The sequence below is a fragment of the Ornithinimicrobium murale genome (assembly GCF_003352835.1).
In the GTDB taxonomy this organism is placed as follows: Bacteria; Actinomycetota; Actinomycetes; order Actinomycetales; family Dermatophilaceae; genus Ornithinicoccus; species Ornithinicoccus muralis.
On record NZ_QLVD01000024.1, the window covers coordinates 1 to 56,123 of the forward strand.

A 56,123-nucleotide genomic window follows, 5' to 3' on the forward strand; every position below is an offset into this window, starting at 1 on the left:
TCCCCAGCCCGGGACAGGCACCAACACGACCGGCACCAGCACGACCGGCACGGCCAGGACGGCAGGGACCGAGGCCTCGTGCACGTGTGCCTGCACCTGCAGCGGCGCCACCGACTCGGCCAGAGCGCCCGGTGCTGCTCCCGGCGCTCGGGCAGGACAAGACCGCTCCAACCTCGGCCCGACAGGTGAAGACTGCCCCGACCCAGGCCGGGCAGGTGAAGACCGCTCCGACCCAGGCCGGGCAGGACAAGACCGCTCCGACCCAGGCCGGGCTGGTGAAGACTGCCTGCCACCGGGAGAAGACCGTCCGCCGCGAGGACTGGACTGTCCTGTTCCGGGTGGTGAGGTGGGGGTCGGTGAGGTCATCGGCAAACATTCGCTGTTCCTGGCTGCTGATGAGGTCCGGACGTTGGCGTTGACACCGGGGTCGACGATGTACCGGCTGCTGACCGACCCGGCCACCGGGGCCCTGATCGAACGCTCCACCACCGCTTACCGGTTCGACACGACCATGCGCGCCCACATCATCGCCGCCGACGTCTTCTGCCGCGCCCCCGGCTGCCTACGCCCGGCCACCCTGGCCCAACTCGACCACGTCCAGGAACACGGCACCCCCGGCGGACACACCTGCATCCGCAACGGTCAACCCCTGGACGCCCCGCACCATGACCTGAAAACCAAGAAATACTGGGACGCGATCCTGCACGCCAACCGCGACGTCACCTGGACATCCCTGCTCGGGCGGATCTACACCACCAAGACCCACGACTACAACCAGTACACCCGGCTCCTGACCGCGGCCACCGACCAGATCAACCACGCGGTCGCTGCCGGGGTCGACCCGGCCGCGGCGATCGACGCCGCGATCTACCAGGCCCTGTCCTACCGGCCACCCGCCGCGACCCTGGAAACCGACGACGACCACGACTGGGACGACACCTTCACCGGCTGGGACCAAGTCACCCTCACCCACACCCCAGAAACCGGCCGACGCACCTACCACCCCCACCCCGACACCACCCGCGCCGAAGCCGACCGGATCCGTCACAGCACCGACACCGCCGCCGAAGAGACCGACGAGCCAGCGACCAACACCACCAGCGACGCCAACACGAGCAACCACAACACCGCCCCCGACGACGACCGACCCACCACCCCCTGGACCCACGACCCCGACGCCCCACCACCCTTCTGATCAGGCAGGACGGCGATGCTGGGCGCACGAGACCGACAGCCTCGCGTGGCTAGCGTGGCTGCGACTCGTCCTCCATCGAGTGCCCGTCCAGCCCTGATCGAAGAGCGTCGCTCAGTCTCGATCGGGCGCAGATAGGAAGGTGCGGAGCACAGACACGAATGCCTCCGGTTGCTCGGAGTGCACCCAGTGTCCTGCACCCTTGACCGTCACCAGCACCGCCCGAGGGAAGAGCTCCTCCATGATCGGTCGGTGATCAGGCTGGACGTAGGGCGACCGCTCCCCTGAGATCCACAAGACAGGATGGTCAAACGGCCCGCCCTCCGGCTCAAAGCCACCGATCTTTGGCAGGTCACGCAGCAACACGTCCAGATTGGCTTGCCACCGCCAGCCGTCATCCTCTGAGCGCAGGTTCTGCAGCAGAAAACCGCGCGTGGTGCGGTTCGGGATCAACTCGGCCAGCCGAGCGTCGGCCTCGCCACGGCTCGGCAAGTCGTCGAGATCCAGCGTGGCCAGGGCTCCCAGCAAGTGGCGGAACTCGCTCATATCGCTGCTCGCGACAGGTGAGATATCTACCACCACGAGTCGATCGATCAGGTCCGGGTGGCGCAGGGCGAGGGACATCGCGACCTTGCCGCCCATCGAGTGCCCCACCAGATGGACCGGCCCCGCGGCTGCGAACCCACCACGCAGCTCCTGCGCCAAGGCATCGGCCATCTCCGCGTAGTCAACGTGCTCCATCCACCCGGAACGGCCGTGGTTGGGCAGGTCCACCAACAGTGACGCGTACTCGGGTAGCAGCGCCTTCGCGATGCTGGTGAAGTTCTTGCCCTGGCCGAAGAGCCCGTGGAAGAACACGACCCGGCCCTTGGTCGCGTCTTCGCCCACCGGTGTGGTGTGAATCATCAGACTCTCTTCAGCAGTCACGGGACAAACCCTACGGGGCGACTACCCTGGCTAGGTGCCAGGCACCTACATCATGCAGTGCGCCTACTTCGATGCTGGTCAGTGCCGCTCATGCTCACTCATCGGGACGCGCTACGACGAGCAGCTCGCCAAGAAGCAAGAGAACTGCCGCACCGTGCTGAGTCTGGACAGTCTCGATCCGCATACTGCCTCCACGTCTACCGCCGAGCCATCTACAAGGCTGCACTGGGACGAACCGTTCGCCAGCCTCCCCGCGGGGTTCCGGAACAAGGCCAAACTGGTGGTCGGAGGCACCCGGGAGGCACCAACAGTGGGCATCCTGGACCGGGGGGCACAGGGCATCGACCTGCGGCACTGCGGGCTCTACGAGCCTGGACTGGCCCAGGTGGTCAAGCAGGTGCCCGACATCATCACTGAGATCGGGCTGGTCCCGTATGCCGTGGCTCGCCGTAGCGGTGAGCTCAAGCATGTGCTCATCACCCACTCCCCCGACGGGGAGTTGATGGTCCGGTTTGTCCTGCGCTCACCAGGACAGGTAGGACGGATCCGGCGGGCTCTGCCGGACCTCCAGGCGCGCCTACCCGGTGCCCGAGTGATCTCCGCCAACATCCAGCCGACCCACGCCGCCGTCCTCGAGGGACCGGAGGAGATCGTCCTCACGGACGACCTGGAACTTCCGATGCAGGTCAACGAGGTCCGTCTGCGACTGCGCACCCGGTCTTTCTTCCAGACCAACACCGTCGTTGCTGCTGGGCTGTACCGCCAAGCGAGCGCATGGATCAACGACATCAACCCGTCGTCCCTCTGGGACCTCTACTGCGGGGTCGGCGGGTTCGCGCTCCACGCGCTGCTGCGACCAGATGGTTCGCCACGGGACGTCCTGGGAGTCGAGGTCTCCGCCGAGGCCGTCGACAGCGCTCGCGCCGCGGCATCCCAGCTGCCGGGCGCCCCGAGTTTCCTGGCCGGGGACGTTTCCAACCACCTGGGGAAGGCTGGCACCCCCGACCTGGTGGTGGTCAACCCTCCGCGACGCGGCCTCGGCCCCGAACTGCCACGATGGCTCGAGGACGCTGGAGTGGAGCACGTGCTCTACTCCAGTTGCAACGTCGACTCCCTCGCTGTTGATCTCGCGCGCATGCCGTCTCTGGTCCCGGTCCGGGGCCGCCTGTTCGACATGTTCCCGCAGACTGCTCACCAGGAAGTGCTCGTGCTGCTGCGGCGGCAGTGAGGGACGCCTCGGGTCAGCCACAACATGCGACCTGGAACCGCTCCACCTACGGTGGGTTGATGGTCACGAAGGGTCTACCCACTGCAACTATGCTCCTCGACCTCGTTGAAAGTGTGGTGGGCGGCGACTGGCCGGTGACTCAGGAAGCGATCGATGCGTTCCTGAACCGTCTGGAGCTCTCGCGCGGCGAGATCGCACCCGGACACACCGGGCAGGCCTTCCGCTTGGTCGGAGAGCGGAAGCTGGCCGCCGACTACCTCATCGTCCACGAGTTGGACAATGCACTCGTCGGGTTCCACGCACTCGGCATCGGCCCGGCGGACGAGGTCCAGGACCTCTATGAACAGGTCGTTGCGGAGATGACATCGCAGCGCGACCAACCGGAGAAGGCATACGACCGCCGGCGGCCGCCGAGCGAGGTCTCGCACTGGGTGCTCGGCCCGGCGCGGGTCAGCCTCTTCTGCCACGCCGACCACAACGCGCCGAACCGCACCATCCAGTTGGCGATCGAGCACATCGAACGCAGCGCTCAGGCAGACGATGAAGGGGACGATGCGACCGGGTCGTGACGGTCCCACCCCATCAGGGCGGCCCGGTAGGACGTCCCGTGGTAGGTGAAGTCGGGGGCCAGGTCGACGAACCCCAGTCGACGATAGAGAGCTCGGGCCCGACCATCGGGGTCGGTGGACAGCACGGCACGCCGGTGGGGCATGTCGGCGAGCTGGCGGTTGAGTAGGGCGGTGCCGATGCCCCGAGCCTGTTCCTCCGGGTGCACCTGGAGCTCCACCAGTTCGAAGGCGTCCTCCAGCCACTTGGCGTGACCACGCCGATGCAGTGCTCCCTCGATCTGCTGCGGCCACCAGTGCTTCAGCTGGAGATCAAAGCCATAGAGGAAACCGACGATCGGGCCCTCCCCTCCCCCAGGGCGGGCGGCCAGCACGGTGGCGCCGTCATACTCCTGCACACAGGTGCGGAACGTGTCTGCGAAGTGCTCCGCCGGCTCGGCCTGCGAGCCCAACGCCAGAGCATAGATCTCGGCTATCCGTCCCGAGCAGGCGACCGCCTCTGTCCGGCTCAGCCGGGACAACACGGTCGAGCGGTCAGGACCGAGGAACACCTGGTCCGTTTCATTGGACGGATGGCTGGACCCGCCGAGCGAGTGGTCCGCTTCGTCGGACGGATGGCTGGACCCGCCGAGCGAGTGGTCCGCTTCATCGCACGAATGACTGGACCCGCCGAGCGGTACTGCCTCGCCTGACGGCCCTGCCTCAGCCACCAGCGAAAGGTGGCAACACGTCCACAGTTGCGTCGGCGGCCAGGACCGTGCTGTGGTCCGAGACATATTGCCCCTCGTGCAACAGAGAGCTGCGGCGGAGCACGTCCGCCAGCGCGGGGCCGTGTCGTTGGCTGAGGCCGGACACCAGGGTCCCCAGGTCTGCGGCGAGGATCTGCTCCTGCTCGGTGCCGGCAGCCTCGGCAGCAGCGGCGAAATAGCGAACTGTGGCCACGGTCGACTCCTCCTTCGAGCTGGTCTCCAGTCTCTCAGATCTTGGGGCCACGCGGGCCCTCGACCCGGTCCACCCAATGTGCATGGTCGTCCCAGGTGTCGATGTCACCTGCATGGGCGGTGGAAACCGAGACTGCCCTGAGGCCGGTCACCACCCGCCGGACCGCGACCGAGTGGCCAGATCCGAACGGTGCCAGGGCACTCGTGAGCCGGGCGGTGCGATAGGCCGCGAGCAGCCACTGTGGGTGGCCTGACTCGTCCTCCGGGCAGACCATGTCAACCTCCGGCCCAGCCGTGGCGGCGACCCTGAGCAGGTCGGCCACTGCGCGCGCCGCCTCGGGCTGGTCGACGGCGATCACCAAGGTCCAGGGGGCTGGACCCGCCGTCTGAGTTGGGGCTGCCGTCTGAGCTGGGGCTGCCGTGTGAGCTGGGGCTGCCGTGTGAGCTGGGGCTGCTCTCTGAGTTGAGATTCCCGCCTGTGTTGAGACTACCGTCTGAGCAGGGGCAACTACCTGCGCCGGGTCAGCCCCTCGGGATGTGCTCCCGACCCGAGCCAGTGCCGCCATACCAGCGACGATGCCGGCCACAGGGCCACCGCCGGGTGGTTCCTCGACTGTCTGCAGCACGTGCGGCGGCACACTCACCCGACCCACCACGACGACCTGCCGTGTCGCACTCGCAGCGTCGAGCACGCGGTCCAGCAGGCTTCGGCCGCCGAGGGTGAGGGTCGCCTTGTCGACGCCGCCGAGCCGGGTGCCACCTCCCCCGGCCAAGACCACCATGTCGTGCTCCGGCTGTGCCATCTCAATACCTCGGAAGGCTCGGGTCTACCTCGTCGATCCAGCCCAGGATCCCGCCGGTCATCACCCGCACGTCTGGATGTCCCAGGCGCACCAGGTGGCGCGCGGCACGCTCGGCCCGCGGCCCCGTCTTGCAATAGAAGACGACAGGACCGTCCTTCACGGCAGTGCCGACCTCCCAGGACAGCACCTCGCCCACGGGCACGGCACGGGAACCGGGCACCATGCCCAGTGCCTGCTCCCCCGGCTCTCGCACGTCGATCACCTGCAGGCTCTCCAGTCCGTCGTGCACCTCCAGCGGAGACATCTGGGGCACTGCCACAGGCTCTGGCCTCTCGACCTCCTCAGACACCCCGGCCAGGGCGGGGGCCACCTCTCGTGAGACGGAGCGTTCGGTCGCACGTCGGAGCGGGATCTCCCGGGTCCGCTGGGTGAGGGCATCCAGCAGGAGCACCCGTCCGACCAGCGGCTCGCCCGTGCCGATAATCAGCTTGACCGCTTCAGCCGCCATGATCGACCCCACCTGACCGACCATCGCCCCGAGCACTCCCGCCTCGGCGCAGCTCGGCACGTCTTCCGGTCGGGGCGGGACGGGGAACAAGTCACGCAGCTGCACCGCAGAGTCGCCTGCCAGGCTCTCCGGCAGGAAGGTCGTCAGCTGTGCGTCGAAGCGCAGCACCGCCGCCCAGACCAGAGGCAGACCCAGCTCGACGGCCGCGTCGTTGACGACATATCTGGTGTCGAAGTTGTCGCTGCCGTCCAGCACCACGTGGTGACCGGCAAGAATCTCGGTCGCGTTGTGTTCGCCCAGATGCTCTCGGACCCCGGCGAGCGACACAGTCGGGTTGAGGTCGCGCACCGCCCGGAGCGCACTGTCCACCTTGCTGGAACCGACATCCGCGGTCCGGTGGATCACCTGTCGCTGCAGGTTCGTCGCGTCCACCTCGTCGTCGTCAATCACGGTCAGGTGGCCCACGCCGGCCGCAGCGAGATAGAGCAGCGCCGGAGACCCCAGCCCGCCCGCCCCGACGACGGCCACCCGGGCGTTGACGAGGCGCTTCTGGCCCTCCAGGCCGATGCCGGGCAGCAACAGATGCCGGGAGTAGCGGGTCAATTGGTCCGGGGTGAGCTCATCGGCAGGCGGCACAGGCAACAGGTCAGCCAACCTTCTCCCATCCTCGCTTCGGGGTCCGCGTTCCGGAGCCGGCGCCAGGACGGCTGTCGCGGCTGCGGTACACGATATAGGGCCTGGTGAAATAGCCGATCGGCGCACTGAAGACGTGCACCAACCGGGTGAACGGCCACATCGCGAACAGCAGGAACGCGAAGAAGGCGTGCAGCTGGAAGCCGAGCGGTGCCTCCTCCATCAGCGAGGCGTCCGGCTGGAACCAGAAGATCTGCCGGAACCACGGGGACACCCCGTCGCGGTAGTTGTACTCCCCACCGATGGTGAAGATGCCGCCTGCGATGGTGTTCCAGATGCCGAGGAAGATGACCAGCCCCAGCACCGCATACATGGCCTTGTCGTTGACCGTCGTGGCCGAGAAGACGGGGCCGACGGTGCGCCGCCGATAGATCAGGATGACCAGGCCGGCCACGGCGGCCAGCCCTGCCGGGATGCCGAAGCCCATGGCGATCCAGTGGTAGGCCTCGTGACTGATCCCGATCCAGTCGGTGAAGCTCTGCGGGACGATGAGGCCCAGGAAGTGCCCGCCGGCCACGCCCAGGATCCCGAAGTGGAACAGCGGGCTGCCGATCCGCAGCAGCTTGCTCTCGTAGAGCTGGGAGCTGCGCGTGGTCCAGCCGAACTTGTCGTACTGGTAGCGCCAGATGTGCCCGACCACGAAGATTGCCAGGCAGATATAGGGGAAGATCACCCAGAGGAAGGTGCTCATCGTGGGGCTCCTACGGGGATAGTCGGACCAAGTGAGACGCCGTGTGGGTCGGGGGTGGGGGCCCCGTCGCCGCATCCTCCACCGGTGGGTGGAGTGCGGAGCTCGTCGAGGGCCGGGTCGATCGCGTAGGGCGCGTTCAGCGCCCGGTCGTCCAGGCCGACCGTCTCCTGCGGCGGCCCCTCGGCGATGAGCCGGGCGAGCGCCACGTTGTCATCTCCCTGCAGTTCGGGCAGCGTCGCCCGGACGGCCTGGACGACATCGGCCCACGGAGACTCGCGGTGCAGCAGCGCTCGCCGGAGCAGCTCGATGCCGACCCGGTGCTCGTTCAGCACCTTCCAGGCCGCCTCCGGGGCAACGGTGGCGCCGAACTCCAGGATGACCGACAGGTGGTCGGGCAGCTCGGCGTCGTGGTCGGAGAGCTCCACGCCGTGCCGGCGGTAGAGCTGCTTGAACTGGACCAGCGCGACACCCCGGTTGCGGGTGTCGCCGTGCAGGAAGTAGGTCAGGTGCAGGGCGCACTTGCGGGTGACGTCGAAGGTCTCCACGTAGGCCTGCTGCAGGGCTGCCAGGTCCGTGGTGCCCGCGTGGTGCAGGAACCGTCCGAGGGGCTCGGCGATCTCCGGTGACAGCCCGGCGACGGTCTCCCGGAGCAACGGCAGTCGCTCTACCAGGAGTTCGTCCGGATAGTCGAGCAGCAGCGAGCACGCCTGCCAGGTGTCGGCCTGCACCCGGGGGTCCAGGCGCGGCGTGGTGCGGCGGTGGCGCCGCCAGAGCTTCATCAGGTGACCTTCCCGTCCGAGCCCGCGGTGTTGTCGGGCCGCGCGCGCGGACCGTCCAGCTGGGCCGGTCCGTCCACCGTCTGGACGGACGGGTCCTTCTCGCTGTCCGGGAAGAGTCCCGCTGGGACACCCTTGCCGTCCCAGTTGAGCAGGTTGACCCGCCCCCGCTTGGAGCCGCCGGACAACAGGGCGTCGGAGGTCTGCCGCTGCTGCAGCATCCGGAAGTTCTCAACGGCAACCGGCGTGGAGCCGCCGCGGCCCGACCCCTCGCCGAAGGGGCCCGAGAGGTCCATCAGCTCGTCGTCGTAGCCGCTGACCGGGCAGTCGGTGGCGGTCTCCTCCAGGGCGTGCGCCTCCTCGCCGTGGGCGGAGGGGATGACGTAGCGCTCGTCGTACTTGGCGATCGCCAGCAGCCGGTACATCTCATACATCTCCTCCTCCCCCATGCCGACGGACTCGGGGATGCTCGCCCTCGGGTCGCGTCCCAGGTTGATGTCCCGCATGTAGGAGCGCATCGCCGCGAGCTTGCGCAGCACCAGGTCCACCGGCTCGGGGTCCCCCGCCGTGAACAGGTTGGCGAGGTACTCGATCGGGATCCGCAACGTGTCGATCGCCGCGAACAGGTTGTCCTTGTCCTCGGCGTCGTAGCCGGTGTCCTTGATGACGTCCACGACCGGGGACAGCGGCGGGATGTACCAGACCATCGGCATCGTCCGGTACTCCGGGTGCAGCGGGAGGGCGACCTTGTAGTCGGTGATCAGCCGCAGCACCGGCGACTTCTTGGCCGCCTCGATCCAGTCGCCGGGGATGCCGGCCGCCTCGGCCGCGCGCTCCACTGCCGGGTCGCGGGGGTCCAGGAAGACCGACCGCTGCGCCTCGTACAGATCGTGGTCGTTCTCCACCGAGGCCGCCTCGAGCACCTTGTCGGCGTCGTAGAGCATGAGCCCGATGTAGCGCAGCCGCCCCACGCAGGTCTCGGCGCACACGGTCGGGATGCCCACCTCGATGCGGGGGTAGCAGAACGTGCACTTCTCGGCCTTGCCGGTCTTGTGGTTGAAGTAGACCTTCTTGTAGGGGCAGCCGGTGACGCACATCCGCCAACCACGGCACTTGTCCTGGTCCACCAGGACGATGCCATCCTCCTCGCGCTTGTAGATCGCGCCGGAGGGGCAGGACGCCGCGCAGCTGGGGTTGAGGCAGTGCTCGCAGATCCGCGGCAGGTAGAACATGAAGGTCTCGTCGAACTCCATCTTCACCTTGTCCTCGATGCCCTTGAGCATCGGGTCCTTGGCCGCGTGCTGCCGACTGCCACCCAGGTCGTCGTCCCAGTTGGCCGACCACTCCACGTTCATCTGCTCACCGGAGATCAGCGAGTGCGGTGTGGCGACCGGGAAGTTCTCCTGGGCTGGGGCGTTGAGCAGCGTCTCGTAGTCGTAGGTCCAGGGCTCGTAGTAGTCCTGGATCGAGGGCATCTTGGGGTTGGAGAAGATGTTGAGCAGCTTGTTCAGGCGCCCCCCGGCCCGCAGCTTGAGCCGCCCCTGCGGCGTGCGCACCCAGCCGCCCTTCCACTCCTCCTGGTCCTGGTAGTTGCGGGGGTAGCCGAGGCCGGGCCGGGTCTCGACGTTGTTGAACCAGACGTACTCCATGCCGCTGCGGTTGGTCCAGGCCTGCTTGCAGGTGACCGAGCAGGTGTGGCACCCGATGCACTTGTCCAGGTTCATGACCATGGCCATCTGTGCCATGACTCTCATGTTCTAGCTCCTGTATGTCGTGGGGTCGGGGGCGTCAGTACGTCACCGGCGCGGTGCGCTTGCGGATGGAGGTGACCTCGTCGCGGTTGTTGCCGGTCGGACCGATGTAGTTGAAGAAGTAGGCCAGCTGGGCGTAGCCGCCGATCAGGTGGCTGGGCTTCATCAGGATCCGGGTCAGGCTGTTGTGGATGCCGCCGCGCCTGTTGTCGGTCTCGGTCAGCGGCACGTCGATCAGCCGGTCCTGGGCGTGGTGCATGAACACCGTGCCCTCGGGCATCCGGTGGCTGACGACCGCCCGGGCGGCCACCACGCCGTTGCGGTTGACCGCCTCGATCCAGTCGTTGTCGAGCACGCCGATCTTCTCGGCGTCGACATCGGACATCCAGATCGTCTGGCCACCACGGGACAGCGAGAGCATGAACAGGTTGTCCTGGTACTCACTGTGGATCGACCACTTGTTGTGCGGGGTCAGATAGCGGACCGACACGCCCAGCTCGTGCTGGCTGCCGATCTCGGGCTCTCCGAACAGCTTGGTCATGTTCAGGGGTGGCCGGTAGGTCGGCAGCCCCTCCCCCATCGCGAGCATCCAGTCGTGGTCGACGTAGAACTGCTGCCGCCCGGTCAGGGTGTGGAAGGGCTTGGACCGTTCGATGTTGATCGTGAACGGGGCATAGCGCCGGCCGCCGCTCTCCGAGCCCGACCACTCCGGGGAGGTGATCACCGGCACCGGGGCCGCCTGGGTGTCGGCGAAGCTGATGATCTTGCCCTCGTGCTCGGCCGACAGGTCGTGCAGCTGGGTGCCGGTGCGCTTCTCCAGATCCTTGAACCCCTGGGTCGCCAGGTGACCGTTGGTGGTGCCGGCCAGGTGCATGATCGCCTCGGCGACATCCACATCGGTCTCCAGCCGCGGCTGGCCGTCGGCGATACCTCCGTGCACGGTGCCGTTGAGGACCCGCAGCTGGTCGACGGCCTCGGTCGGGTCGTACTTCACACCCTTGGTGACCATCCCGACCTTCTCCAGCAACGGGCCGATCGCGGTCATCTTGGCGTAGACCTGGGTGAAGTCGCGCTCCACCGTGGCCAGGACCGGCAGGGTCTTGCCCGGCACCGGCTCGACCTCACCGGTCTTCCAGTCCCGCACGACCCCGTGCACCGTGGCCATGGCCTCCGGGGTGTCGTGCCACAGCGGCTTGGCCACCACATCGGTGCGGGTCCCGAGGTGGTCCTCCGCCAGCTCGGAGAACCGCTTGGCGATCTCCTTCCAGGCGTCCCAGTCGTTCTTGCTCTGCCACGGTGGCGCGATCGCCGGGTTGAACGAGTGGATGAAGGGGTGCATGTCGGTGGTGTTGATGTCGTGCTTCTCGTACCAGGTGGCGGCCGGGAGCACGATGTCGGACAGCAGTGTCGAGCTGGTCATCCGGAAGTCGATGGTCATCAGCAGGTCGAGCTTCCCCTCGGGCGCGGTCTCGGCCCAGGTCACCTCGCGCGGCCGCTTCTCCTCCGGCGCCTCGCTCGCCTTCACCGCGTTGCTCGTGCCGAGCAGGTGCTTGAGGAAGTACTCGTTGCCCTTGGCCGAGGACCCGAACAGGTTGGCCCGCCACAGGGTGAGCACGCGCGGCCAGTTCTGCTCGGCCTCCGGGTCCTCCACGGCAAACCGCAGCGCGCCCTCCTTGAGCTGAGCCACGACATACTCCTTGACGTCCGTCCCCGTCTCGGCGGCCTCGTCGGCCAGAGCGAGGCTGGACCGGTCGAACTGCGGGTAGGACGGCACCCACCCCAGGCGGACCGCCTGGGCCAGCACGTCCATCATGGAGCGGCCCTGGAAGGCGCCGGTGCCGGCGCCGACGTCGTCGGTGCTGAAGGTGTCGTAGCGGTACTGGCTGGTGTTGACGTACCAGTAGGCGGTCTGGTTCATGTGCCGGGGCGGGCGGACCCAGTCCAGCGCGAAGGCCATGTGCTGGAAGCCCATCAGCGGGCGCACCTTCTCCTGGCCGACGTAGTGCGCCCAACCGCCGCCGTTGCGTCCCTGGCAGCCGGTGATCGTCGTGAGCACCAGCATCGCGCGGTAGATCTGGTCGGAGTGGTACCAGTGGTTGGTGCCGGCACCCATCAGGATCATGCCGCGCCCGGTGGTGTCGATGGCGTTCTGCGCGAACTCCCGGCCGAGCCGCTCGATCTGGTGCGCGGGCACCGAGGTGAGCTCCTCCGCCCAGGCCGGCGTGGCCGGCACCGCCGGGTCCTCATAGCCCTGCGGCCAGGTGCCCGGCAGCCCCTCCCTGCCCACCCCGTAGTGGGCGAGCATGAGGTCCAGCACGGTGGTCACCACCCGACCGCCGATCCGCCGGACCGGGACGCCGCGCCGCTCCATCGCCACGGTGTCCCCCAGGTCAAAGCGCGGGAGCTCGACCTCGACGGACTCCTCGGTGGTGCCGTGCAGCGAGAGCACCGGGTCGATCTCGCCCAGGTCGAGATTCCACCGGCCCTCGCCCTCGGGACCGAAGCGGTCGCCGATCGAGCCGTTGGGGATGGCCACCTCGCCGGTCACCCGGTCCAGCACCGCGGTCTTCCACATGGCGTTCTCCGACGAGGCCTTCGGGTGACCGTCCAGGTCGCCGGCCACGACAAATTTCCCCGGCCGGTAGGCACCAACGGCTCCGGGTTCGCTGCGCTCACTCGTTCCCTCTGTTCCGGCCAACGAAGCTCCTTCGTCGCCGTTGCCCGGGCTGGCTCCGCCAGCGGGCTCCAGAGTCACGAGGAAGGGGAGGTCGGTGAAGCGCTTGCAGTAGTCGGCGAAGAACTCGGTCTCGCGGTCGACGAAGAACTCCTTGAGGATGACGTGACCCATGCCCATCGCCAGGGCGGCGTCGGTGCCGGGTGCCGGAGCCACCCACTCGTCGGCGAACTTGACGTTCTCCGCGTAGTCCGGCGCGACCGCCACGACCTTCTGACCGCGATAGCGTGCCTCGGTCATCCAGTGCGCGTCCGGGGTCCGCGTCAGGGGCACGTTGGAGCCCCACATGATCAGGTATGCCGCGTCCCACCAGTCCCCCGACTCCGGCACGTCGGTCTGGTCCCCCCACATCTGCGGCGAGGCGTTGGGCAGGTCGGCATACCAGTCGTAGAAGGAGAGCATCGGGGCCCCGATGAGCTCGTTGAACCGGGCGCCGGAGACATAGCTGACCTGGGACATCGCCGGGATCGGCGAGAATCCCGCGATCCGGTCCGGGCCCCAGCGCTTGATGGTGTAGACGTGGGCGGCTGCGATCATCTCCACGGTCTCTGCCCACGTGGAGCGGACCAGGCCACCCTTCCCCCGCCCGGCCTTGTAGCGCCGCGACTTCTCCTCGTCCTGGACGATGCTCCCCCAGGCGACGACCGGGTCGCCGTACTCAGCCTTCGCCTGCCGGTACAGCTCCAGCAGGGTGCCGCGGACATAGGGGTAGCGGACCCGGGTGGGGCTGTAGGTGTACCAGGAGAAGGCCGCGCCGCGGGGGCACCCGCGCGGCTCGTACTCAGGCCGGTCACCGCCGGTGGAGGGGTAGTCGGTCTGCTGGGCCTCCCAGGTGATGATCCCGTCCTTGACGTAGACCTTCCACGAGCACGAGCCGGTGCAGTTGACGCCGTGCGTGGAGCGCACCACCTTGTCGTGGCTCCACCGGTCCCGGTAGAAGGAGTCACCCTGGCGGCCGCCCTCCAACGACAGGGAGCGCTGGTCCTCGGAGACCTTGCCGCGGGTGAAGAACCTCCGGGTCCCCACGAGCGCGGAGGACAGCGGGCCGTCGAAGCCCAGCTCGGGGTTGGCCTGCGGTCGTGCGGCGGTGTCAGTCATCTCTGCTCTCCACGGTCGGGGAACGGGGTGGTCACAGTCAGGTGTGCTCGGCACGTCTGCTGGTCGACGAGGGGCTCCAGGTCCAGGTCGGCACTCTCTTCGCCCAGCGCGTCGAGGGCACCGCGCAGCAGTCCGCGGTGGACGCCGCACACCAGGTGGGGCTGATCCCTGGCGAGCGCCATGAACGGACAGTCCCGCATCAGGATGTCGACCTCACGCGCGCCGGCAGCGGTCCGCACCTCGGGTGAGTGACCCCACCCCACGAGCAGGTCCATGACGGCACCGATCTTGCCCAGCCAGGCACCGGGTGTCGTGGCCGGCGAACGGTCGTTGACCCGGTGGGCGAGGCGGTCGACGTGATCCCGGGCCCACGCGCGGCCGGACTCCTCCAGGAGCGGCGGCCGCCCCTCAGTGGAGGCCGGGGGCGGCCCCTCATCACCCACGATGTCGGCCAGCACCGTGTAGGCCTGGAGGGCATCGGGATCGGTCGGTGCCTCCGGGGGCACTCCGGGGACGGCATACAGCTTGCGCGGTCGTCCAGCCCCCACCGGTCGAGCCTGGTCAGCGGTCAGCAGACCCGCGGCCACCAGCTGATCCAGGTGGAACCGGACGGTTGTCAGGTGCAGGCCCACGACATCTGCCAGCTCCTGGGCGCTGAGTCCTCGCTGACCCGGGGTGGAGGCAGGCGCCATCCCGGCCTGCGGGGGGAGGTCTGAGAGCAGCGCGTAGAGCTTGCGGCGCACATCCGAACGCAGCAGGTCAAGCCCCTGGCTGACCTGTTGCCGTGCCACCTGACGCCCTTTCCATCGCATTTAGCGGAATGCTGCCTCGGACCCACCTTAGCGCCTGATCCGGGGCACCGATAGAGGGAGGCTCGTGTGTCTTGACCTGCGCTTTCATGATTGCGCGAGGCACTCTTTACGCCACGAAAGCGTGCCCTAAATACCCGTCAAGAGGCAACGTCGAGATGCTCGAAAAGAGGATTAAACGGAATGCTGTCGCCACCGGGTCAGGGCTGCGGGTTGCGGGCGTCGTAGGCGCTGAACCCGGGCTGCAGACGAGCCAGCACCAGCATGGCCACGATGCAGGCGAGCCCGCCGAGGACCAGTGCACCCCACTCGGTCACGGCCGCGGCGACGGTGCCGGACACCAGCTCCCCGAGCCGGGGCCCGCCGGCCACGACGACGACGAAGATCCCCTGCAGCCGGCCGCGCAGGTGGTCCGGCGTGGCGGCCTGCAGGATCGTGTTGCGGAAGACCGAGGACACCGAGTCGGCCGCCCCGGCGGCGGCGAGCCCCACACAGGCCAGCACCAACGACGTGCCGGTACCGAACCACCGCCCCGCCCCCAGGACGGCCACGCCGACCAGCGCGATGCAGCATCCCCAGGCGACGACGGCCCACACCACCGCACGCCCCTGGTGGATCACCCTGCCGACCGCCCCGGAGAAGAGCATGGCGAGCACCGCACCCACCGCCAGCGCCGCGGCCAGGATGCCGACGGTCGCCTCACCGCCGGCGAGTGCGACCACCGCGATCGCCGGGAAGAGAGCGCGGGGCTGGGCAAGGATCATCGCGCAGAAGTCCGCCAGGAAGGTCATCCGCACATTGGGCCGGGTGCCCAGGAAGCGCAGTCCGTCCAGCACGCTCGACAGGCCGGGAGCCCGGGTGGGCCCGGTGCCCTCGGGCCGGACCCGCGGCAGCGTCGACAACCCCCACATCGCCGCGGTGAACAGCAGCACGTCCAGTGCGTAGGCGGTGACGTAGCCACCGAACTGCACGATGACGCCGGCCAGCAGGGGCCCGACCGTCATCGAGATGTTCATGGAGGCGACGTTCAGGGCGTTGGCGGCCGGAAGCTGCTCCAGGGGCAGCAGCCGGGGATAGATCGAGGACCGCGCGGGACTCATGATGGCGAAGCCCGCACTGTGCAGGGCGACGAGCGCGTAGAGCACCCCCACGTGGGTGTTGCCGAGCGCTGCCTGCAGCACGTTGAGGCCACCGGTGACCCACAGCACGACGCCGCCGACCAGGGCGACCGTGCGCCGGTCGTGGGTGTCCAGGACGGCGCCGCCGTACAGGCCCAGCACGACGATGGGCACCAGGGCGTAGAGGCCGACCAGGCCCACGGAGAACGAGGAGCCGGTGATCTCAAAGATCTGCAGGGCGATGGCCGTGGTGGCCAGCTGTGCGCCGATGCCGGAGGTGACGGTGCCGAGATAGAGGAAGCGGTAGGGACGCGAGTGCCGCAGCGGGGTGATGTCGAGCAGGACACGGCGCACCGGCCCATGCTGCCACCCCGCGATGCTCGTTCGCCCAGAGCATCTCGAGGGCAACCTCGACGACCTCACCCGCCGTGACTGGACGGGACCCGTTCAACGCCTACGCCGCGACCCAGGAGGCAGTGCGCGACCAGGATCCACGCCCGCTCAGGAGGCTGGTGCGGCCTGCTTCTGCCGAACGATGGTGACTGTCAGGATCAGGGCCACGACTGCGGTGATCGCCAGCAGCAGCAGACCCCACCCGTAGGAGTCCGTGCGGCCGTAGATGTAGCCCATCAGCAGGGGTGGCAGAAACCCACCCAGTCCCCCCGCGGCGCCGACGATGCCGGTGACACCGCCGACCCTGCCGGGTTCGGTGACCTTGGCGATGAGCGCGAAGGTCGCCCCGCTGCCGGCACCGAGGGCGGCTGCCATGCCGAGGAAGGCGGCAGTGCCGACGTGCTCCAGGATCGGCGTGAACGAGGCGACGGACGCCCCCACGGCCACGAGGGCGAAGCAGCTGGCCAGGACCGCGATGGCGCCGAACTTGTCGGCCAGCCACCCACCGATGGGCCGGCAGATGACGGCCACCACCACAAAGCCGGCCATCCGGTTGGACGCATCTGCCGGGTCCAGTTCGTAGGCCACCTTCAGATAGGACGGTAGGTAGACGGAGAAGGCGACATAGCCACCGAAGGCCACGGCATACAGGAAGGACAGCAGCCAGGTGATCGACAGCCTGGAGTTGGCCACCACCCGTGAGACGAGGGACCCGGTGGGGGCGGTGCGGCCGGGGGCGTCCCGCATGATCAGCCAGGCCAGGACCGCATAGATCGCCAGGAAGACCGAGGTCAGCACGAAGGGCAGGCTCTGGTTGCTCTCGTAGAGCGGCACGGTGGTCAGCGCGCTGATGGCGGTGCCACCCATGCCGGCACCGAAGACACCGATCGCCAGACCGCGCTGGTGCGGCGGGAACCAGGCATTCACGAACGGCACGCCGATGGCGAAGGCGGTCCCGCCGATGCCGAGGAAGAAGCCGGTGACCAGGATCGCGATCAGGGAGCTCTGTGCCCAGAAGCCGATCACCAGGACCGGCACGATCGTCGCCAGTGACACCACCGGGAACATGAGGCGTCCGCCGTGCTTGTCGGTGAGCGCTCCGACCACGATGCGGCCCAGCGAGCCGACGATGACCGGGACGGCCACCAGCAGGGCGACATCCCCCTCGGTGATATTGCCGAGGGTCCCGTCATCTCTCCACAGCGGCCCCAGCGGGCTCAACAGCGCCCAGGCCCAGAAGTTCAGGGCGAAGCCCAGGGTGGCCATGATGAGCATGACCCAGGCCCTGCCGGTGGCCGCGCCGGCGGCCGGGGGTGGGGAAGGCTGCGTGGTGGTGCCCGCGTGCTCGGACATCGCGCTCCTCAGGTGATGTGTTCTGTTGTGGGTCGGTGTCAGCTGCCGGACCCGCTCGGGCCGGTGTCCCGCAGGTGGAGCCGACAGGCTCCTGGCTCCTCGAAGGGCAGGAGCTGGACGCCGGTCGTTCTTGAACCGTACTGGTCCAGAGCCCCCTCGACCAGTCCTTGATGCACCTGGCAGATCACTTCGGGCATCTCCTCGGCCAGCTCCAGCAGGGGACAGGTCCGCAGGGCGATACCTTCCTCCGGCGTCGCCTCGGCGGGTGGCACCGGCGTGAACCCCAGGCGGGTCAGGAGTCGTATCACCAGGCCGGTCGCGTCAGCGCCATCGGTCTCCTCCCCGGAGGCCAGCTGACGTCCCCACGCCCGACCGATGTCGCGCGCCTCGTCGGACGGGTCCTCGGAACGTGCGGCGAGATAGGTGGCAAAGGCCGTGGTCAGGCCGCGGTACTCCGCGAACGCCGGATCGTTCACCCGCGGGACCGCGCGCCCCTGGTCGGTGATCGTGTACTGGTGGGCGGGTCTGCCCCGCCCGGCTGGCGGCACCGTCTCCATCCTCACCAACCCGGCTGCGGTGAGCTCCTGCAGGTGCGCCCGCACCGTGTTGGCGTGCAACCCGACGACGTCGACCAGGTCGGCCGTGGTGACCGGCCGAGTCTGCTCGGAGAGTGCCACGAGGACGCGCTCAGCGGGCGACTGATCAGCCTCGCCCGAGGGCCTCCAGGGGGCCGGTCCGAGCCGGGTCGATTTATTCACAGTCAAAGTGTAATAATACTTCCAACCGATCCGCAAACTGAAGGAGAACCCATCATGACCAGCGAGATTCCCCTGCAGGACGTGTCTGGCTGCGCGTGCGGGGAGCACGCTGGCGACGTGCCGGAGCTGGACGTGCGCACCGTCCCGCACGCCATCCGCCATGCCACCGTCTTCGGTGCCCTGTCCGCCATCGGAGTCGGGGGCGCGATGGACCTGGTGGCCCCGCACGACCCCAAGCTCCTGCTGGCTCAGATCGCCGACCGGGAGGACGGGGCCATCGATGTCGAGTACCTCGTGCCGGGGCCGGAGGCCTGGACGCTGCGCCTGACCCGGACACGCTGACCCGGCGACGCTGACCCGGCGCCCTGTCCCGGCGACGCTGACCCGAACGCCCGGTCCCGGAGACGCTGACCCAACTCCCGAGGAGAATGCCACCATGTGCTCTTACTGCGGCTGCCAGTCCATCACCGTCGTCGGCCGGTTCATGGCCGAGCACGACGAGATCATCAATGCCACGGGCGAGATGGTCCGGGCCGCGGCGAGCGGTGACCCGGAGCGGGTGCGGGAGACGGCGCAGGTCGTCGCCCGCCTGCTGAGCCCGCACACGCACTCCGAGGAGGTCGGGCTGTTCAGTGTGATGCGCGAGCAGGAGGAGTTCACCGAGCACATCGACACACTGTGTGGGGAGCACAGCAGCCTCGACGTGCTGCTCGAGGCGGTGGCCGGCGGCGCGTTCGAGCGGGCGCCGGAGTTTGAGAAGGAGCTGCGCACGCACATCGACAAGGAGGACAACGGCCTGTTCCCGGCCGCCGCCATGTCGTTGGACGGCACCGACTGGGAGCGGGTGGACGCCACCACGCCGGAGGCCCAGGAGGCCATCACTGACGGTCGAGGTCACCTGCTCCACAGCCACTCCCACGGCCCCGATCACCACCACCCCCACCCGTGATCCGCCCGGCCCGGTTGCTCCTGCTCGCGGGCGGGGGCGTCTCGCTGCTGGCCGGGCTGGATGCCAGCCTGCTGCTCCTGGGGCTGCCCGCCCCGATCAGCTTCTCCCGGCTCCCGGACGTGCACGGCATCCTCATGGTCCTCGGCTTCCTCGGCACGGTCATCGCCCTCGAGCGCGCCGTCGCACTGCGCCGTCGCTGGGGCTTCCTCGCACCCGCCCTGCTGGGCGCCGGCGGGGTGGCGCTGCTGACCCCCGCACCTCTGGCAGCCGGCCAGGCCCTGCTCGTCCTCGGCTGCCTCGGCCTGACCGGCGTCTACACCGCGCTCTGGCGACGCTCGCACGAGGTGACGATCCTGATCCAGCTGCTGGGCGGCATACTCGCTGCCTGTGGTGCCGCCCTGTGGAGCCGCGTGGAACTGGCCGCTGTCCTCCCCTGGCTGGTCGCCTTCATCGTCCTCACCATCGCCGCAGAGCGGGCCGAGCTGGCGCGGGTCTCCATGCCCCGGGGTGCCGGTGAGCAGTTGCTCGCGCTGTCGGGCCTGCTGACCCTCGGCGTGGTCGCCAGTCTGCTGTGGCCATCCGTCGGGGGGCCGCTCTTCGGGCTCGCCCTCCTGGCGGTCACCGCGTGGCTGGCCCGCCACGACGTGGCCCGGCGCCTGATCAACTCCACGGGTCTGCCCCGATTCAGCTCGGCCGCGCTCCTGGCGGGCTACGGGTGGCTCGGCCTGGCGGGTGCGTTGTGGGCCCTCGGATCGGTCCCCGGCGCCGGGGGCGGGCCGCTGGCCAACCACCCGGCAGCCTATGACACGGTCGTCCACGCCACCTTCCTCGGCTTCGCCATCTCGATGGTGATGGCGCACGCACCGGTCATCCTGCCCGCGGTGCTGTCGGTCCGGCTCCCCTACCGCCCCGTCCTGTGGGCACCGCTGGCGGTGCTGCACACCGGTCTGCTCCTCCGGGTCGGGGGCAACCTGCTCGGGGGCGGCCAGGCCGTGCCCTACCAGGCCGGCTCCGTCCTGACCATCCTCGCGGTGCTGCTCCTCGCGCTCACCGCCGTCTATCTGGTGGCCACCTCATGAACCCCGCCCCCTCCTCCCCGACGACGAAGCGCCCGGAGCAGGCCCAGGCCCGCGGTCGCTGGGCCCTGCGCGACTATCCGGCCCTGTGGTGGATGGTGCTGGCCGTCGGCGTCGCCCTGATCCACCAGTGGGTCCCGGACGCCACCTGGCTGATGGTGCACCTGGTGCTGCTCGGGGCGCTGACCCACTCGATCTTCGTGTGGAGCACCCACTTCGCCCAGGCCCTGCTGAAGACCCACGAGTCGCTCGACCCCAGACTGCGGCAGAGCCTGCGCCTGGCCCTGCTGTTCGTCGGCACGGCCATCGTCATGGTCGGCGTGCCCACGGCACAGTGGTGGCTCGTCGTGGTCGGTGCCGTGCTCGTCTCGAGCGCGGTCGTCTGGCACGGACTGATGCTGTGGCGCCGGCTGCATCATGCCCTGCCGGGCCGGTTCCGGGTCACCATCCGCTACTACCTGCTCGCCGCCGTCTGCCTCCCTGTCGGCATCGCGTTCGGCTCCCCGCTCGCGCTCGGCCTGAGCCAGACCTGGCACGACCGGCTGCTGACCGCGCACATGATGACCAACCTGCTCGGTTGGGTCGGGCTCACCGTCACCGGCACCCTGGTCACGCTGTGGCCGACCATGCTGCGCACCCCGATGGACCCCCGGGCCGAGTCCCTGGCCCGGCAGGCGCTGCCCGTGCTCGTCGCGGCGCTGGTCATCGTCAACAGCGGTGCCCTCGCCGGGATCCGTCCGGTGACGGTCGCGGGCCTGGTGGTGTATGCCGTGGGGCTGGGCTGGTGGGGACGGGCCCTGTGGGCGCCTGCTCGCCGCCGGCCGCCGAGCGAGTTCGCCACCGCCTCCGTGGCGTGCGCCCTGGCCTGGCTCATCGTCGGTCTCACCACCACCACGGTGCTCGTGGCGCGCGGCGGCGTCAGCGACCGCGTCGGCCTGCTGGCCTCCATCTTCGTGGTGGGCTTCGCCGCGCAGCTGCTGACCGGTGCCCTGTCCTACCTGATGCCCACCGCCCTCGGCGGCGGCCCGTCGGTCGTGCGGGCGGGTCAGGCCGTCTTCAACACGCTGGCCGGGCTGCGGCTGGTGATCATCAACGTCGGCCTGGCGGTCTGCCTGGCACCGGTCCCCAGCCTGGTGCGCGTCGTCGTGTCGGTCCTGGTTCTCGTGGCCCTGGCCTCCTTCCTGCCTCTCATGGTGAAGGGGATCATCACCTCGGTGCGGGCTCGGCGGGCGCTCGGCGGAGGGCTGCCGCCGCTCGACCCGTCGGCACGGGTCGAGCGGCCCCGCTCCGCGCTCACCCTCGCCCAGGCGGTCGCCGGCAGTTGCGCCGTGCTCGTCGCGATCACCGTCGGCGTGGGTCTGGACCCCGTGGCGGCCGGCATCGGGGCACCCACCACCTCCGCGGCCCAGGACTCCACGGTGACGGCCACGGGTGAGACCACCCGCGTCGAGGTCTCGGCGGCCGGGATGACCTTCACCCCGGACACGGTCACCGTGCCGCTCGGCAACCGGCTGGTCATCGACCTGGTCAACGACGACCCGTCCACCACGCACGACCTGGTCATCGCCGGCGAGAAGACCCCGCGCCTGGCCCACGGCGAGCACGCCGAGATCGTCATCGACGTGGTCACCGGGCCGCTCGAGGGCTGGTGCACCATCGTCGGTCACCGGCAGGCCGGGATGACCTTCCACGTGCAGACCACCGGGGAGGCACCGGGCGCCCAGGACGGCGAGGACACCGGCACCGGTGCGGCTGCCCAGGACGAGGTCGCCGGCGGGTCCCACGGCGATCACGGGAGCGGCCCACTGCTCACCGACGACCCACCTCCCGTCATGCAACCCGTCGATCCGGTCCTCGCACCAGCCCCGGACACCACCACGCACCGGATCACCCTCACCGCCGAGGAGGTGCCGCTGGAGGTGGCTCCCGGCATCTGGCAGCAGCGGTGGACCTTCAACGGGCAGGCCCCCGGCCCGACGCTGCGCGGCACGGTCGGCGACGTCTTCGAGATCACCCTGGTCAACGACGGCACGATGGGCCACTCGATCGACTTCCACGCCGGGGCGCTGGCCCCGGACGAGCCCATGCGCACCATCCCGCCCGGGGAGTCGTTGGTCTACCGGTTCACCGCCGAGCGGTCCGGGATCTGGATGTACCACTGCTCCACGATGCCGATGTCCTCGCACATCGCCGCAGGCATGACCGGGGCGGTCATCATCGACCCGCCCGACCTGCCCGAGGTGGACCGGGAGTTCCTGCTCGTGCAGTCCGAGGTCTACCTCTCCGGGGTGGCCGGGAGCGCCGCGGACGCCACCGAGGTGAGTGCCGACAAGATCGCCGCCGAGGACCCCGACCTGGTGGTCTTCAACGGCATCGCCAACCAGTACGACGAGCACGTGCTCGAGGCCAAGGTCGGTGACCGGGTGCGGATCTGGGTGCTGGACGCCGGCCCCAACCGGCCCAGCAGCTTCCACGTGGTCGGTGGTCAGTTCGACACGACCTACCAGGAGGGACGCTGGGTCCTCGGTGGGCCGGGGGGCGACGAGGCCTCGGCGGGCTCCGGGTCCGATGGTTCGGGCACCGGCGGCAGCCAGACCCTCGGCCTGCTCCCGGCCCAGGGCGGGTTCGTGGAGCTGGTGCTGCCCGAGGCCGGTCACTACCCCCTCGTGTCGCACCTGATGATCGACGCCGAGCGCGGCGCGCACGGCATCCTCAGGGTCACCGACTGACCGGCAGCGGGATCGCCACCGTCGGGTCACCGAGCAGCACCGTGCTGGCCCGGTCCAGGGCCGTGGCCTTGCTGTAGGTCGCCAGGTCCAGGGCCCCATCCGTGCCGTCGTTGAAGTCCTCGAGAGCTCGCCCGTGGCCGACCAGGAGGGCACCGATCGCGTCGTAGTAGGGCGCCAGCGCCATCCCGACCGGCCGTCCTCCGCAGATGCCCTCGTAGAGCGCGGCGCGGAGGCTGGCGGTGAGGTCCTGCCGGTTGGGCGGGAAGGACATGGTCCAGTTGAAGGTGGGTTCGACCTGCCCGATGAAGGCCCGGAGCGGACGCGGGGCTCCCAGCAGCGCCCGCGGGGTCGGTGCGGTCTGCGCTCCGAGGCTGGCCACCTCGGTGAGCACCCGGCCCACCGCGCCGTCGGCCGCGAACAGCCCGTCGTAGGCGGACGGCTGGTCTGCGCCGGCCGAGCAGCAGGCCTGGGCGAACCACACCGCGCCGTCCGGTGCCCAGGCGCTGACCAGGGCATCCGGGTCGACCACCTGCCGTGCACCGTCGACGAGCATCCCGAGGTCCCGACGCATCGCCGCCGGGTCGCCCAGGGGCCCGGTCATGCCGTGGCTGGTGGTGACCACCAGCAGTGGTCGCTGCTCGGCCAGGGCGGCGGTCAGCGCCGCTGCTGAGGTGTCCTCCGCCGAGCCGTCGATGAACCGGCCTGACGTCATGTCAGGGTCTGCCGCCAGGGCCGCGTGCAGGCTGCCCCCGATCACCTCGCGCATCAGGGTGGTGATGTCGCCCCCGCCGTGGTCGACCGACCAGACCAGCGGCCCGGCGTACCGGGCGGTCGATCCGGACCAGCCGGTGAGCAGGGCGCTCACGTAGTTGGCCAGGCCCGCCTCGTCCAGGTCGAGCCGCCCCACGTGCCGGACGGGGTTGAGGGTGGCCTGCACCCGCCACGGGACCTCGGCGGGCGAGGCTGCGACGAGCAGGTAGAGCGGGAGCTGCCGGGGGCCCATCCCCTGCGGCGAGGCCGCGGTGAACAGGTCTCCCCCGCCGGCGTAGTCGCGCAGCACCCAGGCTGCCAGGTCGGTGTCGGGGCGGTACCGGAGCACCTTGCCCGAGCGGACCCGCACGAGCTCCCGGATCGGTTCGGGGGCGTCGTCGGCGCGGGCCAGGGCCGTGTGGTCCAGCCCCGGTCGCTCGGGCAGGATGATGCCCCAGCCGACCCGCGGATCCGTCCAGTCGGCGGGGTCGGCGGCTCTGGGCACCAGCTGCCGCACCCCCAGGTCGGCCGCGCCGACGCTCCAGGCACCGATGCTGTCGGCGAAGGCTCCCGTGGCCGGGCCGCTCCCGGTGAACGCATTGGCCCGCACCTCCGCCTCCCGCAGCGGACGCAGCCCGGCCAGGTCCGGCGCGGTCACCGGGTCTCCAGCTCGGCGCGCAGCCGACCGAGGTCGTCGTCGATGTAGGCCAGCAAGGTGCTGTCGCCGGTGCCCGAGATCTGGGCCCGCAGACCGGTCAGTGCCTCGATGCTCAGCACGAGGGCACGGGTGGTCTCGGCGTCGAGCTCACCGCTCCCGGGACTGGTCGCCTCGCCGACCTGCACGGTGAACACCGCCGGACGGGTGTAGACGACCGGGAGGGTCCAGGCCTTGCGGGTGCCGCGTTGCTCCTTCAGCGGCTCGTAGCGCTCGGCCAGCTGCTCCCGGGCGCCGACCAGGAGCCGGGCCCAGTCCACCGGCGCGGCCACTCCGGGCGTGGTGGGCAGGCTGGCGAACTCGCGGAGCAGCTCGCCGTAGAAGGCCTCCGTGAAGCGTGTCGCATCGTCGGCCTGCACCGGCTCGCGCATGCCGACGACCGCCGGGATCCCCTCGGTGTAGACCAGGTTGAGGGCGACCGAGCCGGCCGATTGCTCACCGGTCGCCGACGCGGTCTCACAGCTGTTCAGGACCACGAGCCACGGCAGGCTGTCCGCCGGCCGGTGGAAGTCACCGATGTCGCCCGACTCGAGCAGCAGACTGCTCGACTGCCCGGTCAGCCAGTCAGCCCGGGTGGCCACCTGCAGGTGGGGACTGGTCCGGGTCGAGAGGCCGTGGCAGAACAGATGGAGGACGTGCGCATTGAACTCCTGGAGGCGCGCCCCCAGCTCCGCGACCGTCGAGGGCACGAACTCGACACTGACCCAGTCGGGTGCCGTGGCACTGATGTCGGCATGGAGCGCGTCCTCACTGACCAGGACCAGGACCTCGGCGGGCAGGGTCGAGTCCTGCACCGCGGCACGCAACGCCTCCCACTCGGCGGCTGCGGGGACACCCAGACAGGACAGGATGGCCGCGACCCGCAGGGGTGGGACGAAGTGCCGGTAGCCCTCCAGCGGGATCACGGTCTCCACGATGCGGCCCACGGCCCACCGCTCGTCCAACCCGAGGAACGCTCCGTCGGTGTCACAGAGCGCCTCCCAGGGGAAACTCTCGCCATCAGTGGTTGCCAGCTCGACGCAGACCGGCCGCCGCTGCGGGGGCTGCACCAGGAGCGCGGCCGAGAGCTGCTTGGCCAGGGGTGCGTTGCGCAGCAGCGCGTCGAACAGCAGCCGCCCGGCCCGACGCACCGCATCCTGCGTCGGTGGGCCGTGCAGCGCCTGGAAGACGGCGTCGTGGGCCTCCAGGCCCAGGGGCTCGGGCTGGGGCCGTGGCAGTTCGGGAGGCTCCTTCAGCTGGATGCCGAGCCGCACGCCGTCAGGTCCGGGCATCTCGACGACGCTGAAGACCACCCTGGTCATGGCTCACCCCGGAGCTCCCGGGCCCGCCGCTCCACCAGGTCCGAGACACGCCGCAGCGCGGTCACGGCGTCGGGGTCCGGTCCGGTGTCCGTGCGGATCCACTTGGCCTGCAGCGACTCCAGGTATCTGGTCGCGGCTGCCACGGAGGTGGGTGTGTGCGCCTCGACCAGGAGGTCCTGGGTGGCCTGCTGGACCATCACGGAGTGGCCGCTGCGGGTCATCAGGTGCTCCTCGGGGTACTCGACGAACTTCGGGTGGGCCCAGCACGAGATCCCGGGCTGGGCCGTCCCGACGCTGTCCTGTCCCGCATAGACCAGCTGGAGCACCCGCCTGAGCTGGTCGGTGTCGGGGTCGAGAGCCAGGTCGTGCGCGATCGTGATGCCGGGGCTGTTGATGGCCAGGGCGTCGGCCACCTCCCGGAGGGCGGCACCCGAGTAGTTGTCCGGGGCACCCGAGGCGATGAAGGTCCATGCGCCCTGCCCTGACACGAACTGGGCCAGCTTGGCGGCTCCGACGAACTCCCCCACGGGCGTGGCGTCCCCGGCCCAGTCGTCCTCCCCCACCCACGGCCCCTCCGCGGGCTGTTCCTCCAGGCGGGAGGGGGTGACCGACATGGCCACCGCGCCACGGCCACCGGAGAGGTAGCCGTGGCCGACCAGGTGCACCACGTCGAGTGCGCTCCCCCGCAGGGCAGCGCCCATCCACTCCAGCCAGGCGTTGTCCGCAGTCGCGGCCGGATGGGTGCTGCCGACGGCGTCGCCGGGAGGGACACCGGCCTCCCACCGGGCCGGGTCGTGGGCGATCACCGCCTCCTCATCGGCGAGCAGCGTGGTGAGCCGCTCGAACACCCAGCCGTCGCTGAAGACGTGGACCGTGGTGGGCACTCCGGTGGCCTCGCGCCACAGCCGCGCGAGCCCGGCCAGGGTGCCTGCCGCGTCAAACTGTCCGGACACCACCGACCAGCCGGCGCACAGCGCCACCTCGAGGGTGTTGCTCTGGGCACGGGGTCGCACCGTGTAGTTGGGCAGCCGGACCACCGGTCGCCCCAGGGGCGCGAGCAACTGCTCCCACGGCACCAGGTGCAGGTAGCCCCGGGGACTGGGTAGTTCCAGCCACAGCGCGTTGTCGGGCGGTGAGGCGGACCCACCCAGTGTCGGGACCTGCTTGGTCAGGTAGTAGAGCACGTCGGAGGGCAGGCTGAACTGGTCGTCGGTCGCGGGCTCCCCGCCCCGGAAGTCCAGTGGCCCCAGCTCGCTGGCACCGCACTCGGCGACCAGCTCGACCTCGCCGCTGCCGCGCACCAGCCAGAACCGCACGGCGACCCGACCCCCGTCCCGGTAGGCGATCCGCAGCGTCGGCAGATCGTGCTCGGCCCGGACCAGCGTGGCCATGGGGCTACTCCATCACCTGGCAGAGCAACGCCCAGGCCGTGGCCGCGTTCTGCACGTCGCCGTGCCCGTTGATCACCGCGTCCGCCCGGATCGCCAGCACCTCCGTGCTCGGCAGCACATAACGCTTAGGTGCGGTCACGGCGTCCACGACCGTGACCGACGAGGTGTCCTGGGGGCCGAAGCCGCCCAGCGCCGCATACTCCGAGGGTGCTCCGGCGATGACCGCCTCCCGCGTGTCCGACGCCCGCCGTGCGGCGAGGTGGAACAGCCGGGTCAGCGGGACGTCGTGCCGGCTGAAGGTCGTCATGACCGGCTGCCGGGCCCGGTCCAGCGCGGGGCGGTAACCCCCGGCCGGGTGCTCCCGGTCCGGGTCGGCGAAGCACTTGGCCGAGGTGGCGGGTTGCAGCAGCAGGACCGACTCCACCGGCCGCTTCGGTGCACTGCCGTGGGCCAGCGCGGACAGCACGACCTTGCCGCCGTAACTGTGGCCGATGAGGCGCACGCGAGAGTCGGGCGAGGAGTCCAGCAGGTCGTGCAGCATGGAGCGCACGCCCGCTCCCCCGACCCGGCCCGCACGGTCCTTCATCAGCAGGACGGTGGCGCTGCGGATGAGGTTGCGCGGGTTGAGCTTGTCCAGCAGGCCGGCGGTCTCGGGTGCACGGTCGGCGCCGACCGGCTCGTCCTCCACGAAGCCCCCGCGCTCGACCGGCTCAGCGGGGTCCTCAGAGGGCATCGCGGCCCACCACCGGAGAAGGTCCTCCGGCGTGATCGTGGCGTCCCGACCGTCCCCGAGCTCGTCCTCGAGGCCGGTAAGGGCGGGAGCGACCAGGCGGGCGAGTTCCAGGGCCCGCTCACCGCTCAGCTCGGCGTGGCCGGCCAGCTCATAGAGCCGGGCGGCCGCTCCCTCCTCCAGCGACTCGGCGATCAGCTCGAGGGCCAGGTCCTCGCCCGTGGACGGGTCGCGCTGCCCGCCCGCGATATCCGGGCCCCGCTCATCGCGAGGCACCAGGACGGTGCTGGGCCAGTTGACCCCCACCAGGACCGGTCGATAGTCGCGTGCCGGGGGGTGCCAGCCCTCGGCATACTGCTGGTTGAACTGGTCGATGAACTCCAGGTAGTGCCGGGTAGCGGCCTCCCAGGTGTTGTTCCAGCCGTGGCTGAACAGGAAGACATCGGTCGCCTCGCCGGCTGCCTGCACCAGGTGTCGCAGGCTCGACGGGCTGGTGCACACCCCCCGCTTGTCGAACCTGATCATGTAGAACGGGGCGGTTCCGCCGCCCGGTCCCGGGACCTGTTGCCAGGGTCCGTTGATCGCAGCCATCGTCACAGCTCTCGGGAGACAACCTGTGAGCACCGCCCGGCCCGACGAGGAGTCGCTGCCCTGCGGTGCCGCACGGGCCCGGGTGCCGGTCACCTGGGTCCACACCAGCGTGAATGCGTTTCTGAGCGTACTCAGGCCCGGTGTCGGCGTCTACATGCTGCAGGATGACGTCTGCGGACATCCGCAGCGCGCCAGAAGCGCTCAGACGATGGAGGCAGAGTCTCCGGCACCCTCGCGGACCACCTGCGGGTAGCCCTCCGAGAAGTCGATGACCGTGGTGGGCTCGTTGCCGGTCTCGTCACCGTCGATCACGATGTCGACCTGGTGGTCCAACCGTTCCTTGATCTCCCAGCCCAGCGCGAGGGGCTCCTCCTCACCCGGCAGGAGGAGAGTGCTGGAGAGCATCGGCTCCCCGAGCTCGGCGAGGACGGCCTGGGTGATGCGGTGCTCCGGGATGCGGACCCCGACGGTCTTCTTCTTCGGGTGCAGCAGCTTCTTGGGGACCTCCGGCGTGGCGGGCAGGATAAAGGTGAACGGGCCGGGGGTCGCGGCCTTCACGGCGCGGAAGACGGCGTTGTCGAGCTGCACGAACTGGCCCAGTTGCGCGAAGTCGGCGCAGACCAGCGTGAAGTGGTGCTTGTCGTCGAGCTTGCGGATGGAGATGATCCGCTCCTTGGCCTGCTGATTGCCCAACTGGGCACCGAGCGCGTAGCAGGCGTCCGTCGGGTAGGCGACCAGTCCGCCGTCGCGCAGGGTGTCGACCACCCTGCTCACGAGGCGCGGCTGCGGATCGACCGGGTGGATGTCGAGGAAGGTAGCCATGCGTCACCATAACCAACCGCGGGCCGCTTGTGCCTCCCGACGTTCCGACCGGCGCCCGACAGTCTGCCGGAGGGACGGACCATCAGACGGCCGGCGCCGCACGATGGTAGAGGCAGGTCACCCGGGACAGCGAGAAACCGGCCCGCTCGTAGAGCCGCGTGGCACCGGTCGGGCTCGCCGAGTCCACGTCCAGCGCCACATAGGCGAACCCCTCGGCGAGGCTGACCGTGCGCAGCAGGGCGGCGTGGGCCAGGCCCCGGCCCCTGGCGTCGGGCACCGTGCCCACCAGGTTGAGGTAGGCCTCCTCCGGGACCCACGACGCGGCCAGCACGTAGGCCAGGACTCGGCCGTCCGGGTCGAGCGCAAGGGTCGAGATGTCCATCCGGTTGGCCCGGGCGGCCCACCGGTCGGCCCACCGCTGGGCGGGCGCCTCGCCGGAGCCCCAGTGGTCACGGAAGGCGTCATTGTGCGCCAGACGGGTCGCCTCACGGTGCTTCTCCTCCGGCGAGACAAGCACCGCATCCACCTCGGGCACCTGGACGGGGGCCCCGTCCAGGAACCTCTTCATCTCGTTCCAGTAGCGCACGATCGCGTAGCCGCGCTGCTCCAGCATCGGGCGCACCGAGGCTCCCTCGATGCCGCCTGCGACGGACCAGGTCACCGGCGACCCCGGGTGGCGTGCTGCGGCCAACTCCCGGCCCCGGGCCTCCATCCGGTCCATGAGCGCCGTGCCCAGCCCCCGTCTCCGGGCTGCGGGGTGGATGCCGCCACCCAGGCTCGCCATCACCTGGCCGTCGTGGCGCGCACGGATCCGCACCTGTCCGTAGCCGACCAGCTCGCCCCCGTCCCACAGCGCCCAGGAGTCCCGCGCGGGATCGAAGCCGTGCTCGGTCAGCTCCTCGGCCAGGTCCTCGGCCGCATAGAACTCATCGGTCCGGTCGGTCCGGGCCAGTTCGGCCGTCAGCTCGGCCCACGCGGTCACGTCCTCCGCGCGGAGGTGGTTCCAGGTGGTCATGGCTCCGAGTCTCCTCCGCGTCCCTCCGGGCGACCAGCGGTTTTTCGTGAACCGGGACGACTGGTGGCGACCCGCTCGACCTCCTCACCGGCGCCGACGAGCTCGACCAACGATCACGAACCAGGCGATGCCGAGGGTCAGCACGATGCCCCCACCCAGCACCGACTGCCACGGGAGCATCACGGCCAGGCCCACACAGCCGGCCAACCCGATCGCGGGCACCACCGGCGCCCCGCGCCAGTCACCGCGCAGGGTCCACGCGCTGGCGTTGGCCACGGCGTAGTAGGTCAGCACCCCGAAGCTGGAGAACCCGATGGCACCTCGCAGATCCACCAGCAGCACGAGAACGATCACCAGCGCCCCCACTGCGAGCTCGGCATTCCGCGGCACCTGACGACGGTCCAACCGGGTCAGGGCCGCGGGCAGGTAGCCGTCCCGCGCCATGGCCAGTGAGGTTCGAGAGATCCCGAGCACCAGGTTCAGCAGGGCGCCGCACGCAGCCAACGCGGCCACGGCCCGCACCGCCCAGACCCAGGGGTCGCCCAGGACCGCCGCTGTCGCGGCCGCCACAGGGTCGGCCCCAACCGCAAGATCCGTGGGACCGAGTATGCCGAGGGTCAGGACAGCGATCACGGCGTACAGCCCGAGCACGGCCAGCACCGTGATCGCGATGGCCCGCGGGATGGTCCGCTCGGGGTCACGCACCTCCTCCGCGAGGGTGGCGATGCGGGCATAGCCGGCGAAGGCAAAGAAGATCAGCCCGGCCCCCTGCAGGATGCCGTAGGCACTGGGGCCCTCCGCCCAGAGCTCGGGGCGCGGAGGGTCCGCACCACCGGCGACGCCGGCGAGCAACACGCCGACGAGCACTGCCAGCACCACGCTGACGATCACCGTGGACACCCTGGCCGAGCGCTGCACCCCCGTGACGTTCAGCAGCGTGATCACCACGACCGCCGCCACTGCTGCCATCTGCTCTCGGCCCGGCGCGAGATAGGCCGCGATCGCCATCGCCATCGCCGCGCACGAGGCGATTTTGCCAACCACGAACGACCAGCCCGCAAGGTAACCGGCGAACGGGCCCAGGCGCTCCCGGCCGTAGACGTAGGTGCCTCCGGCCGAGGGATAGCGTGCCGCCAGCGCACCAGAGGACCACGCGTTGCACGCGGCCACGACCGCTGCCAGGACGAGACTGAGCAGCAGCCAGGACCCCGCGGCACGCGCCGCCGGGCCCCACACCACGAAGGCACCGGCCCCGATCATCGACCCGAGGCCGATGGCCACCGCCTCCCGGGGACCGAGGCGGCGGGCGAGGGCGGTCACGTCGAGAGGTAACTGACCGGCGTCGGCAGCTGCACGGTACGCGAGACCGTGCAGAGCCGGTCCCGGGACTTGGCGATGGCGTCGGGGAGTCGCTCGCGGGCCCCGTCCCCCTCCGTGCCCTCCGGGAAGCGCACGGTGAAGGTGATGGTGACCTCACCGAGGTGGTTTCCCTCGGCGTCCCGCAGCTTCTCGGCCTCGGCCGAGACATCGAACGCGGTGGGCTCGGCCAGGCGGGAGGTCAGCAGGTCGACATCGATCGCGGAGCAGCCGGCCATCGCCGTGAGCAGCAGCTCCACGGGCGTGAAGTCGGTGCTGCTCCCATCGCCGAAGGCGAGGCGTCCCCCACGGGCGTTCTCCGCCTCGTAGCTGCCCTTGTCGTGACGGGTGAGTGAAATGCTGCGCAGGTCATCTGAGCTCATGGGGTCTAGCCTGCCAGAGTGACTCAACGACTCATCCTGGTGCGGCACGGTGCGACCGAGTGGTCGGAGTCGGGCCAGCACACGGGCCTGACCGACCTGCCCCTCCTTCCGTCCGGCGAGCAGGGGGCGCGCGCCCTCGCTCCCCTGCTGCGAACCTTCGACATCGCCCACGTGCGCTCCTCGCCCTTGCAACGGGCACGCTGCACGGCCGAGCTCGCCGGGGTGAGCGTCGACACCCTCGACCCGGACCTGGTGGAGTGGGACTACGGCGCCGTCGAGGGGGTCAGCACCGCGCAGCTGCGGGAGCGGACCGGGACCGACTGGAGCGTCTGGCGGGACGGGGTGACGCCCGGGAAGACCCCCGGGGAGACGGTCGAGGAGGTCGCGGCCCGGGCCAGCCGCGTGCTGGGCGCCGTGGCGGACATCGACGGGGACGTGCTGCTGTTCGGACACGGACAGGCGCTGCGCATCCTCACGGCCGTCTTCCTCCGCGCCGAGCCCCGCTTCGGGGCGCACCTGACCTTCGAGACCGGCGCGATCGGCATCCTGGGCCACCACCGGGAGGATCCGGTCATCCAGGGGTGGAACCTCACGGGCTGACGGCGACGGCCTCGCTCGTGCTGGCGCCGGCCCTGGGCAACTCCCAGCTGTGCACCGGCTCGTTGGCCTCGCTGTGCTCGGCATAGAGCGCGAACATCTTGTGCAGTGCCGTGGGGCGGTCGTCGCCCTGGGCCTCGAAGTGCTCGGTGCAGGCGACCTGCCAGGACGACCCGTTCTGGCCGGAGCGGCACCGCTCGGCGATCACGTCGAGGTAGTGTCCGCGCACCTCGCGGCGCAGGCCCAGGCCGGCCAGTCCCTCGTCGGCCAGCGGGAGCAGGTGATCGGCGACCAGCTCGGTGACCGGCACCCGCCCGAAGCCGGGCCAGCTCAGCACCGAGCTGATGCCGTGACGCGCCGCTGACTCGAAGTTGGCTTCCGCGTCCGCGAAGGGCATCTTGGTCCAGATCGGGCGCCCGCTGCTGGTGAACTTCTCCAGCAGGCCGTAGTAGAAGCAGGCGTTGGCCACCATGTCGATCACCGTCGGGCCCGCCGGCAGCACACGGTTCTCGACCCGCAGGTGCGGCACGCCGCGCACGTTGTCATAGATCGGCCGGTTCCACCGGTAGACGGTGCCGTTGTGCAGGCGCAGCTCACCGAGCTCGGGCACCTCACCGGCCTTGTAGACCGAGACCGGGTCCTCGTCGGACTGCTCGGGCAGCAGAGCCGGGAAGCACCGGACGTTCTCCTCGAACAGGTCGAAGATCGAGGTGATCCACCGGTCGCCGAAGTAGGCACGCGGCCGCACGCCCTGGGCCTTGTGCTCCACGGAGCGTGTGTCGACCATCTGGCTGAACAGCGGGATCCGGGTCTCGGCCCATAGGTGCCGACCGAACAGATAGGGCGAGTTCGCCGCAAGCGCCACCTGCACTCCGGTGATGGCCGAGGCTGCGTTCCAGTACATCGGGAAGTCCTGCGGGGTCACCTGCTGGTGCAGCTGGACCGACGTGCAACCGGACAGCGGGCCGATGGTCTCGAAGTAGCCGGAGACCCGCTCCCCCGAGGGCCCCTCGATGTTGAGCTCCAGCCCCTCGCCGCGCTCGGCCAGGATGGCGTTGTTGAGCGCGGTGTAGCGCACACCCAGGCTCAGCCACTCCTCATCGAACAGCTCCTGCATCAAGGTGGGGAGTATGCCGACAGCCACCACCTGCGCGCCGTGCCCCCGAGCCGCGTCCCCGGCTCTGCGAAGGGACTCGTTGAGCCACCGCTCCAGGCGCACCGCCTGGTCGCCGGCCATCGGGCGCGGCGGCACGTTCATCTCGATGTTGTAGCGCCCGACCTCGGCCTGGAAGTCGAACTCACTGCCCTGCAGCTCCTCCAGGACGCGCTCGTTGAGCATCGCGGGGTCGAGGTTGGCATCGACCAGGTTGAGCTCGATCTCCAGGCCCATCTGGGGCCGGGTGAAGTCGAAGCGGCTCTGCTCGAGCATGTGCTCGAAGACATCGAGAGACTGCAGGACCTTGTGGCGGTAGGCCTGCCGGTCCTCACGGCTGAACGCGGCGGAACTGACTTCCTGACCCATGGGCGCCTCCTTGCGTTGCGCACAGCCTAATCAGACCCGCCGGCCGACGGGTGGTCGACACGGCCGTCCGCCGCGCGTCCCTCAGCCGTTCGGGAACCGTCTCAGTCCTCGAAGGCCTCCGGCGGCGGGCACGAGCAGACCAGGTTGCGGTCCCCGAAGGCCCCGTCGATCCGCTTGACCGGCGGCCAGTACTTCGCTGCCGGGCCACCCGGGAACGCCGCCGCCATGCGCTCGTAGGGGTGGTCCCATTCCCCGGCCAGCTCCAGGGCGGTGTGCGGGGCGTTGCGCAACATCTCGCGGGAGGACTCCTGGTCCATCTCGGCACGGATCGCGATCATCGCCTCGATGAAGCGGTCCACCTCCCCCAGGTCCTCGCTCTCCGTCGGCTCGACCATCAGGGTGCCGGCCACCGGAAAGCTCATCGTCGGGGCGTGGAAGCCGTAGTCGACGAGCCGTTTGGCCACGTCGTCCACGGTCACGCCGGTCTCCTTCGTCAGGCCGCGCAGGTCCAGGATGCACTCGTGGGCGACCAGGCCGTTCTCCCCGGCGTAGAGCACCGGGTAGTGCTCCCCCAGTCGCTGGGCGACGTAGTTGGCGTTGAGCACCGCGACCTCGGCCGAGCGGGTCAGGCCGGCGCCGCCCATCAGGCGGACGTAGGCCCAGGAGATCGGCAGGATGCCCGCAGACCCGTAGGGCGCCGCGGAGATGGCCCCCATCCCGGAGGCCGGTCCTGCCGCGTCATCGAGGGGGTGGTTGGGCAGGTGCGGTGCCAGGTGCTCGCGCACCGCCACCGGGCCGACGCCGGGGCCGCCCCCGCCGTGCGGGATACAGAACGTCTTGTGCAGGTTCAGGTGCGACACGTCGCCACCGAACTCTCCCGGTTTGGCCAGCCCCATGATCGCGTTGAGGTTGGCACCGTCGACGTAGACCTGACCACCGGCCTCGTGCACCAGGTCGCACAGGTCGCTGATCGTCTCCTCGAAGACCCCGTGCGTCGAGGGGTAGGTGACCATGATCGCGGCGAGCTCCTCACGGTGCTTGTCGATCTTGGCGCGCAGGTCCTCCATGTCGATGTCACCGCCGGGCGCGGTCTTGACCACGACCACCTTGAGCCCGGCCATGACGGCGCTGGCGGCGTTGGTGCCGTGCGCGCTGGCGGGGATCAGGCAGATGGTGCGCTTGTCGTCGCCGTTGGCCAAGTGGTAGGACCGGATGGCCAGCAGCCCGGCGAACTCCCCCTGCGAACCAGCATTGGGCTGCAGACTCACCGAGTGATAGCCGGTGATCTCCGCGAGCCACCCGGAGAGTTCGGCGACGATGCGCCGGGAGCCCACGGTCTGGTCGTGCGGGGCGAAGGGGTGCAGGCTGGCGAACTCCGGCCAGGTGATCGCCTCCATCTCGGTGGTGGCGTTGAGCTTCATGGTGCACGAGCCCAGCGGGATCATGCCGCGGTCGAGGGCGAAGTCCTTGTCGCCCAGGGACTTGATGTAGCGCAGCATCTGGGTCTCGCTGCGGTGGGTGTTGAAGACCTCGTGGGTGAGGTAGTCCGATGTGCGGTCGTGCACCGCGTCCCACACCGTGCCGTCACCGATCTCGACCGGCTCGACACCGAAGGCACCCAGCACCACCTCCAGGTCAGCGGTCGTCACGACCTCATCCACGCTCAGCAGCACGTGGTCGGCGTCGACCGCCCACAGGTTGACGCCACCCTCCAGTGCCCTGCCGAGAACCGCTGCGGAGTCGGCCCGGACCGTCAGGGTGTCGAAGAAGGAGGTGGTGACCACCTCGACTCCCCCGGCCACCAGCGCATCCCGCACCGTGCGTGCCCGGGTGTGCACGTCCTCGGCGATCCGGCGCAGGCCGTCGGGCCCGTGCCACACGGCATACATGCTGGCCATGACGGCCAGGAGCACCTGGGAGGTGCAGATGTTGGAGGTGGCCTTCTCCCGGCGGATGTGCTGCTCCCGGGTCTGCAGCGCCAGACGATAGGCCGGGTGGCCGGCTGCGTCCTTGCTGACCCCGACGAGTCGACCGGGCAGGGTCCGCTCCAGGCCGTCGCGGACGGACATGTAGCCGGCGTGCGGTCCACCGAAAGCCATCGGCACCCCGAAGCGCTGCGTGCTGCCCACGGCCACGTCGGCGCCCCACGCCGCAGGCTCCCGCAGCAGGGTGAGCGCCAGCAGATCGGCAGCCGCCGTCACCAGACCGCCGCCCGCATGCACGGCCTCGGTCAGGGCGCTCCAGTCGCGGATCTGGCCGTCGGCGCCGGGATACTGCACCACGGCCCCGAAGACAGGGCGTCCGCCGGCCAGGGCCTCCGGGTCGGACAGGTCGCCGGTGACCAGCTCGATGTCCAGGGAGCGGGCACGGGTCGCCAGGACCGCTGCGCTCTGCGGGAGCAGGTGCTCATCGACCAGCATGACCGCGTCGGCGGGCACCTTGCTCGCGCGGCGCATCAGCGTCATCGCCTCGGCGACCGCGGTCCCCTCATCGAGCAGGGAGGCTCCGGCTGTGGGCAGGCCGGTGAGGTCGGAGACGACAGTCTGGAAGTTGAGCAACGCCTCGAGCCGGCCCTGGGAGATCTCCGGCTGGTAGGGCGTGTAAGCGGTGTACCAGGCGGGGTTCTCCAGGATGTTGCGCCGGATCACACCCGGCGTGTGCGTGCCGTAGTAACCGAGCCCGATCATCGAGGTGACCACAGTGTTCTGCGCCGCGACCTCGCGCAGCTCCTCGATCACAGCCCGCTCCGACTCGGCGGCCGCCAGCTCCAGCGGTGCCTCGGCACGGATCCGCTGGGGCACGGCCGCGTCGACCAGGTCGGCCAGGGAGTCGTAGCCGACGGTGGCCAGCATGGTGGCGATGTCGGACTCGCGCGGGCCGATGTGCCGACCGGCGAACTCGGGCAGCGTGGGCATAGGTGCTCCTTGCATCTGCCCCCTCTGTCCGGGTGTCCCGTTCAGAGTTGCCTGTCCCGCACGTTCCTGGCGCCTGAGAGCTTGGCGGGGAGGTTGCCCCTTCGGCGCCCCACGTGGAGGTGAGGACTCTCACGCGCGGTGTCAACAGCAGGCCCGAGTCTAGCGACTCCCCCGAGGAAGTCAGCATGCCCCTGTGCACGCGGGTGCCGGTGGCGTCGAGCTGACCACAGCACGGCAGGGCCGAGGGTTCAGGGAACAGAGATGAGCGCAGAGGCGCAGCAGGCGGCCGTATGCCGAGGGCTCAGCTGGTCTTGCGCGCCCGGCGCCGCTGGGACAGCTCGTCGTCGCCCGTGCCGGGCTCCTCGGCACGCTCGCTGGGCAGAGCGGACAGGGTGCCCTCCACCTCGCGCCAGACGCTGCCCACGGCGATGCCGAAGACGCCTTGGCCACCGCGCACCAGGTCGATGACCTGGTCGTCGGAGGTGCACTCATAGACGCTTGCCCCATCACTCATCAACGTGATGTTGGCCAGGTCCTGGACGCCACGCTCGCGCAGCTGGGTGATCGCCACCCGGATCTGCTGCAGCGAGACACCGGTGTCGAGCAGGCGCTTGATGATCTTGAGGACCAGGATGTCGCGGAAGCTGTAGAGCCGCTGGGTGCCCGAGCCTGACGGGTTGCGCACCGAGGGCTCCACCAGGCCGGTCCGGGCCCAGTAGTCAAGCTGGCGGTAGGTGACACCCGCGGCGCCACACGCGGTGGGCCCGCGGTAGCCGACGCCCTCCTGCAGCGCAGGCACGTCCGAGGTGAACAACAGACCCTGCTCGGGCGTCGCAGCATCCTGCGGCCCACGCACTTCGGCTCCAGTGCCCACTGGCATCTCCTCAAGACTACGTTGGTGTGATTCGACGGTATGCCTTCCGGCCCGCCGGGTCAATGACCGCCACGCCAGCGGACCGAGCGGAAGGTCACATTTTCGCCGGTCGGATCAGGTCCCTGGCGGTGCACCGGTCCCGGACTCGGACTCGGGGTCCTCGTCATCAGTCTCGGGGTTCTCCCCGCCAGACAGGGAGTCCTCCGCCTCGGTCTCGGGGTTCTCCCCGCCAGACGAGGAGTCCTCCGCCTCGGTCTCGGGGTCCTCCCCGCCAGACGAGGAGTCCTCCGCCTCGGTCTCGGGGTCCTCCCCACCGGACTCGAAGTCCTCGGCCGAGACCTGGTCGAGGAACTCGCGGAACCGCTCCACCTCATCCTCGTCCTCGACGGCCATCGCCACGCCGGCGGCATCCAGCACGGCCTCGCTGGCCAGGATCGGGGTCGCGGCACGCAGCGCCAGCGCGATGGCGTCGGAGGGGCGGGCCGAGATCTCCGTGGTGCCGTCCAGCACCAGCACGGCATAGAAGATGTTGTCCTCCATGCGGGTGATCCGGACCTCGTCGAGCCGGTGGCCCAGGTCCTCGATGAGGGTGACCATCAGGTCGTGGGTCAGCGGCCGGGGCGGTTGCACCCCCTGCTGGGCATAAGCGATCGCGGTGGCCTCCGGGGCCGCGATCCAGATCGGCAGATAGCGCTGACCCTCACGCTCCCGCAGCAGCACGATGGGGTTGTTGGTCGGCATCTCGACGCGCACACCCAGGACGTCCAACTCCTTCACCCTTCCAGGCTACTGCGTCTGGCCGAGCCCCGCGCGCACCAGGGCGACGTGCAGCGCCAGCGTGCGGGCGACAATCTCGGTCTCGAGCTGCTCGGGGTCGGCGTTCGCGGCGCCCCGTGCCCGTCGGCGGCGCACCGGTTCCAGGATCTGCTCGGCCAGCCCGATCTCCCGATCGGCCGCCACGCGGAACAGCCGCAGGTGTCGCGGCTCCAGACCGTAGGCGCCCAGGGCCGTGCACTCTCGAGCCACATCAAGGTCGTCGGCCGCGTGCCGACCGCTGGAGTCCGTGCGGATCAACCCGAACGCCTTGAGCTGGGTGTAGGCCGCCACATCCAGGCCCGTGTGCTCACGGAGCTCGGCGGGTGTCAGTCGGATGGTGCGGCGTCGGCGCAGCTGACCGGCTGTCGGCAACCGGGCACCCTGGGGCTCGGACTGGCTGGTCCCCCCGGCCGGGCCGTCGCCCTGTGCCTGGCCGTCGCCCTGTGCCTGGGCCTCGTCCTGCCCCCCGCCCTCACCAGCAGCAAGCGCCGTGTCCGTTGCTGAGCCAGCACCACGGTGAGCCTTCTTTTCGGATCCCCCGGCCACGAGCTGCGGGGAGGCAGCGTCGGTGGGCGAGCTGTCGGCATACCGGCTCGGGTCGGTGGTCCCTCCGGGCCCAGCCGGGTCCAGGCCGAGGTCGATCCGGTCCAACGCGGCCTTGATGACCTTCAGCGGCCAGAACCTGTCGCGCTGGGCCCGCAGGACGAAGCGCAGCCGGTCGATGTCCTCGTCGGTGAAGGCGCGCTGACCGGACTCCCGCCGCTGCGGCAGCACCAGGCCCTCGGTCTCCAGAAAGCGGATCTTGGAGACGGTCAGCTCGGGGAACTCCTGCTGCAGCAGGCGCAGCACCGTCCCGATGGGGTGCAGCCTCACGCCCGCCCGCGGTAGTAGACCAGACGGAACTTGCCGATCTGCACCTCGTCGCCCTGCTCAAGGACCTGCTGGTCGATCCGCTCCCGGTTGACATAGGTGCCATTCAGTGAGCCCACGTCGCGCACCTCATACCCCTCGCCCGACCGGGCGAAGACCGCGTGCCGCCGGGACACCGTGACGTCGTCGAGGAAGATGTCGCTGTTGGGATGCCGCCCCGAGCTCACCTCATCGGCATCCAGCAGGAACCGTGCCCCGGTGTTGGGGCCGCGCAGCACGATCAGGAGCGCCGTGCCGGGGCGCAGCGCGTCGACGGTGCGTTGGTCGGCGTCCGAGAGGCGGGGCACCTCCTCGTCAAAGGTGTAGCCATGCGCTGGCAACTCAACGCCACGGGGCAGATTGGCGGTCGGGTCCACCCCGGACCCGTGGTGCTCGCGCTCCCGCTCAGTCATCGGCTACCTCCTCCTTCGTGATGGGCCCAGCCTAGTTGGTCTGCTCCTGGTAAGCACTGGCGTCGAGCAGACTGTCCAGTGCCGCAGGGTCGGCCACCTTGATCTCCATCATCCAGCCCTCACCGTACGGGTCGGAGTTGATGAGCTCGGGGGTCGCGTCCAGGGCGTCGTTGACGGCGGTGACCTCGCCGTTCACCGGTGCGTAGAGGTCGCTGACCGACTTGGTCGACTCCACCTCACCGCACGCGTCGCCTGCGGCCAGCTCGTCACCGACAGCCGGGAGGCTGACATAGACGACGTCACCCAGAGCGTCCTGGGCAAAGGCCGTGATGCCCACGCGCACCACACCGTCACCACGGTCCTTGATCCACTCGTGGTCGGTGGTGTAGCGAAGGTCCTCCGGGAACTGCAACTCACTCATCGAATCCGGTCTCCTCGTTGAAACGTGCGGGTCGTGCTGACCCTACTCTGACGGCACCGGCCGCGCGTACTGAGGTTCCTCCGCGCGGTGCAGTGCGTCGACCACCAGCAGCTCACCGTCCACCAGTTGCACGTTGCCACCGATGCCCCGGACGCTGTCGCTGAAGCCGCCCGGGATCGCCATGGCCCCTGCCAGGGTGTGCGGATCGCCGATGGCGATGATGCGGAAGGGCACCGCGACCTGCTCGCCATCCACCACGAGGGTGCCGTCCTCAATGCCGATCCAGCTGTCGGCCACCACCCGCACCGGACCGATCTGGATCGCTTCCGCGCCGGCGTTGCGCAGCTCCTGCATCAGGTCAATCATCATGGTCGGGGTGAAGCCACCGCCGGGCGCCGCGACCGTCATCGTGATCCCCGAGCCCTCGACCGCGACGGTCCCGGCAAGGATCTGGTGACTGGTGAGCCGGGCCCGAGCCGCCTCCCCGGCCTCGGCGCCGCTGCCCTCCTCCAGGGCTCGCCTGTCGGCTTCCAGCAGCCGGATCTCGCTCTCCAGGGTGTCGGCCCGCTTGGTCACGTCGTCCAGCAGGGCGACCAGGTCAGTCTCCCGCAGGTCGTCCAGGGCCACGTCGTTGGCAGCCTGCACCTGGGTGACCAGGGCGAAGCCAATGACCACGGTGATCCCCGCCGCCAGCAGGTTGCCGGCGCTGATGCGTGGCCTGATCAGGCGCAGGACGCGGCGCCAGGCGTGCCGCGGCGAGACCGGCGGAGTTCCCTGGACCTGCGTCATGGCTAGGCCCCCATGAGGTGACGCCGGATGGCCGCCACGTTGGAGAAGATCCGCAGGCCGAGCACGACCACCACGCCGGTCGAGAGCTGGCTGCCCACGCCCAGCTGGTTGCCCAGCAGCACGATGAGGGCAGCGACGAGCACGTTGGACAGGACCGACACGACGAAGACCTTGTCGTTGAAGGACGCCTCCAGGGCCGCCCGGATGCCGCCGAACACCGCGTCCATCGCCGCGATCACGGCGATCGGCAGGTAGGGCTCGAGCCACAGGGGCACGGTCGGCGACAGGACCAGGCCCAGGATGACGCCGGCGGCCAGGCCGATGAGCGGGATCATGAGTCGTCCTCCGATGTTGGTGCCCCGTCCGGGACTCGGGCCACGCGAGTGCTGAGACGAGAGGCGGCAGGCAGGGTGACCTCATCCTGCGGAGCGAGGTCCACCAGGATTCCGTAGTCGGAGCGCAGCTCGGTCAGATACGTTCCGGTGCTACCCGAGCGCAGCTCCGCCAGCAACTGCTCCTGCTCACCGATGACCGCCACCTCGTACGGGCGCGCCAGTGCCTTCAGATCCACCACGATCGCCTGGCCGGCGAAGCGGATGGTGGAGGTCGTCGTCAGGCGTTGTTCGTTGATGGCGATCGCCTCGGCGCCGTGGGCCCACAGCCCGTTGACGATGACCTGCAGGTCCCGGGACAGGACACGCTCGTCGTCCTGGCTGTCCGCGCTGAGGGGCGGGTCGTTCAGCGTGAGCACCACGCCCTGGCCCGCGACCTTGGTGGCGCCCGCGGCGAGGGCCGCTGCGTCCAGCTCGGCCGGGTCCACCACCGGAGTGGCCTGCTGGTCCTGGAGCCGCCCGATCTCGCCCCGCAGGATGTCGATCTGCGCGACCCGCTCATCGCCCACCGCGTCGGCCGCCTCGATCCGTTGGGTCAGCTCCTGCCTGGTCGTCGCCCCGGCCGAGTCCGGGGTGCGCAGCGTCTGGGCCGCCACCGAGAGCAGGAAGCCGAGCAGGATCGCAGACACCACCAGAAGAACCGTCCGCCCCCCGGTGCTGCGCGGCAGTCCGGCCCTCTCGCGCCGCTCGGCCGAGGAGGCGTAGCCAGGGTCCAGCGGTGGGTCCATGACCTCACGCAGCAGGGCCATCGACGCGGCCGGGTCCTGGTCAGGCGCGGCGGCGCGACGGGGTCTGAGTCTCATCCTCCCACCGCCTGCCACTGTCGTCGCCGTTGCGCCACCATAACGCCGACCTGCCATGCGTAGACGGCGGCGCCGAGCACGTAGAGTCCAGTCCCCCACCAGGTGAAGGCCCAGCCGATCGGCAGCACGGCAGCCCCCAGCCAGTTGTCGAACTGGCCGAGCAGGATCAGGGGGAAACCGCACAGCAAGTTGAAGGTCGCGGCCTTGCCGATGAAGTGCACCGGCGGCACGGGCAGCTGATAGCTCCGGACGACGGGGTACAGGCCCAGGACGAACGCGTCCCGGGCCACCAGCCCGAGCACCAGCCACCAAGGGATGATCTCGCGCCAGGCGAGCCCGAACAACGTGGAGGCGATGTAGAGCCGGTCAGCGAGCGGGTCGAGATATTTCCCCAGCTCGGTGATCAGGCCGTAGTGCCGGGCGATCTTGCCGTCGAGGTAGTCGGAGACGCCCGAGGCCATGAGGACCACCACGGCGAGCACGTCCTGATGGGTCAGGATGGCCCACAGGAACAGGGGCACCCCGACCAGACGCAGGCCCGAGAGCAGGTTGGGCACGTTGACCACGCCCCTCTGGCGCCCCCCGCGACCCGCTGTGCTGCTCACCTGCACAGCCTACGATCTCGCGGCACCAACTCGGGCCACCGGCACGACCGATGAGTATGCCGTGGCGCAGGGGTCCGTACCCGTGACCAGATCGTCTGGTCACCTGACTGAGGAGGAGAGGATCATGCATCCCGTTTTCCCGTGCCTGTGGTTCGACACCCAGGGTGAAGAAGCCGCCACCTTCTACACCTCCCTGTTCCCGAACTCGCGGATCACCCGGATCACCCGCTATACCGTGCCCACCCCCTCGCCCAACGAGCTCGGCAGCGTGCTGACGGTGGACTTCGAGCTGGACGGCAAACCCTTCCAGGCGCTGAACGGCGGGCCGAACTTCCCGTTCACGGAGGCCATCTCGCTGAGTGTGCCGTGCGAGTCCCAGGAGGAGTCCGACCAGTTGCGGGAGACCTTGTCCGAAGGCGGCGAGGGCGGCCCGTGCGGCTGGCTCAAGGACCGGTTCGGCCTGTCCTGGCAGGTCTACCCCGCTGAGCTCGATGACCTGTGCAACGACCCGGACCCTGCCCGGGCCGCGGCCGCGACGACGGCAATGCTCAAGCAAACCCGCATCGACCTAGCCGAGATCAGGGCGGCCATGGACGCCGTCGTGAGCTCACCGCAGTAGCAGCGGAGCGCAGCACCGCACCGCGACCGGAATCGTCACGGAGCCTCGGCGACCTCAGAGCGCTGACCTGCAGGGATGTCCCGCACCGCGCCGCCAGATGCACACGATTCCGGTTGTTGCGTTCGGCTGGACCATGGTTGTTGTGTGCTCTGGACGGTGGTTGGCTGCCTTGCAAGGCTCCGGCGACACCCCCACCACACGACACAGCCGGACCCACTGATGTGGATCCGGCTGTTCGCGATGTCCTGGGACATCCCTCGGTCGGGCTGACAGGATTTGAACCTGCGACCCCTTCACCCCCAGTGAAGTGCGCTACCAAACTGCGCCACAGCCCGAGTGCCCGTGAGCGACCTGAACTTTATCCCATAGATGTCGTCCAGCAAGAATCCGGCGTCTGGCTCACCGGCGACGCTTCTCGCGGACCCGCACCGAGATCTCGATTGGCGTCCCCTCAAAGCCGAACTGCTCACGCAGGCGGCGCTCCAGGAACCGTCGATAGCCGTGCTCGATGAAGCCACTGGCAAAGACCACGAACCGGGGCGGGCGAGTGTCCGCCTGGGTCGCAAACAGGATGCGCGGCTGCTTGCCTCCACGCACCGGGTGCGGGTGGGCGGCCACGATCTCACCCAGGAACGCGTTGAGCTTGGCGGTGGAGATCCGGGAGTCCCAGGAGTCCAGTGCCCGCTCCAACGCAGGCACCAGCCGGTTGGTGTGCCGACCGGTGAGCGCGGAGATGTTGACCCGGGGCGCCCAGGTGATCTGCACCAGGTCGCGCTCGATCTCGCGCTCCAGGAAGTGCTGCCTCTCCTCGTCGACCTCGTCCCACTTGTTGTAGGCGATGACCAGGGCGCGACCGGCGTCAATGACCTGTTGGATGACCCGGACATCCTGCTCGGCGATCCTGTCGGCCGCGTCGAGCAGCACGATGGCCACCTCGGCCTTCTCCAGCGCCGTCTGCGTCCGCAGCGAGGCATAGAAGTCGGCGCCGCGGGCCTGGTGGACCCGTCGGCGGATGCCGGCGGTGTCCACGAAGCGCCACTGCTTGCCGTCCAGCTCAATGAGCTCGTCGACGGGGTCCCGGGTGGTGCCCGCGACGTTGTCGACGACGGCCCGCTCCTCGCCGGCGAGCTTGTTGAGCAGCGAGGACTTGCCAACGTTGGGACGACCCAGCAACGCCACCCGGCGAGGACCACCTCGGGGGTAGGCACCCGCGACCGATGACGTCTCCGGCAGGTGCTCCAGCACCGCGTCGAGCACGTCACCGCTGCCACGGCCGTGCAGCGCGGAGACCGGCCAGGGTTGGCCCAGTCCGAGCGACCAGAGCGCAGCGGCCTCCATCTCGGCCTTCTGGTCATCCACCTTGTTGGCCACCAGCACCACCGGCTTGCCCGAGCGGCGCAGCAGGCGCACGACGCTCTCGTCCGTGCTGGTGGCACCGACAGTTGCGTCGACGACGAACATGACGACGTCGCACAGCTCGACGGCAACCTCCGCCTGCTCAGCCACCCGCAGGTGGATGCCGCTGGCGTCGACCTCCCAGCCACCTGTGTCCACCAGGGTGAACCGCCGACCAGACCAGTCCGCGTCGTAGGCGACGCGGTCGCGGGTCACGCCCGGCAGGTCCTCGACGACGGCTTCCCGACGGCCCAGGATCCGGTTGACCAGGGTCGACTTGCCGACGTTGGGGCGGCCCACGACGGCCACGACCGGCCGGGTCTCGGCCTCAAGGTCCTCGGCGGCCTGTCGGCGGCGTCCCTCGACCAGGGCCAGGTCCTCGTCGCTGAGCTCGAAGTCGTCGAGCCCGGCCCGCAGCGCATCCTCAAGCGAGGGCTCACTGGCGGCGCCGGGCGGACCGCCCGGCTCGGGGGACGGAGGGACCGCCCCGTGATTGGTGTCCGACACCGTCACTGCCTCTCGTCGATGGTGGTGCGGGCCCGCACCTGGCGCTTGATGCGCCCCAGCATGCCCACCATGCCGCGCATCCGCAGCGGCGACACGGCCTCGGCGAGACCGAACCGGAAGGGCGCCTCATCCGGCACCCCCAGCACCTCGTCGGCGCCCAGCCCGTCGAGGCTCTCGTGCAGGATGCCGGCGAACCCACGGGTGGTCGGCGCCTCCGGGGGCGCCGACAGGAAGATGCTCACGGTGCGGGCCTCATCCGAGGCCACCTCGACGGCCAGGAAGACCGGCGACTGACACTCGTCGACCTGCTCCATCTCATCGAGCCGACCGGCATAGCGCTCCGGCAGGTCCGGCAGGTCGCCCGCGAGCTCCAGCAGCAGCTGCAGCCGCTCCTGCTGGCCGAGCTCGTGGAACTCCCCGGCCAGCTCGGCCATCGCCTCTGGCAGGTCGTCGGTGCGCGTGGACGCGGTGAACTGGCCCGCCATCAGCGCTCCACCGGCACGCCGACGGAGTTGCCCCACTCGGTCCACGAGCCGTCATAGTTGCGGACGCGCTCGAAGCCGAGCAGGTGGGTCAGCACGAACCAGGTGTGGCTCGAGCGCTCACCGATGCGGCAGTAGGCGACCACGTCGTCGGTCGGCGCCAGCCCCTGCTCCTGCTGGTAGAGGGCCTCGAGCTCCTCGCGGGTCTTGAAGGTGCCGTCCTCGTTGGCTGCCCGTCCCCAGGGCACCGACTTCGCGCCGGGGATGTGCCCGCCCCGCATGGCGCCCTCCTGCGGGTAGTCCGGCATCGACAGCAGCTCCCCGGAGAACTCCCCGGGCGAGCGCACGTCCACCATCGGCTTGCCGAGGTGCTCCACCACGTCCTGCTGGAACGCGCGGATGGTCCGGTCGTCCCGCTCGATGACCGGGTAGTCGGTCGGGGTGACGTCGCGGATCTCGGTCGTCATCTCCCGGCCCTCGGCGACCCACTTGGCGCGGCCGCCGTCCAGGATGCGGACGTCCTCATGCCCGAACAGGGTCATCACCCAGAGGGCGTAGGTTGCCCACCAGTTGCTCTTGTCGCCGTAGATGACCACGGTGGTGTCCCGGCGGATGCCGCGCTCCCCCATCACCCGGGCGAACTGCTCACCATCGACGTAGTCGCGGGACAGCTGGTCATTGAGGTCGAGGTGCCAGTCCAGCTTCAGCGCACCGGGGATGTGGCCGGTGTCGTAGAGCAGCACGTCCTCGTTGGACTCCAGCACCACCAGGTCGCCCTCGCTCCTGGACTGGTCACCCAGCTGCTCGGCCAGCCAGTCAGTGCTGACCAACCGCTCGGGGTGGGCGTAGGCCGACAGCTTGGTCTGCGGGTCGGTCTGGGTGGTCATCGGTTGCCTCCGTGGTCAGGGGTGTGCAGGGGTGCGGGTGCTGGCGTAGCCCGGGCGACGGACTCCAGCACGGCCGCCACTGATTGTTCGAACGTCAGATCGGAGGTGTCGATTCCCACGACACCGGGCGCCGGCTCGAAAAAGGCCGACACCGTGGCGTCGGCGGCATCCCGACGGACGATCTGGTTGTGCGTCGCCTCGATGGCCTCCGCATCGTCGGCGTCGAAGAGCTCCCGGGCGCGCCGGGCGAGACGGGCCTCTTCCGAGGCGCTCAGCAGGAACCGGTGCTCCGCGTCCGGGGCGATCACCGTCGTGATGTCCCGGCCCTCCACGACGATGCCCGCCCCGTTGTGCCGTGCATCGGCGATGATCTGCCGCTGCTGGTCCCGCATCGTCGCCCGCACCGCGAGGTTGGTGGCGACGTGGGAGACCTGCTCGCTGAGAGCGGTCTCCCGAATGGCGACCGCGACGTCGGTGCCACCCACGTGGATGCTCGGTGCATCGGGGTCGGTGCCGATCTCCAGCGGGTAGGTGAGCGCCTGCTCGGCGACCTCCTGAGTGTCGGTCAGGTCGATCCCCTGCTGGAGGCACCACCAGGTGAGGGCGCGATACATGGCGCCGGTGTCGAGGTAGGTCAGCCCCAGGCGGCGGGCGACCTGCTTGGAGACGCTCGACTTGCCTGACCCGCTGGGGCCGTCGATAGCGATGGTGATCGGGTTCTCAGGCACCGGACCAGCCTAACTGTTCGTTGCCCCCTGCAAATTCAGAGAGGGCTCGTCCGTCGTTCCCACACGTCGTTCCCTCACGAAACGTCGTCCCCTCCCGAGGACGTCGACCGGGCCGCGGCTCCGTCGAGCTCTCGTGCGCCGATCACAGAGCCCGGCGGCACGGTAGGGACCGCCGATCTCAGAGCCCGGCGGCACGGTAGAGACCGCCGATCTCGTCCGCGGTGAGGGCCCGGGTCCGGCCGGTCCGCAGCTGACCGAGCAGAATCGGGCCGACCTGCACCCGTGAGAGCGCCTCCACCGGGTGCCCGACCTCCGCGAGCAGGCGGCGGACCACGTGCTTCTTGCCCTCGTGCAGGACCAGTTCAATGATCGCCTTGCCCGGCAGGGAGTCGATGAGCTTGAACGAGTCGACCTTCACCAGGCCGTCCTCCAGCTCCACTCCGGCGCGCAGGATCTTGCCCAGCTCACGCGGCACCGGGCCCGGGACCCTGGCGATGTAGGTCTTGGGCACCTCATAGGAGGGGTGCTGCAGCCGGTGGGCCAGCTCGCCGTCGTTGGTGAGCAGCAGGAGGCCCTCGGTGTCGGCGTCCAGCCGTCCCACGTGGAAGAGCCGCTCGTTGCGCGGCGGCAGGTAGTCCGCGATCGAGGCCCGTCCGAGGTCATCGCTCATCGTGGAGACGACACCGAGCGGCTTGTTGAACGCCAGGTAGACCCGGCTCTCGTCCAGCACGACGCGCGTGCCGTCGACGTGGATCGTCTGGCCGACGGGGTCGACCCGGACGCCGAGCTCGGTGACGATGTGCCCGTCCACCTCTACTCGGCCCTGCGTGATCAACAGCTCGCAGGCTCGGCGGCTCCCGACGCCCGCGGAAGCCAGCAGCTTCTGCAGCCGGACACCGTCCGGCTGATGGACATCCGCCCCGGAGTTGTCCACCGGGGGCGGGCTCACCTGCCGCTTCGGCTTGATCTTGCGTGGTGGACCGGCGTCCGGACCGACCGGACGGCCCGCCCTGCGTCCCCGCGGGTCGTGTCGGCCCTTCCCTCGGCCGGAGCCACCTCGTTGCTGGGGCGGGTTCATGCGTGTCCTTCCGACGCGAGTTCTTCAATGACATCTGCCGACGGCAGGTAGGGGGCCAGCGGGGGCAGGTCATCGAGGCTGTCCAGCCCCATCCGCTGGAGGAACAGGTCAGTGGTGCCGTAGAGCGCCGCCTGGCCAGGCTCGCCGTCCACGATGACCTCCTCGATCAGGCCGCGGGAGACCAGGGTGCGCACCACGCCGTCGACGTTGACGCCGCGGACGGCGCTGACCCGCGCCCGCGAGATCGGCTGCCGGTAGGCCACGACCGCGAGGGTCTCCAGCGAGGCCTGCGTCAGCCGTGCCTGTTGCCCGCCCATCAGGAACTTCTCCACGACCGGGGCGTAGGCGGGTTTGGAGTAGATCCGCCAGCGCCCACCCAACCGGCGCAGCATGAAGCCACGGTGACTGTCGGCATACTCGCTGGCGAGGTCCTCCAGGACGGAGGTGACGTCCTCCACCGGCAGCTCCAGGGCCGAGGCGAGCACCGTCTCCTCGACCGGCTCGTCGATCACCATGAGCACCGCCTCGATCGCCGAGCGGGCGCCACCAGGGAAGTCGTTGATGTCGAAGGCGACCTGCTCGACGCCCGGGTCAGCGTGGTCCTCGGCCATCCCCTCGGCCCGGTCAACGGAGTCGTCGGCCATCCCCTCGGCATGGCCGGGTCGGTCCACGCCGGTCGGATCCTGCTCGGTCGGCTCACTCATCGGCCACCTCCTGCACGCTGGCTGCGGTCTGCTCGGGGTCCTGGTCATCCTCGTCGAACTCGTCCCCCACCCGGACATCGCCGCTGTCGCCGCCGGTCCACCGGACGGTCAGCTCACCCAGCGGGTCCGGCTGGTCCAGGGTCAGCAGGGACTCCCGGAAGAGCTCCAGGAGAGCCAGGAAGCGCGCCACGATGACCAGGGTGCTGTCGGCGTCGGACACCAGGTCGCGGAAGCTCGACGTGCCGGTGACGCGCAGCCGCTCGACGACCAGGCCCGCCTGCTCGCGCACCGACACCTGCGGGGCGTGCAGATGGGTCAGTCCGACACTCGGCGGGGGCTTGGGGGTCATCGCCCGGGCGGCGATCATCGCCAGCTGCTCGGGTGTGATGTTCATGACCAGCTCGGGCAGCAGCCGGGTGAACTCGTCCTCCAGGGCGACATCGCGCGGGAAGATCCGCCCGACGGTCTCCATCCGCTGGGCGAAGGCGGCCGCGACCTCCTTGAAGGCGCGGTACTGCAGGAGACGGGCGAACAGCAGGTCCCGGGCCTCGATGAGCTCCAGGTCCTCCTCGTCCTCCTCCCGGCGGTTCGGCAGCAGCCGGGCGGCCTTGAGGTCGAGCAGGGTCGCTGCCACGAGCAGGAACTCCGAGGCCTGCGACAGGTCCCACTCGTCGTCGGTCTCCTGAGCCGCCCGGATGTGTGCCACGAACTCGTCGGTGATCTTGGCTAGAGCGATCTCGGTGACATCCAGCTTGTGCTTGGCGATCAGCCCCAGCAACAGCTCGAAGGGCCCCTGGAAGACGTCCAGGTGGACCTGGAACGGGGTGGGGCCTCGCCGGGTGAGGACCCCGCCGGGGACCGCCTCACCCGGATCCAGGCCCGGGATGGCGGGGGTGTCGGTCTCGCTCGGGGCTGCTCCGGCCTGGTCTGGCTGACCTGCTCCGGCCTGGTCTGGCTCGGCTGCTCCGGCGGGGTCCGGCCGGACTGCGCCAGCGGGGTCCGCGGACGCCTCCTCCGAGGCGACCGTCGCCTCCACCGGGCCCTCAGGACCGTTGTGGTCCGGCCCGGGCTCCGCCAGGGTCGTCTCCAAGGTCAGGGCGCGCCGCCACGCGAGATCAGCTCGCGAGCCAGCTGCCGGTAGGCCTCTGCGCCGCTGTGCGTGCTGGCATAGGAGGTGATCGGCTCCGCCGCGAGGGTGGCGTCGGGGAACTTGATGGTCCGGCTGATCACGGTGTGGAAGACCTTGTCGTCGAAATGGTCCACGACCGAGCGCACGACCTCCTTGGAGTGCAGGGTGCGCCCGTCGAACATGGTCGCCAGGATGCCGTCGAGGGACAGTGCGGGATTGAGCCGGTCGGTGATCTTGTCGATCGTCTCGATCAGCAGCGCCACGCCGCGCATCGCGAAGAACTCGCACTCCAGCGGGATCACCACGCCGTGGGCCGCCGTCAGCGCGTTCACCGTCAACAGCCCGAGGGAGGGCTGGCAGTCGATCAGGATGACGTCGTAGTCGTCGAGAACCGGGCGCAGCACCCGGGACAGCACCTGCTCCCGGGCGACCTCACCAACCAGCTGCACCTCCGCGGCGGACAGGTCGATGTTGGCCGGAACGATGTCGAGGTTGTCGATCCGTGTCTGCTGGATCACGTCCTTGACGTCGTGGTCACGCTCGATCAGCAGGTTGTAGATCGTGACGTCCAGCTGGTGGGTGGGGACGCCCAGGCCGACCGAGAGGGCACCCTGGGGGTCGAAGTCGACGAGCAGCACCCGGCGGCCGTACTCCGCCAGGGCCGCGCCCAGGTTGATGGTGGTCGTGGTCTTGCCGACCCCACCCTTCTGGTTGCACATGGCGATCACCCGGGCCGGACCGTGGCGGTCCAGGGGCGCTGGGACGGCGAAGTCCGGCAGGGGTCGACCGGTGGGGCCGATCTGCCCGCTACCGGCGGTCTCGGTGCCGGGCAACCGGTCGTGGGCCGCGCTGCTGGTCGCCGTGTCCTGCCTCGTCACCTCGGATGTCACGCTCACTCCGCCCTCTGGTCCGTGGTCGGCGTCTCGCCGATCGCTCCGACCCTAACCGCAGTGGCCCTCGGTGACCAATGGTGCCTCCCGTATGCCGTGAGCTGGCTCGGTCAGGAGCCCCGCCCGGACCGGTGGTTGGGCCGGGCCACACCGCCCTGGCTGTTGCTCTGCAAGCAGCCCGCTCGCGCGGGCTACCGGGCCCTCGGGTGCGCCTGGGCATAGACCTCGCGCAGGTGCCGTGCCGTGACCAGTGTGTAGATCTGCGTCGTCGCGACCGAGGCGTGGCCCAGCAGCTCCTGGACGACCCGGACATCGGCTCCACCGTCCAGCAGGTGGGTCGCGAAGGAGTGGCGCAGCGTGTGGGGGCTCAGGTGACCGGACAGGTCGGCCCGCTCGGCGGCCTGCTGGATGAGGTTCCAGGCGCTCTGCCGCGAGAGTCGGCCTCCGCGCTGGTTCAGGAAGACCGCTGGGGTCCCGCGGCCCTTGGCCGCGAAGGCCGGTCGCCCCCGGACCAGCCATGCCTCCAGCGCGTCGGTCGCATAGCTGCCCAGGGGCACGATCCGTTCCTTGTTGCCTTTGCCGAACAGCCGCACCACAGCGTCTTCCGGTGGCCCACCGGGGTCCTCGCCCACGACTGCCGTCACCTGGCCCGCCGCGTCCGGGCGGGCGGTGTCCCGGCCCAGGTCGATGTCGTCCAGGTCCAGACCGATGGCCTCACTGACCCGCGCGCCGGATCCGTAGAGAACCTCGAGCAGGGCCCGGTCCCGCAGGCTGGCCGGTGTGTCCCCCACGGAGGCCGCATCCAGCAGCCGTTCGACGGCCTCGATGCTGATCGCCTTGGGCAGCCGGCGGGCGGGCGTGGGCGGGGCGACCTGTTGGGCCGGGTCGTCGGCGACGTCGCCCTCGGCCGCAAGGAACTTGTGGAAACCCCGGACCGCGACCAGCGCCCGGGCCGCCGACGACGCGGCAAGGGGCTGGTGCTCGTCATCGCCGGTGCGCAGGTGCGCGAGGAAGTCACTGACCAGCCCCTCGGCGACCCCCTCCGGTGTGGTGACGCCGCGGGTGCGCACGAAGCGCAGGTAGCGATCCAGGTCGCGACGGTAGGCGCGCAGGGTGTGCTCGGAGGCTCCCCGTTCAACGCGCAGGTGGTCCAGCCACCCGCGCGCCGCACGCCCGAGGGGGTCCCGTGCTGGTGCGGGGGTCTGCTGGGCCATACCGTCATTGTCATGCACTGGTATGCCGAAACCCCGGCCCGACGCACCCGCCAGGTCATCGGTGACGCACTGGCCCTCGGCTGGGTTGTCCTCTGGGTCCTGGTGGCGCGCTGGACCTTTGACCTGGTCCGTCTGCTCGCCGCGCCGGCCGGCCCGCTACGCACCGCGGGGACGACGGTGGAGACGCGAATGGATGATGTCGCCGACCAGATCGGTGAGGTACCGCTCGTGGGAGACCGCCTCACGGGACCGTTCACGGGCGCGGCCGATGCCGGCGAGTCACTGGTGTCGGCGGGTGATGCTCTCGACTCCGGGGTGACCCGGGTGGCGTGGCTCCTGTCGGTCTTCGTGGGTGCGGTCCCGATCCTGTTCGTGGCCGGCGGCTACCTGTTGGTGCGCTATCTCTGGGCCCGTCGAGCGCACGAGCTGGGCAGGCTACGTCAGGGTGACAGCGCCCAGGAGCTCCTGGCCCTGCGGGCCCTGGTGCACCAGTCGCCCCGCCGTCTGGTGCGGGTCGACGCGGACCCCCTGGCGGCGTGGCGCACGGGTGATGAGCACACCATCCGGGAGCTGGCCGGCCTCGAGTTGAAACGGCTCGGCCTGCGGGCCCAGCAGGTGCCGGGCAGCTAGTGGCTCAGGTGCGATCAGGTGCCCTGAGTCCATCAGGTGCCCTGAGTCGATCAGGCGCGGTGAGTCGGTCAGGTGCCCTGAGTCGATCAGGCGCGGTGAGTCGATCAGGTGCGCTCGGGTGGTGCTCCCTCGTCGACCGCCGATGACTCCGCGCGACCAGGATCGTTTCCGGCTGGCTCCGCACCGTCCGGGTCGGTGTGGTCCGGGTCGGTGTGGTCCGAGCCGGTGTGGTCCGAGGCGGTGTGGTCCGAGTCGGTGTGGTCCGGGCCGCCGACCCCCGCGCGTTCCACCCATGGCTCGCGCCCCTTGCGCAGGCTGTGGGCGATCGCGAAGAGCAACAGGCCCGCGACGATGAACGCCACCGCCGTGACCTGATTGGTGCGCAACGGACCCACCATGTAGCTGAAGTCGGTGCGGATCCCCTCGATCCAGAACCTGCCAGAGCCGTAGATCACCATGTAGAGCGCGAACAGCTTGCCCCAGCCGAGCTGGAACTTCCGGTCGATCCACAGCAGCGCCAGACAGCCGAGGGCGTTCCACGTCAGTTCATAGAGGAAGGTCGGCTGGAAGGTCTCGACGTCGCGGTGCTCAGCCGGTCTGCGATCGGGGGCGATCTCCAGGCCCAGCGGGCCATCGTCCGGCCCGCCGAAGAGCTCCTGGTTGAACCAGTTGCCGAGTCGACCGACCGCCTGGGCCAGGATCAGGCCTGGGGCCAGCGAGTCGGCGAACGCGGTGATCCGCGCACCGCGGCGCCAGCACACGAACAGCGCACCCAGGCCGCCGCCGATGACGGCGCCGAAGATGGCGATCCCGCCCTCCCAGATGTAGAGCGCGCTGATCGGATCGCGGCCCTCCCCGAAGTAGTCCTCCCAGTGCGTTGCCACGTGGTAGATACGGGCCCCGACGATGCCGGAGGGGATCGCGACGATGGCGATCGACTCGAAGGTGTCGGCCAGCCCTCCACGGGCGACCCAGCGCGTGCGACCGATGAACCAGGCAAGGATCATGCCGGCCAGGAGGCACAGCGCATAGAAGCGGATGGTGAGCGGGCCCAGTTGGAACTGGCTGATGTCCGGGCTGGGGATCGACATGATCACACGACCCATCATGCTGGATCACGCGCCGCACACCGAAACCCGCCCCGGTCCTACCACCGCACCTATCCTGGGGAAGTGACCGGATCGCCCTCCCTGATCGGCATGTGGACCCTGCCGCACCGCGTGGCAGCGGTGGCCACCATGCTGGTCCACCTCGCCTTCTCCGTGGTCGTGGTCCTCGGCGGCTTCCTCGCCTGGTTTCAGCCGTGGGTGCTCTGGCTGCACCTCCCCGCGCTGGCGTGGGGCCTGGCCGGGCAGGTCCGTGATCTGCCGTGCCCGTTGACCACCCTGGAGAACCACTCGCGCCGGCGTGGCGGGTGGCTGCCCCTGACCGAGACCGGCTTCATCGACCACTACTTCACCGGGGTCCTCTATCCCGTGTCCTGGAAGCCGTGGATGCCGTTCCTGGTCCTGACCGTCGTGCTGGTCTCGTGGGCCGGCCTGCTCATTTCCTAGCGGTCCTGCTGGGTCGTCGCCCGCAGATGGGCGCGCTCCCCCTGCTTTCCGACCAGGCTGAGGAACTCGACGGGGCCCGCGCTCGTCGCGCCGAACCAGTGCGGTGTGCGCGTGTCGAACTCGGCCGCTTCGCCCGGCGTGAGGACGAGGTCGTGCTCACCGAGCACCAGCCGGAGCCGACCGCTGAGCACGAACGCCCAGTCGTAGCCCTCGTGGCTACGCAGCACCGGCTCGTCCCCCTCCCGTCCGGCGGGCAGGACGAACTTGTAGGCCTGGATGCCTCCCGGTCGGCGACTCAGCGGCAGGACCGTGCTCCCGTCCGTGGTGCGGAGCGGCCTGAGGTTGATGCGCGGATCTCCCGTGGGTGGAGCGTCGACGAGCTCATCCAGGGTGACCCCGTGTGACCGGGCCAGGGGCAACAGCTGCTCCAGTGTCGGACGACGCAGACCGGCCTCGAGCCGGGAGAGCGTGCTCGTCGAGATCCCGGTCTCCTCGGCCAGGTCGCTCAACGTGACGTCACGCCGCTGGCGCAGCTCCCGGAGTCTCGGCCCCACGGCGTCCAGTGTTTTGGCGGTGGTATCCATGCCGCTATTTTGCCATTTGGCAACTCTACTTGCCAACTGTGGCAACGGCGGGACACCATCGTGCAGAACGCGCACGCGGCCTGCGTGCGAAGGCGAACGAGCAGGGAGTGTGGGATATGTCGGTTCACGAGGAAGGGCTGCGTGACGTGGTGGTCGTGGGCGGGGGTGCGGCCGGGCTCAGCGCAGCCCTGACGCTTTCCAGAGCGCGACAAGCGGTGACAGTCATTGACGCCGGAGCACCGCGCAACGCCCCGGCCGAGGGAGTGCACGGCCTGCTGGGCCTGGAGGGCATCAGCCCGGTCGAACTGCTGCGGCGGGGACGGGAAGAGGTGCGCGGCTACGGCGGCGAGATCGTCACCGGCGAGGTGGTGGACGTGGAGCGCACGGCCACCGGCTTCACGCTCAGGACACGAAACGGTGCCTCGTTCGGGGCACGGCGCCTGGTCATCGCCACCGGCCTGGTCGACGAGCTGCCGGAGGTGCCTGGTGTGCGTGAGCAGTGGGGCCGCGGCGTGCTGCA

At 69.9% G+C, this 56,123-nt stretch carries 55 protein-coding genes, 1 tRNA gene and 1 riboswitch (1 of these 57 running past the window's edge); of the genes, 12 read left to right on the forward strand and 44 right to left on the reverse strand.

Annotation, left to right across the window (positions count from 1 at the left end; genetic code table 11):
- The first annotated feature begins 346 nt into the window (after window positions 1-346).
- Window positions 347-1,195, forward strand: coding sequence for an HNH endonuclease signature motif containing protein (locus DPQ65_RS11660; protein WP_162802187.1), 849 nt, complete (start codon window positions 347-349; stop codon window positions 1,193-1,195).
- A gap of 111 nt (window positions 1,196-1,306) precedes the next feature.
- Here DPQ65_RS11660 and DPQ65_RS11665 read toward each other — a convergent pair whose 3' ends face one another.
- A complete protein-coding gene (locus DPQ65_RS11665; protein WP_114907531.1) occupies window positions 1,307-2,098 on the reverse strand; it encodes an alpha/beta fold hydrolase in 792 nt (263 codons plus the stop codon).
- Between the two features lie 55 nt (window positions 2,099-2,153).
- On the opposite strand from DPQ65_RS11665, the gene DPQ65_RS11670 reads away from it, so the two are divergent.
- Window positions 2,154-3,347: a methyltransferase domain-containing protein gene (locus DPQ65_RS11670; RefSeq protein WP_337589689.1), complete on the forward strand. Its 1,194-nt coding sequence runs from the start codon at window positions 2,154-2,156 to the stop codon at window positions 3,345-3,347.
- An 89-nt stretch (window positions 3,348-3,436) separates the two neighbouring features.
- Window positions 3,437-3,916: a hypothetical protein gene (locus DPQ65_RS11675; RefSeq protein ID WP_114907532.1), complete on the forward strand. Its 480-nt coding sequence runs from the start codon at window positions 3,437-3,439 to the stop codon at window positions 3,914-3,916.
- On the opposite strand, the gene DPQ65_RS11680 is transcribed toward DPQ65_RS11675, so the two are convergent.
- The 12 genes from DPQ65_RS11680 to DPQ65_RS11735 form a co-directional block, all read right to left on the reverse strand.
- A complete protein-coding gene (locus tag DPQ65_RS11680) occupies window positions 3,877-4,464 on the reverse strand; it encodes a GNAT family N-acetyltransferase (RefSeq protein ID WP_162802188.1) in 588 nt (195 codons plus the stop codon). The genes DPQ65_RS11675 and DPQ65_RS11680 overlap by 40 nt on opposite strands.
- Window positions 4,465-4,615: 151 nt before the next feature.
- Window positions 4,616-4,855 (reverse strand): MoaD/ThiS family protein, encoded by a 240-nt coding sequence (locus DPQ65_RS11685; RefSeq protein WP_238146816.1) that lies wholly within the window; start codon window positions 4,853-4,855, stop codon window positions 4,616-4,618.
- A gap of 34 nt (window positions 4,856-4,889) precedes the next feature.
- The gene (mobA, locus tag DPQ65_RS11690) at window positions 4,890-5,657 is read right to left on the reverse strand and encodes an NTP transferase domain-containing protein (RefSeq protein WP_114907535.1); all 768 of its coding nucleotides are present in this window, start codon (window positions 5,655-5,657) and stop codon (window positions 4,890-4,892) included.
- Window position 5,658: 1 nt separating this feature from the next.
- Window positions 5,659-6,819: a molybdopterin-synthase adenylyltransferase MoeB gene (moeB, locus tag DPQ65_RS11695; RefSeq protein ID WP_238146817.1), complete on the reverse strand. Its 1,161-nt coding sequence runs from the start codon at window positions 6,817-6,819 to the stop codon at window positions 5,659-5,661.
- On the reverse strand, window positions 6,812-7,549 hold the full coding sequence (narI, locus tag DPQ65_RS11700) for a respiratory nitrate reductase subunit gamma (RefSeq protein ID WP_114907536.1): 738 nt from the start codon (window positions 7,547-7,549) through the stop codon (window positions 6,812-6,814). Before narI ends, moeB begins: the two co-directional genes overlap by 8 nt.
- Window positions 7,546-8,328 carry a nitrate reductase molybdenum cofactor assembly chaperone gene (gene narJ / locus DPQ65_RS11705; RefSeq protein WP_114907537.1) on the reverse strand — a complete coding sequence of 261 codons (783 nt, stop codon included), beginning with the start codon at window positions 8,326-8,328 and terminating at the stop codon, window positions 7,546-7,548. Before narJ ends, narI begins: the two co-directional genes overlap by 4 nt.
- A complete protein-coding gene (gene narH, locus DPQ65_RS11710) occupies window positions 8,328-10,079 on the reverse strand; it encodes a nitrate reductase subunit beta (RefSeq protein ID WP_114907538.1) in 1,752 nt (583 codons plus the stop codon). Before narH ends, narJ begins: the two co-directional genes overlap by 1 nt.
- 34 nt (window positions 10,080-10,113) lie before the next feature.
- Window positions 10,114-13,908, reverse strand: coding sequence for a nitrate reductase subunit alpha (locus tag DPQ65_RS11715; RefSeq protein ID WP_114907539.1), 3,795 nt, complete (start codon window positions 13,906-13,908; stop codon window positions 10,114-10,116).
- The gene (locus DPQ65_RS11720; protein WP_162802189.1) at window positions 13,905-14,699 is read right to left on the reverse strand and encodes a helix-turn-helix transcriptional regulator; all 795 of its coding nucleotides are present in this window, start codon (window positions 14,697-14,699) and stop codon (window positions 13,905-13,907) included. The genes DPQ65_RS11715 and DPQ65_RS11720 overlap by 4 nt, the downstream gene beginning before the upstream one ends.
- 218 nt (window positions 14,700-14,917) lie before the next feature.
- A complete protein-coding gene (locus tag DPQ65_RS11725) occupies window positions 14,918-16,189 on the reverse strand; it encodes an MFS transporter (protein ID WP_114907541.1) in 1,272 nt (423 codons plus the stop codon).
- A gap of 147 nt (window positions 16,190-16,336) precedes the next feature.
- Entirely contained in the window at window positions 16,337-17,581 is a 1,245-nt protein-coding gene (locus DPQ65_RS11730) for an MFS transporter (RefSeq protein ID WP_238146818.1), read from the reverse strand.
- Window positions 17,582-17,619: 38 nt separating this feature from the next.
- Window positions 17,620-18,339, reverse strand: a complete 720-nt coding sequence (locus tag DPQ65_RS11735) for a helix-turn-helix transcriptional regulator (protein WP_162802190.1) — start codon at window positions 18,337-18,339, stop codon at window positions 17,620-17,622.
- Between the two features lie 54 nt (window positions 18,340-18,393).
- Between DPQ65_RS11735 and DPQ65_RS11740 the strand changes: the two genes are divergently transcribed.
- The 4 genes from DPQ65_RS11740 (at window position 18,394) to DPQ65_RS11755 (ending at window position 23,093) form a co-directional block, all read left to right on the forward strand.
- Window positions 18,394-18,681 carry a DUF2249 domain-containing protein gene (locus DPQ65_RS11740; RefSeq protein WP_114907543.1) on the forward strand — a complete coding sequence of 96 codons (288 nt, stop codon included), beginning with the start codon at window positions 18,394-18,396 and terminating at the stop codon, window positions 18,679-18,681.
- A 94-nt stretch (window positions 18,682-18,775) separates the two neighbouring features.
- Window positions 18,776-19,288 carry a hemerythrin domain-containing protein gene (locus DPQ65_RS11745; protein WP_114907544.1) on the forward strand — a complete coding sequence of 171 codons (513 nt, stop codon included), beginning with the start codon at window positions 18,776-18,778 and terminating at the stop codon, window positions 19,286-19,288.
- Window positions 19,285-20,367 carry a hypothetical protein gene (locus DPQ65_RS11750; protein ID WP_238146819.1) on the forward strand — a complete coding sequence of 361 codons (1,083 nt, stop codon included), beginning with the start codon at window positions 19,285-19,287 and terminating at the stop codon, window positions 20,365-20,367. The genes DPQ65_RS11745 and DPQ65_RS11750 overlap by 4 nt, the downstream gene beginning before the upstream one ends.
- Complete coding sequence (locus DPQ65_RS11755) at window positions 20,364-23,093, forward strand: multicopper oxidase domain-containing protein (RefSeq protein ID WP_114907545.1); 2,730 nt, start codon at window positions 20,364-20,366, stop codon at window positions 23,091-23,093. Before DPQ65_RS11750 ends, DPQ65_RS11755 begins: the two co-directional genes overlap by 4 nt.
- Here DPQ65_RS11755 and DPQ65_RS11760 read toward each other — a convergent pair.
- The 8 genes from DPQ65_RS11760 to DPQ65_RS11795 form a co-directional block, all read right to left on the reverse strand.
- A complete protein-coding gene (locus DPQ65_RS11760) occupies window positions 23,083-24,501 on the reverse strand; it encodes a hypothetical protein (protein ID WP_114907546.1) in 1,419 nt (472 codons plus the stop codon). The genes DPQ65_RS11755 and DPQ65_RS11760 overlap by 11 nt on opposite strands.
- Window positions 24,498-25,859, reverse strand: coding sequence for a CHAT domain-containing protein (locus DPQ65_RS11765; protein WP_114907547.1), 1,362 nt, complete (start codon window positions 25,857-25,859; stop codon window positions 24,498-24,500). Before DPQ65_RS11765 ends, DPQ65_RS11760 begins: the two co-directional genes overlap by 4 nt.
- The gene (locus DPQ65_RS11770) at window positions 25,856-27,250 is read right to left on the reverse strand and encodes a hypothetical protein (protein WP_114907548.1); all 1,395 of its coding nucleotides are present in this window, start codon (window positions 27,248-27,250) and stop codon (window positions 25,856-25,858) included. The genes DPQ65_RS11765 and DPQ65_RS11770 overlap by 4 nt, the downstream gene beginning before the upstream one ends.
- Before the next feature lie 4 nt (window positions 27,251-27,254).
- Window positions 27,255-28,571, reverse strand: a complete 1,317-nt coding sequence (locus DPQ65_RS11775) for an alpha/beta fold hydrolase (protein WP_114907549.1) — start codon at window positions 28,569-28,571, stop codon at window positions 27,255-27,257.
- A gap of 201 nt (window positions 28,572-28,772) precedes the next feature.
- Entirely contained in the window at window positions 28,773-29,393 is a 621-nt protein-coding gene (locus tag DPQ65_RS11780; protein ID WP_114907550.1) for an L-threonylcarbamoyladenylate synthase, read from the reverse strand.
- Window positions 29,394-29,475: 82 nt separating this feature from the next.
- Window positions 29,476-30,408: a GNAT family N-acetyltransferase gene (locus DPQ65_RS11785; RefSeq protein WP_114907551.1), complete on the reverse strand. Its 933-nt coding sequence runs from the start codon at window positions 30,406-30,408 to the stop codon at window positions 29,476-29,478.
- An 84-nt stretch (window positions 30,409-30,492) separates the two neighbouring features.
- Window positions 30,493-31,728, reverse strand: a complete 1,236-nt coding sequence (locus tag DPQ65_RS11790; protein ID WP_114907552.1) for an APC family permease — start codon at window positions 31,726-31,728, stop codon at window positions 30,493-30,495.
- The gene (locus tag DPQ65_RS11795) at window positions 31,725-32,147 is read right to left on the reverse strand and encodes an OsmC family protein (protein ID WP_114907553.1); all 423 of its coding nucleotides are present in this window, start codon (window positions 32,145-32,147) and stop codon (window positions 31,725-31,727) included. Before DPQ65_RS11795 ends, DPQ65_RS11790 begins: the two co-directional genes overlap by 4 nt.
- 18 nt (window positions 32,148-32,165) lie before the next feature.
- Here DPQ65_RS11795 and DPQ65_RS11800 point away from each other — a divergent pair, with 18 nt between their 5' ends.
- On the forward strand, window positions 32,166-32,747 hold the full coding sequence (locus DPQ65_RS11800) for a histidine phosphatase family protein (protein ID WP_114907554.1): 582 nt from the start codon (window positions 32,166-32,168) through the stop codon (window positions 32,745-32,747).
- On the opposite strand, the gene DPQ65_RS11805 is transcribed toward DPQ65_RS11800, so the two are convergent.
- From DPQ65_RS11805 to DPQ65_RS11855, 11 genes are all read right to left on the reverse strand, one after another.
- Entirely contained in the window at window positions 32,737-34,266 is a 1,530-nt protein-coding gene (locus DPQ65_RS11805) for a glutamate-cysteine ligase family protein (protein ID WP_114907555.1), read from the reverse strand. The genes DPQ65_RS11800 and DPQ65_RS11805 overlap by 11 nt on opposite strands.
- 101 nt (window positions 34,267-34,367) lie before the next feature.
- Window positions 34,368-37,181: an aminomethyl-transferring glycine dehydrogenase gene (gene gcvP / locus DPQ65_RS11810; RefSeq protein ID WP_238146820.1), complete on the reverse strand. Its 2,814-nt coding sequence runs from the start codon at window positions 37,179-37,181 to the stop codon at window positions 34,368-34,370.
- 51 nt (window positions 37,182-37,232) lie between these two features.
- A riboswitch (glycine riboswitch) is annotated at window positions 37,233-37,325 on the reverse strand.
- A gap of 157 nt (window positions 37,326-37,482) precedes the next feature.
- A complete protein-coding gene (locus DPQ65_RS11815; RefSeq protein ID WP_114907557.1) occupies window positions 37,483-38,061 on the reverse strand; it encodes a MerR family transcriptional regulator in 579 nt (192 codons plus the stop codon).
- 108 nt (window positions 38,062-38,169) lie between these two features.
- The gene (locus DPQ65_RS11820) at window positions 38,170-38,832 is read right to left on the reverse strand and encodes a bifunctional nuclease family protein (RefSeq protein WP_114907558.1); all 663 of its coding nucleotides are present in this window, start codon (window positions 38,830-38,832) and stop codon (window positions 38,170-38,172) included.
- 9 nt (window positions 38,833-38,841) lie between these two features.
- The gene (locus DPQ65_RS15880) at window positions 38,842-39,744 is read right to left on the reverse strand and encodes a MerR family transcriptional regulator (RefSeq protein WP_238146821.1); all 903 of its coding nucleotides are present in this window, start codon (window positions 39,742-39,744) and stop codon (window positions 38,842-38,844) included.
- Window positions 39,741-40,193, reverse strand: coding sequence for an FHA domain-containing protein (locus tag DPQ65_RS11830; RefSeq protein WP_114907559.1), 453 nt, complete (start codon window positions 40,191-40,193; stop codon window positions 39,741-39,743). The genes DPQ65_RS15880 and DPQ65_RS11830 overlap by 4 nt, the downstream gene beginning before the upstream one ends.
- A gap of 31 nt (window positions 40,194-40,224) precedes the next feature.
- A complete protein-coding gene (gcvH, locus tag DPQ65_RS11835; protein ID WP_114907560.1) occupies window positions 40,225-40,614 on the reverse strand; it encodes a glycine cleavage system protein GcvH in 390 nt (129 codons plus the stop codon).
- Window positions 40,615-40,656: 42 nt separating this feature from the next.
- Entirely contained in the window at window positions 40,657-41,403 is a 747-nt protein-coding gene (locus DPQ65_RS11840) for a DUF881 domain-containing protein (RefSeq protein WP_114907561.1), read from the reverse strand.
- A gap of 2 nt (window positions 41,404-41,405) precedes the next feature.
- Complete coding sequence (locus DPQ65_RS11845; RefSeq protein WP_114907562.1) at window positions 41,406-41,738, reverse strand: small basic family protein; 333 nt, start codon at window positions 41,736-41,738, stop codon at window positions 41,406-41,408.
- Window positions 41,735-42,598, reverse strand: a complete 864-nt coding sequence (locus DPQ65_RS11850) for a DUF881 domain-containing protein (RefSeq protein WP_162802191.1) — start codon at window positions 42,596-42,598, stop codon at window positions 41,735-41,737. The genes DPQ65_RS11845 and DPQ65_RS11850 overlap by 4 nt, the downstream gene beginning before the upstream one ends.
- Window positions 42,595-43,203, reverse strand: coding sequence for a CDP-alcohol phosphatidyltransferase family protein (locus DPQ65_RS11855; RefSeq protein ID WP_114907627.1), 609 nt, complete (start codon window positions 43,201-43,203; stop codon window positions 42,595-42,597). Before DPQ65_RS11855 ends, DPQ65_RS11850 begins: the two co-directional genes overlap by 4 nt.
- 124 nt (window positions 43,204-43,327) lie before the next feature.
- Between DPQ65_RS11855 and DPQ65_RS11860 the strand changes: the two genes are divergently transcribed.
- On the forward strand, window positions 43,328-43,822 hold the full coding sequence (locus DPQ65_RS11860) for a VOC family protein (RefSeq protein WP_114907564.1): 495 nt from the start codon (window positions 43,328-43,330) through the stop codon (window positions 43,820-43,822).
- Window positions 43,823-44,083: 261 nt separating this feature from the next.
- Here the strand turns inward: DPQ65_RS11860 and DPQ65_RS11865 are convergent.
- From DPQ65_RS11865 to xerD, 10 genes are all read right to left on the reverse strand, one after another.
- Window positions 44,084-44,157: transfer RNA gene (locus tag DPQ65_RS11865), tRNA-Pro, on the reverse strand.
- A 64-nt stretch (window positions 44,158-44,221) separates the two neighbouring features.
- The gene (gene der, locus DPQ65_RS11870; RefSeq protein ID WP_238146826.1) at window positions 44,222-45,634 is read right to left on the reverse strand and encodes a ribosome biogenesis GTPase Der; all 1,413 of its coding nucleotides are present in this window, start codon (window positions 45,632-45,634) and stop codon (window positions 44,222-44,224) included.
- A gap of 92 nt (window positions 45,635-45,726) precedes the next feature.
- Window positions 45,727-46,209: a SufE family protein gene (locus DPQ65_RS11875; RefSeq protein ID WP_114907565.1), complete on the reverse strand. Its 483-nt coding sequence runs from the start codon at window positions 46,207-46,209 to the stop codon at window positions 45,727-45,729.
- Window positions 46,209-47,093: a sulfurtransferase gene (locus DPQ65_RS11880; protein WP_114907566.1), complete on the reverse strand. Its 885-nt coding sequence runs from the start codon at window positions 47,091-47,093 to the stop codon at window positions 46,209-46,211. Before DPQ65_RS11880 ends, DPQ65_RS11875 begins: the two co-directional genes overlap by 1 nt.
- On the reverse strand, window positions 47,090-47,821 hold the full coding sequence (cmk, locus tag DPQ65_RS11885) for a (d)CMP kinase (RefSeq protein ID WP_114907567.1): 732 nt from the start codon (window positions 47,819-47,821) through the stop codon (window positions 47,090-47,092). Before cmk ends, DPQ65_RS11880 begins: the two co-directional genes overlap by 4 nt.
- Before the next feature lie 178 nt (window positions 47,822-47,999).
- Window positions 48,000-48,899 (reverse strand): pseudouridine synthase, encoded by a 900-nt coding sequence (locus DPQ65_RS11890; RefSeq protein WP_114907568.1) that lies wholly within the window; start codon window positions 48,897-48,899, stop codon window positions 48,000-48,002.
- Entirely contained in the window at window positions 48,896-49,603 is a 708-nt protein-coding gene (gene scpB / locus DPQ65_RS11895) for an SMC-Scp complex subunit ScpB (protein ID WP_114907569.1), read from the reverse strand. The genes DPQ65_RS11890 and scpB overlap by 4 nt, the downstream gene beginning before the upstream one ends.
- Window positions 49,596-50,489, reverse strand: coding sequence for a segregation and condensation protein A (locus tag DPQ65_RS11900; protein WP_202863113.1), 894 nt, complete (start codon window positions 50,487-50,489; stop codon window positions 49,596-49,598). Before DPQ65_RS11900 ends, scpB begins: the two co-directional genes overlap by 8 nt.
- A 206-nt stretch (window positions 50,490-50,695) precedes the next feature.
- Window positions 50,696-51,610, reverse strand: coding sequence for a ParA family protein (locus DPQ65_RS11905; RefSeq protein ID WP_420330093.1), 915 nt, complete (start codon window positions 51,608-51,610; stop codon window positions 50,696-50,698).
- Window positions 51,611-51,813: 203 nt separating this feature from the next.
- Window positions 51,814-52,836: a site-specific tyrosine recombinase XerD gene (xerD, locus tag DPQ65_RS11910; RefSeq protein WP_114907571.1), complete on the reverse strand. Its 1,023-nt coding sequence runs from the start codon at window positions 52,834-52,836 to the stop codon at window positions 51,814-51,816.
- 12 nt (window positions 52,837-52,848) lie between these two features.
- On the opposite strand from xerD, the gene DPQ65_RS11915 reads away from it, so the two are divergent.
- Entirely contained in the window at window positions 52,849-53,466 is a 618-nt protein-coding gene (locus DPQ65_RS11915; RefSeq protein ID WP_114907572.1) for a hypothetical protein, read from the forward strand.
- A 104-nt stretch (window positions 53,467-53,570) separates the two neighbouring features.
- On the opposite strand, the gene lgt is transcribed toward DPQ65_RS11915, so the two are convergent.
- Window positions 53,571-54,557 (reverse strand): prolipoprotein diacylglyceryl transferase, encoded by a 987-nt coding sequence (gene lgt, locus DPQ65_RS11920; protein WP_238146828.1) that lies wholly within the window; start codon window positions 54,555-54,557, stop codon window positions 53,571-53,573.
- Between the two features lie 81 nt (window positions 54,558-54,638).
- Here lgt and DPQ65_RS11925 point away from each other — a divergent pair, with 81 nt between their 5' ends.
- Window positions 54,639-55,019: a DUF2784 domain-containing protein gene (locus tag DPQ65_RS11925; RefSeq protein WP_114907574.1), complete on the forward strand. Its 381-nt coding sequence runs from the start codon at window positions 54,639-54,641 to the stop codon at window positions 55,017-55,019.
- On the opposite strand, the gene DPQ65_RS11930 is transcribed toward DPQ65_RS11925, so the two are convergent.
- Window positions 55,016-55,603 carry a helix-turn-helix domain-containing protein gene (locus DPQ65_RS11930; protein ID WP_114907575.1) on the reverse strand — a complete coding sequence of 196 codons (588 nt, stop codon included), beginning with the start codon at window positions 55,601-55,603 and terminating at the stop codon, window positions 55,016-55,018. The genes DPQ65_RS11925 and DPQ65_RS11930 overlap by 4 nt on opposite strands.
- 116 nt (window positions 55,604-55,719) lie before the next feature.
- Here DPQ65_RS11930 and DPQ65_RS11935 point away from each other — a divergent pair, with 116 nt between their 5' ends.
- Window positions 55,720-56,123 carry the 5' end (the start) of an NAD(P)/FAD-dependent oxidoreductase gene (locus DPQ65_RS11935; protein ID WP_114907576.1) on the forward strand. Its footprint extends 568 nt past the window's final position, so 404 of the gene's 972 nt are visible here — the first part of the coding sequence; it begins with the start codon at window positions 55,720-55,722; its stop codon lies beyond the right edge, outside the window.

What these genes read in the sequence shown, in the direction of transcription:
- DPQ65_RS11665 (WP_114907531.1), bottom strand. Translation starts at nt 2,098, where the DNA reads ATGATTCACACCACACCGGTGGGCGAAGACGCGACCAAGGGCCGGGTC.
- DPQ65_RS11675 (WP_114907532.1), top strand. Translation starts at nt 3,437, where the DNA reads ATGCTCCTCGACCTCGTTGAAAGTGTGGTGGGCGGCGACTGGCCGGTG.
- mobA (WP_114907535.1), bottom strand. Translation starts at nt 5,657, where the DNA reads ATGGCACAGCCGGAGCACGACATGGTGGTCTTGGCCGGGGGAGGTGGC.
- narI (WP_114907536.1), bottom strand. Translation starts at nt 7,549, where the DNA reads ATGAGCACCTTCCTCTGGGTGATCTTCCCCTATATCTGCCTGGCAATC.
- narJ (WP_114907537.1), bottom strand. Translation starts at nt 8,328, where the DNA reads ATGAAGCTCTGGCGGCGCCACCGCCGCACCACGCCGCGCCTGGACCCC.
- narH (WP_114907538.1), bottom strand. Translation starts at nt 10,079, where the DNA reads ATGAGAGTCATGGCACAGATGGCCATGGTCATGAACCTGGACAAGTGC.
- DPQ65_RS11715 (WP_114907539.1), bottom strand. Translation starts at nt 13,908, where the DNA reads ATGACTGACACCGCCGCACGACCGCAGGCCAACCCCGAGCTGGGCTTC.
- DPQ65_RS11730 (WP_238146818.1), bottom strand. Translation starts at nt 17,581, where the DNA reads ATGTCCGAGCACGCGGGCACCACCACGCAGCCTTCCCCACCCCCGGCC.
- DPQ65_RS11740 (WP_114907543.1), top strand. Translation starts at nt 18,394, where the DNA reads ATGACCAGCGAGATTCCCCTGCAGGACGTGTCTGGCTGCGCGTGCGGG.
- DPQ65_RS11745 (WP_114907544.1), top strand. Translation starts at nt 18,776, where the DNA reads ATGTGCTCTTACTGCGGCTGCCAGTCCATCACCGTCGTCGGCCGGTTC.
- DPQ65_RS11755 (WP_114907545.1), top strand. Translation starts at nt 20,364, where the DNA reads ATGAACCCCGCCCCCTCCTCCCCGACGACGAAGCGCCCGGAGCAGGCC.
- DPQ65_RS11765 (WP_114907547.1), bottom strand. Translation starts at nt 25,859, where the DNA reads ATGACCAGGGTGGTCTTCAGCGTCGTCGAGATGCCCGGACCTGACGGC.
- DPQ65_RS11770 (WP_114907548.1), bottom strand. Translation starts at nt 27,250, where the DNA reads ATGGCCACGCTGGTCCGGGCCGAGCACGATCTGCCGACGCTGCGGATC.
- DPQ65_RS11775 (WP_114907549.1), bottom strand. Translation starts at nt 28,571, where the DNA reads ATGGCTGCGATCAACGGACCCTGGCAACAGGTCCCGGGACCGGGCGGC.
- DPQ65_RS11780 (WP_114907550.1), bottom strand. Translation starts at nt 29,393, where the DNA reads ATGGCTACCTTCCTCGACATCCACCCGGTCGATCCGCAGCCGCGCCTC.
- DPQ65_RS11785 (WP_114907551.1), bottom strand. Translation starts at nt 30,408, where the DNA reads ATGACCACCTGGAACCACCTCCGCGCGGAGGACGTGACCGCGTGGGCC.
- DPQ65_RS11795 (WP_114907553.1), bottom strand. Translation starts at nt 32,147, where the DNA reads ATGAGCTCAGATGACCTGCGCAGCATTTCACTCACCCGTCACGACAAG.
- DPQ65_RS11805 (WP_114907555.1), bottom strand. Translation starts at nt 34,266, where the DNA reads ATGGGTCAGGAAGTCAGTTCCGCCGCGTTCAGCCGTGAGGACCGGCAG.
- gcvP (WP_238146820.1), bottom strand. Translation starts at nt 37,181, where the DNA reads ATGCCCACGCTGCCCGAGTTCGCCGGTCGGCACATCGGCCCGCGCGAG.
- DPQ65_RS11815 (WP_114907557.1), bottom strand. Translation starts at nt 38,061, where the DNA reads ATGCCAGTGGGCACTGGAGCCGAAGTGCGTGGGCCGCAGGATGCTGCG.
- DPQ65_RS11830 (WP_114907559.1), bottom strand. Translation starts at nt 40,193, where the DNA reads ATGACTGAGCGGGAGCGCGAGCACCACGGGTCCGGGGTGGACCCGACC.
- gcvH (WP_114907560.1), bottom strand. Translation starts at nt 40,614, where the DNA reads ATGAGTGAGTTGCAGTTCCCGGAGGACCTTCGCTACACCACCGACCAC.
- DPQ65_RS11840 (WP_114907561.1), bottom strand. Translation starts at nt 41,403, where the DNA reads ATGACGCAGGTCCAGGGAACTCCGCCGGTCTCGCCGCGGCACGCCTGG.
- DPQ65_RS11845 (WP_114907562.1), bottom strand. Translation starts at nt 41,738, where the DNA reads ATGATCCCGCTCATCGGCCTGGCCGCCGGCGTCATCCTGGGCCTGGTC.
- DPQ65_RS11850 (WP_162802191.1), bottom strand. Translation starts at nt 42,598, where the DNA reads ATGAGACTCAGACCCCGTCGCGCCGCCGCGCCTGACCAGGACCCGGCC.
- DPQ65_RS11860 (WP_114907564.1), top strand. Translation starts at nt 43,328, where the DNA reads ATGCATCCCGTTTTCCCGTGCCTGTGGTTCGACACCCAGGGTGAAGAA.
- DPQ65_RS11875 (WP_114907565.1), bottom strand. Translation starts at nt 46,209, where the DNA reads ATGGCGGGCCAGTTCACCGCGTCCACGCGCACCGACGACCTGCCAGAG.
- DPQ65_RS11880 (WP_114907566.1), bottom strand. Translation starts at nt 47,093, where the DNA reads ATGACCACCCAGACCGACCCGCAGACCAAGCTGTCGGCCTACGCCCAC.
- DPQ65_RS11890 (WP_114907568.1), bottom strand. Translation starts at nt 48,899, where the DNA reads ATGAACCCGCCCCAGCAACGAGGTGGCTCCGGCCGAGGGAAGGGCCGA.
- scpB (WP_114907569.1), bottom strand. Translation starts at nt 49,603, where the DNA reads ATGAGTGAGCCGACCGAGCAGGATCCGACCGGCGTGGACCGACCCGGC.
- xerD (WP_114907571.1), bottom strand. Translation starts at nt 52,836, where the DNA reads ATGGCCCAGCAGACCCCCGCACCAGCACGGGACCCCCTCGGGCGTGCG.
- DPQ65_RS11915 (WP_114907572.1), top strand. Translation starts at nt 52,849, where the DNA reads ATGCACTGGTATGCCGAAACCCCGGCCCGACGCACCCGCCAGGTCATC.
- lgt (WP_238146828.1), bottom strand. Translation starts at nt 54,557, where the DNA reads ATGTCGATCCCCAGCCCGGACATCAGCCAGTTCCAACTGGGCCCGCTC.
- DPQ65_RS11930 (WP_114907575.1), bottom strand. Translation starts at nt 55,603, where the DNA reads ATGGATACCACCGCCAAAACACTGGACGCCGTGGGGCCGAGACTCCGG.